Origin of the sequence: Methylobacterium sp. J-048 (assembly GCF_022829515.1) — a bacterium.
In the GTDB taxonomy this organism is placed as follows: Bacteria; Pseudomonadota; Alphaproteobacteria; order Rhizobiales; family Beijerinckiaceae; genus Methylobacterium.
In genome coordinates this window covers 54,471-108,201 of sequence record NZ_JAKSYL010000056.1, presented here as the reverse complement: position 1 = coordinate 108,201, position 53,731 = coordinate 54,471, and the positions used below count along the sequence as shown (strand labels likewise).

Here is a 53,731-nt window from a genome sequence, read left to right as displayed (position 1 = left end):
CGAGAACCAGCCCTTCTCCACCGTCAGCCGGTAGAGGAAAATGACGTTTAGGATGATCCAGCCGATCGGGAAGAAGCCCGTGACCATGCCGAGGATCGCCGCCCGGGACGCGAGCCCGGCCGGCATGCCGAAGCCCACGACGGCCACCAGCAGGGCGAGGCCCAGGGCGATGACGGCGGCGAGGTGCGCCTTGACGCGCCCGCTCGCGATCATGGCGAGGAGGGCGATGACCGGGACGGAGGCGGCCAGCGTCGAGAGCCAGGGGCTCCCGAACGGATCGTAGACCTGATTCCAGGGTTGCAACGGGCGTCCTCCCAGTATCCCGACTTCACGGGTTTCGGCCTAGCTAGCAGAGGGACACCAGCCGCTCAACAGACATGCATCCTGTATTCAGGGGGTGGTTTTACCAGGTTCTCGCAGTCGCGGGCTCGACCGTCATTGCGAGCGCAGCCAAGCAACTCAGGGCAGCGGGCGACTGGAGGACGTAGCGCGTCACCGGGTTGCTTCGCTGCGCTCGCAATGGCGCGAACGACTGAAGCGCACCGGGAAAAGCCTCAGACCGTCGCGATCTCAGAGCTACCGAGGTCGAGACCGGGGGCGGCCGGGCGGGTGCCGGCCGTGGGCTGAGCCTCGCCGCGGCCAGTCAGGATGCCCTGGAGGGCGGCGCGCACCTCGGCCTCGGCAGCGGCAGTGGCGGCCTTCCGGTCGGTCGACGCCTCGAAGGCGATCGGCTGGCCCCAGACCACGTGGACGTCGATCGGCCCGCCATTCACGAAGGCGGCCAGATGCGGCGCCAGTTCCATATCGCCATACCAGGCGATCTCGGAGCGCTCGGAGCGCACCACCGGCAGGCCGTTGCGTCGGGGATAGGCGATGGCGAGCGGCTGGAGGCGGACGCGGCCCCGCCCAGCCTCGGCCTGCAGCGCGGCGCGGGCCGCGCCGACCAGCGCGGAGCGGAACGGCAGCAGCCGGTTGCCGTCGCCGGTGGTGCCTTCCGCGAACAGGACCACCAGCTCGCCCTCGGCCAGGCGATGGCCCATGGCGGCGCTGACCGTGGCGGTGGCGCCCCGGCGCTGGCGGTCGATGTAGATCGTGCGCTGGAGCGCCGCGAGGCCGCCGATCACCGGCCAGCCGGCGATCTCCGACTTCGCCACGAAGGAGAGCGGCCGCAGCGACCCGATCGCGACGATGTCGAGCCACGACACGTGGTTGGCCAGCACCAGGGCCGCCTCGCCGGATTCTGGCGGCGTGCCGCTCTGCGTCACCCGGACCGAGAACAGCCACAGGAAGAAACGGTGGAACAAGACCGGCGCCAGGGTCGGGCGGCGGCCGAGCAGCCGCAGGGCGACCCAATGCGGCGGCGCCAGCACCAGGAAGGCGAGGGCGAGGGCCGCGACCCGCGCGATGACGCCGGACCGGCTCACGCCGTTACAGGTCGGCGCTCATGGTCAGCGCGGTCGCCCGGCTGCCGTCGGCCTTGAGGTAATAGCCGGTGCGCTCGCCGACCTTGCGGAAGCCGTGGCGGGCGTAGAGCTTGAGCGCGGGGGTGTTGCCCTCGTCGACCTCCAGATGCACCCGGGCGATCCCGGAATGCGCCAAGCTGGAGAGATGCTCGCGCAGGAGCCGGCGGCTATGGCCGCCGCCGCGCAGCGTCGGCGACAGCACCACGGTCAGGATTTCGGCCTCATCGGCCGCGCGCCGCGACAGGACGAAGCCCTGGAGCGTCCCGGCCCGCCACAAAGCATGCGCCTGGGTCGAGCGCTCGCACAGCATGCGCTCGAACTCGTGGGCGTCCCAGGGCCGGGCGAACGCCGTAGAGTGGAGCCGGGCAAGGGCCGGCGCCTGCGCGGCGTCCCTGAGGGGCGCGACGTAGGGCGCCGGGGTGAGGGCGTCCCACCAGGCGGCCCACCAGTCCAGCGGCCAGAACGGGAGGGGCCGCGTCATTGCCGCGCGATCCTGGCATGGTCCTGGGGCCGGGCATCGGGCCCGCGGAGGTAGAGCGGCCGCGGCAGGGCCTGGGCCGGATCGGCCACGAGGCCCAGCGACGCGACGGCGGTGATGTCGGGCGCGCCGAGGCCGGCGACCCGCGCGGTGACGCCACGCGCGGCCAGGGCGGCCGCGACCAGGGGCGCACCCGAGCCGGTGAGCACCACGGGGCCGGCTCCGAGCCGTTCCGCGGCAATCTCCACCGGCAGGTGGGCCGGGGCAAGGCCGTCGCTCGGGCCGAGCGCCTGGACGTAGACGGCGCCGTGCCGGGCATCGATCGCAGCCGCGATCACGCCCTCGCCGGAATCCGCCAGCAGCGGCGCCAAAAGGGCCGAGAGGGTGCCGACGCCGACCACCGGCTTGCCGGTGGCGAGCCCGATGGCCCTGGCCGCCGAGAGGCCGACCCGCAATCCGGTATAGCTGCCGGGCCCGACCGTGACCGCGATGCGATCGATCGCCGCGAAGCCGCCCTCGACCCGGGAGATCACCCTCTCGATCAGCGGCAGCAGCGCTTCGGCGTGCCCGCGCACCATCGGCAGCGACTCGGCCGAGAGCGGCGCGTCGGCATCGTCCGCGGCGACGCAGGCGGCGCACAGGTCCAGCGCTGTGTCGATGGCTAGGATACGCACGCCCACTCCCGCATGCCGGTCCGGACCGGCGACCGCTCCCATTCTGCCCCGAAGAGCGCGAAGACCCTAGCGTTAGAACAAATCCGCCGCGCCGTCAGCGCGGGGCGGCGGTGAGAACCGCGTTGGCGGTGAAGTGTTGCCGGCTTGCGCCGGTCAGCGGGCGCGTCAGCCCTCAGGCCGCCCGGACGACCGTCAGGAAGCCGCGAACCTCGGTATTCAGCTGCTCGGATTGCCGGGACAGCTCCGACGCCGAGGCCAGCACGTGGGTGGCCGCCGAACCGGTCGCCTCGGAGGCCTTCGCCACCCCGACGATGTTGTGCGTCACCTCGCCGGTGCCGCTGGCCGCCTGGGCGACGTTGCGGACGATCTCCTGCGTCGCTGCGCCCTGCTCCTCGACGGCGGCGGCGATGCTCGTCGCCACGCCGTTGATCTCGCGGATCAGCCCGGTGATCGTGGTGATCGCCGACGCCGCTTGGCCGGTAGCGCCCTGGACCCGGCCGATCTGCGCGGCGATCTCGTCGGTGGCCTTGGCGGTCTGTTCGGCCAGCGCCTTCACCTCGGCCGCGACCACCGCGAAGCCGCGCCCCGCCTCGCCGGCGCGGGCCGCCTCGATCGTCGCGTTCAGCGCCAGAAGGTTGGTCTGGCTGGCGATCGACGCGATCAGCCCGACCACGTCGCCGATCCGCGCCACGGAACTGCTCAGTTCCTGCATCAGGGCGCCGGTCTGGTCGGCCTCACCCACCGTCCGCTGAGCCAGCTCGGACGCGCCCTCGACCTGGCGACCGATCTCGCCGATCGAGGATCCGAGTTCCTCGGCCGCCGCCGCCACGGTGTTGACGTTGGCGGCGGCTTCCTCGGCCGCGGACGCGACATTCGTGGTCTGGCCGGCGGTCTGGGTCGCGGTGGCGGTCATGGTCTGGGCCGTGCTCTGAAGCTCGGTGGCCGAGGTCGAGACCCGGCCGACGATGCCGCCCACCGCCTCCTCGAAATGATCGGCCAGCTCAACCATGGTACGCCGCCGCTCCTCGGCCGCGGCTTCGTCGGCCTTCCGCTTGAGCTCGGCCTCCTCGGCGGCCTTCTGCACGACCATGGCCTTGATGCCCTCCACGGCCCGTCCGACCGCGCCGATCTCGTCGCCCCGGCGCGCCTCCGCGATCTCGGCCTCGGTCTCACCCTTGGCCATACGCTGGAGCACCGCGACCAGGCGGCCGAGCGGCCGCGTGATGCCCACGGTCGAGACCAGGAGGGAGCACAGGATGCCGATGAACAGGCCGAGGGCTCCGAAGCCGATCAGGCTGTAGCGCGTCGCGTTGGTCTCGTCGGTGAGGTCGTTCGAACGCTTGCGCATGTAGTCTTCGATGGCATCGCCGAGCTTGGTGCCCTCGACCCCAAGGGTGGCGAAGATCGGCTCGCTCTTCTCATGCGCCAGCTTCAGCGCGGCGCTGGTCTCTCCAGCAATCGCCAGGCGCCGCACTTCGGACGCTTCCGCCACGAAGCGTGCGGTGCGTGCGCGTTGCGCCTGGATTAAGTCCGCGAAGGCCGGCACCTGCGCGGCGAGATCCGACAAGGTCTTGTCGGTCTGCGCGACAATGACGTCGAATTGCGCAGCAGCTTGGCGGATCTGCTCCGGATCGGTCTCGGCGATCGTCCGGAATGTCAGATAGTTCAGAGTGTTGTGCAAGCGGTTGCTGCGCCGCACGTTCGACACGGCCTTGGCCTCCCGGGCGATCAGACTCGTGTAGATCTGGTCGATCACCGTCATCCGGGACTGCGCGAACCAGATGCAACCGCCCACGATCACCGCGATGATCAGATTGATCGCGAGCATTTTCGTGACGATGTTCGTGCGGCTGAGCAGGTTCATGCGAATCCCCGGGAAACCGCCGGATACGAACAACCCGATGAAACCTTACGTCAAGGCCGAGCCGTAAAACTTCGCCCTATCGCGACACCGCAATGGTATGGTGATTTCTTCTATCGAAAGCTTTCGTCGTAGATCGATACGCGCGGCTGCAGAGCTGAAAAACGAGCTCTAAATTTAATACTCCAACTTTTATATTGATATCAGACTATTTACCGTACCCGGAACCAGTCAGGCATATCTTATCAATCGGTCTGCGTAAGTCCGCAACAAGCAAGGCCGAGGGATTTCAGCACGGAAAACGGTTTTGGATGTGTCCGGGATTGTGCGTCCGTGAAAGCATCCGATCATGTCGCTCCAGGCCGGCGACGGAACACGAAAACGCCGGCGGTTTCGAGGCCGCCGGCGTCGGTCCTGACTGCGTCTGAATTGGTCTTCAGACCGCCTGGACCTCGCGGATCTCCGGCAGGAAGTGCCGGAACAGGTTCTGCACGCCGTGCCGCAGGGTGGCGGTGGAGGAGGGGCAGCCCGAACAGGCGCCCTTCATCTCCAGATAGACCACGCCTTCCTTGTAGCCGCGGAAGGTGATGTCGCCGCCGTCGCCGGCCACGGCAGGGCGGACCCGGGTCTCCAGCAGGTCCTTGATGGTCACGACGGTATCGTGGTCGGCGGCGTCGTAGAACTCGTCCTCGCCGCCCTGATCGTCGAGGCCGCCTTCGGCCATCACCGGGGCGCCGGACTGGAAGTGCTCCATGATCGCGCCGAGCACGGCGGGCTTCACCTGCGCCCATTCGGAACCGTCCTCCGCCTTGGTGACGGAGACGAAGTCGTGGCCGAAATAGACGCCAGCGACGCCGGGAACGGCGAACAGCGCGGAGGCGAGGGGGGAACGCTCGGCGGTCTCCGCATCCCGCGCCTCGAAGGTGGCTTCGGGCAGGACGACGCGGCCGGGGAGGAACTTGAGGGTCGCCGGGTTCGGCGTGGCTTCGGTCTGGATGAACATGGTCGGCGAACTCCGCTGCGCCGGTTCAAGGCCGGCCGGGACAGGCACCGCGCGGTGCTTCCTTCCATGTGGACCGGCGGGTGGATTTTCTCAACCGGGCCTGAGCGCCTGGAGAGTGGACATTCGCGCCACGCCCCTTCAGGACGGGCCAACCGATAGGCTGACGGAGCCGGCAGTGGATGTAACCGGGGATGGGATGCTCGCTCAGGACTTGCTGAACGACCTGCGTGCGGCACAGGCCAAGCTGGAGGCCGCGCGTGAGGACGCGGCGTCGCTCAAGGTGCTGCTCGCCCTGCGCACGCACCAGCACGACTTGGCCTGGCAGGACGCGCAGCGTCTCGCGGCCGAGCTGGCGGGCGTCCGCACCCAGGTGAACGCCCTGGAGGCCGACCTCGCGGAAGCCCGGACGAGCGCGGCCTCCGCGGAAGCGCTGGCCGAGGCCGACGAGCGCACCGAGGCCGTCCGGAGCGTGCTCGGCGCCGTGCTCGACAGCATCGGCAGCCGGTCGCTCGACCGGCGCCGGTTCCAAGAGATCATCGCCCGGGCCGGGCGCGAGGCGCCGACCGACGGCCCCGGCGCGGCCCGGCACGCGGTGCTTCTGACCGAGGCGCGCCGGGTTCTGGGCATCCCCGGTTAGGGCGATCGGCCGACCAGGGCCGCCCCGGCCGCCAAGGTTAACCGGCCTTCAAGCATAACGTATTGATCGCGTTGTTGCTCGTTCCTGGGGTGCTCGAACGAAAATGGCCTCTTACCCGACCGTCTCTGAGCTCCGGAAAACGTCCGACGTCACGGACGACGAAATCACCGCCGCGGTCGACGCGGTGCTGGCCGACCTCGCGATCGATTCCTACCCCCTCGCGAAGGGCTGGACCCTCGATCTTGTCGCGGCGATCGCCGCACACAAAGCCTCTCAGGACGCCCTGCACACCGACCGGGACGCCTACAAGCGCAACATGATCCGCACAGCGATCCTGCTGGCGCATCCGGTGAAGGCATGAGCGAGGGCGAGGACCCGATCGTGGAGGCCGTGGCGGTCATCGCGTCCCGCGGCCATACCGTCGAACCCGACGCCTACTTCGAGAGCTGGCGCGTGGATGGCGGTGCCTGGCTCACCGCCGGCGATCTGCTGGTTCTGGCGATCTGCCTCGGCCTGAACGCCGGGAACGGCAGGCTGCATTAACGGTGCGCGCCGAACGAACCGGCGCGCGGCCGCGCAAGGACACCCGTGCCCGCATCCTGGCGGCGCTCCCCGACGAGCCCGAGACGGCAGTCCAGATCGCGGAACGCGCCGGCATTCCCGGGCGTGAGCGTGGGCGGGAAGCCGCCCTGGTGCTTGCTCGCCTAGAGGTGGATGGCCTGGCGATCAAAGATGGGGAGCAGCGGCGGGTGCCGCGGTGGCGGGCTCGGTTGGCCGCTCCCGCTTCTCCACGATCCGGCAGCGATCCCGAAACGTAACCTCGTGCTTGGGCCAGAGCTCACACGCCACTCGGAATGCCGCCCGCGCCATGTCGATCGGGTAGATCACCGCGAGCTGCGCTTCGATGCCACCGCCCGTCTTGGTCCAGACCTCGACCGTGTAGGGCACGCCCGGCGGCACCGGGATGTCCGGCCGGGCCGGTGGTGGCAGCGTGATCGCGGCCAGGCACAAGTGCTCGTATTTCCGGGCCGGTGGCGAACCGGGCGGACGCTGGTAGCGGCACGAGGCCGTCAGGGAACGCAGCACGTCGAGCGTCGACATGTCCGGCCCGAACCGTTCTTGGAGGCTCGCGACGGTGTACCGGCCGGACCGCTTGCAGGACGAGCGATCCACGTACACCCGACCCGGCTGGATATCGCGTAGGAGCCCCGCCACCGCTTCTCTCCGTTCTGGAACGAAGGAAGAACATGTCAGATCCGGCGGTGTGGTTCAGCGGTCGCCGGCTGCGGCTTTCACCTTGCCGGTGGGGTGGTGTGGATCGCGCGGGAGAACGTGAGCGGTATCAGGTATTTCGAGCGCCCGACGCTGCGAACTCCCAGATCGGCGGGCCCCAGACCTGGCCGGGCTTGTCCCGCCGCGCGTCCGTCCGTTCGAACAGGATGCGATCGGCCTTGATGCTCTGAACGTAGTCACGGCTGTTATGGATACGCCTCAATAAGCAAATTCGAGATCATAGGCGTCAAGGTACACAACAACATCTAATGGTTCAGTCTATTCGCCAATACAAATCAGCCTCAATATAAGGCGCTTGCAGCCCATACTTATTTGCCCTCAACTTACAAGACCAGGTCTACGTTACTCGACGAGCCGGAGGCAAGGCGTAGGTTGGCGTAACTGCGACGACGGAATGGGCATTGGCGCACTTCTGGCAGTTTGCATTATCTGGTGATTTAAGTTTGATGCCGAAAAATCTCGAGATAGGCAAGCTCCTTAAATATTATATTTCCCCTCTAAAACCGGTATGTATCAAGTGTCTTGAGATTACAGCCGCGAACATAACTTGCGTGTCTGGTCCGTCTATTCTATAGGGTAAAAACATACTAATTACGTTCGCTTGGAATTCAGGCAAGGCAATGGATGGAAACAAAAATCTCAATTTAAGCTCAGCTTTCGCGGCTTCTAGAGGTATAGCAGTAGCCATAGCCGTATTGTGGCATGTGGACATACAATTATCTTTTAATTATTCAGCCTATCAAGCTCATGGCACAATTTTCAAATGCTTGTGGTACATACCTCTACCACTGTTTTTCTTTCTTCTGGGAAACTCATTTAGTGCTCTGATTAAGAAAGAACGCCTTGGTCTAATCGCGGCCTCTATCGGGTCGTATCTATATTTATACATAATATGGGCAGTAATATATCATGTTGCTTTCTATATCCTTGAGCGCCATTCTAATGAAGTTGGACTCATTCCAGCGATTAAAAGATTAATTTTCCCCGCCCCTGAGTTGTGGTTTGTTTTATGGATGGCTTGCTGCTTAACCATCTGCACACTGACTCGCCGGGTTTCGACGGTATTGATTATAATCTTCCTAGTTTCAGCATCTTTATTCGTTACAACCTCTGGTTACAAAATACAAAACTTTTTAATATACACCTTATTATTCACTGTTGTGGGAATCTACACGCGGGATCTATCGATTGCGTTTCTGCAGAAGTATAGCGGTATACTAGTCTTATTTTGCCTCACAACGTATGCCCCAATAGCGTATCTCGTAGTTCCCTTTGATGCGTTTTCGATACCGTCTTTAGCAATATTTGAAAGCAGTTTGGGTATATTTTTGGTTACAGCCGGCGCAACGGTTCTACAGAAGAAGGATATGATCAAGCCGCTGGCATCGTTAGGGCGTGATGCATTCCAAATCTATCTGATTGCGCCTCTATGGATTGCTGTCGATCTCAAAATCATGACTTGTATTCAGATATCGACGTTCGCTCAGATGAGCCTTTTATTTCAAGAGCTGGCGTATATTTTGTGTATGCTTGTGATACTCCAATCATTGGCGACTACGCATTTAATTGGTAAAAAGCATTGGCTCCTTACTGCGCCATCCTTCGTGCGACACAGGATTGACCCGCAAATAACGCAATTTTTGCTAAAGTTCACTGTCCGGTCAATCAGTATTTATAAATTTCCAAGCAGGCCTTGATAATGCTCGTCATTCGATACGCAGCCATCATCGGACAATTCCATGTAAATTGATCAATAGCTACCAAGTCGGTGCGTTTAGACGAGGCGATGGACCTGGACAATGAATCGTCCATAGAAATCGACAGCCGACTCCCGCATCGTCGCCCATTGCGCCGGCGTAAGGTACCGACAGGGCAAGGCGCGCTCGGAGATGCGTTCGAGCTGATCGCGCCAGGTAGCGACGGTGGGCGGATCGAAGCCGGCTGAAGCTGCGAACCTGTTGAGGCACTCCACGCAAACCTAACCGATTGACGTAGGATTTCGGTCTTGTGCCGGCGGGCCATTCCACAGAAAATCCAGTGTCGCTCCGGCCTAAGCGTTGGCCGAACGGCATCGGGCCGAACCACGTAGCAACGGGCTGCGGCCCAACAAAATGCCCGCCGCGGCGCCAAGCCGGGCGGGCATTCGACTTCGGATCGAGGTGTCACCGCGGGATCCGAAGCGCTGATGGCGCCAGCTGTTGAGACGAGCGCCGTGCGAAACCGTAGCCAGACTGCAGACAAAGAAAAGCCCCGGCAGCGCATGGCTGCCAGGGCTAAGGTTGTCTCGCTCTAGGGAATCGGTAGACGCGCGGATGGGGCGGTGGTTCCCGTCAGCCCGGCGGGTCCCGCGGGACCGCCCAGCCAACGATGCGGCGCCGGCTGGGCCGAAACGACGAAAGGCGCCCCGGCCGAAGCCAGGGCGCCCGAGGTGTGAAGCACAGTGTGAAGTGGCGCTACCGGCGCACCGGCGCCCGGGCATCCCGCTCCAGCTCGTCGATCCGCTTCTGCATGCCCTGGATCGTATCGCGCGGGGTGTTGAGCCCGTTCAGTTCGTTGCGTGCCTGGTCGATCTGGCGCTGTAGCGCCTCGTCCTTCATGCGCTGGCCGGCCCAGGTCTGCTCATGCTCGCCCCGGGGAACGACTGCTTTCTGCAGGGCGTCGACGTCGCGCTCGATGCGGGCCATGCGGTCGTCGCTGCGCACCTGGAGGTCGTTGCGCCGCTCGGCACTCACCTTGAAGCGATCGTCGAAGGAGACCCGCACGCCGGAGATCTGCGCTTCGATGTCCTCGCGCTTCATGTAGCTCTCGGTCTTGCCCTCGAACTTGACGATCGCCGCCTTCACGTCGGCGATGCCGCTCGACAGCGGGGAGAAGGCGAGGCCGCCGATCGAGCCGATGATCGTGACCATGAAGCCGGCCGCACCGATCAGCATGCCCCAGGGCGTGCGGTCCTTCTGATCGAGCTTGGTGACGATGTGGCGGATCCCGTCCTCGATACCGCCGACCCGCACCTCAAGGGCGCCGAGGCGTTCCTCGGTCGGCCGTCCGGTCAGGGGCTGCAACTGCTGCTGCTGGAACTGTGTGGTCATGATCCTGGCCCCCAAGGCCGGAGAGCCGCGCGCCGGTGTTCCGGTCGCGCGTTGATTTGCACGAGCCGGCCCCGGTGAGAGGCAAGCCGTGTTGGGTCGGGTGAATGAGAGGCAAAGGTCTGCCCGATCAGCCGGGAAGGCCCGCGAAACTTTCGCGGGCCTTGGTGTCGGTCAGGGTTTGGCGAAGTCGGCCCGCACGGCGGCGATCCAGGCCAGCGCGCGCTCACCGCAGGCCGACTTGGCCCGGTCGAGCACTTTGGCCCGGCCGATGATCCGGACGACGTCGCCCCGGGTCAGGGATCGATCCGGAATATCCGGGAAGCTCGCGCGCAGGCACGCCTCGACGCTCTCGGGCGGCGCCGGCAACGCCACCCGTATGTCGGCCGACGCGGCCGGATCGATCGTGGGCGGGGCGTCCCTAAAGCTTGCGCAGCCGCCTGCTGAGATCGCGAGGCACGCAAACGCCATCGCGGCGCGGGTCATGGGCGAGCGCATCGGTCAGTTCCTTGAGCTTGAGGGCGTCGGTCTGCCGGTCGGCGAGGTCCCGGGCGCGGAGTTCGACCGCCTCGCGCGTCACGGCTTCGGCCGCCGCGGCCCGCAGCTGCTCGGCGCGGATCGCAACGGCGTGGTCGTGGACGAGCATGCGGCCGGCACCGTCCGCCTCGGCCACCTGCCAGCAGAAGGCGAACGCCCCGAGCCCCGCCGCGATGGCCAGCGCCATCGGGCGGAGGCGCCGCGGCAGCAGCACGAGGCCGATCAGCGCGATGGCCAGGACCACGCCGATCTGCTTGAGCGCCACGGGCGACAGCGCCGCCCACAGCATCGACGCGAGCGCCCAAAGGATGCCGGTCGTGGAGAAGTCGAACATCAGGCGCGCGCTCCGGTGATGTCCACCATCGCGTCGAGCTCGGCGACGGACAGGCCATCGGTGGTCGAGAGCTCGGCCTTGATGAACGGCACGAGCTGGGTCTCGATAAAGCCGTGCGGGCCATCCTGGCCGGCGACCGACTCGCGCTTGATCCGCGAGGGCGACACGACCAGGCCGCCGCGCAGGTCGTACATCTTGCCGCCCGCCGTCAGGTAGGCGGTGCCGCCGATCTTCTGACCCATGGTGGGGCCTCCAAAGAAAAACCCGCCACGAGGGGCGGGTCAGTTGCAGGGATGGGTGGAGGACCGGGCGACCTAAGGCAGCGCCAGCTCTTCTATGAAAGTGTTCGACTTCAGCCGGTTAGCCTCGGCTGTGATTACCCTTAAGTTCCACGGCACGTTAAGGCCGCAGACATTCCGGCCGCCAAGAGGAACCATGTGATCCACTTCGTGAGGGATCCCAGTCTCTAAAGTCATGCAAGCCGCTTCTTCATACACGGCCTGGATAGCTTGACGATCTACCCAGGGCGGGGTCGCCCGCCTCACCCGCTCTAAGTGCATGGCGTATCGGAAAGCTCTCCAAGCGGGCTGTGCGTGTTTAAAGCGCTTAGCTCGATCAGGATGAGACTTCACCCAATCGGAGGCGCGCTTCCGATGAGCCGCCCGCGCCTCAGGATCCGAAAGTTCGACACGCTTTCGCGTTCGAGCATACGCGCGCTCGGCCTCCCGCATCTCAGGCCGTTCACGGCGCCGCTTCGTATTCTCTGTTGCGCGATCGATAAGCTTCTGGCGGTTCTGCCGGTAATGCTTTTGCCAGCGCGTGGCCGCACATGATTTGCACCAGAGAACCAATCCGTCCTTGCGACGTCGATTGAGGTGGAAATGCTCCAGCGTAGCCGGATATAAATGCCTGCAGTCTGTGCATGCGCGAAGTTCGCTCATGCACAGACCATATCATAGCAACTAGGAACCGGAAGCGCTGAGCGGGAACTGGAGGCGAAAGCTTGCTTTGATATTCAGCCTGCGCAGCTGGTTCACGACGTCCGGCGGATCCAAGATCTCGACGGTGTTCGACTCGGTGGCCGACCGCACGACCGAGAGGTTCGCGATGTATTGGTCGGCGTTCTCGACCAGGCCGTCGAGCTCCATGGCCCGGTAGTCCGAAACCATCTGGCCCTTGATCATCAGCGGCATGACGATCGGCTTGCCGGCCCCGAACTTGGTCCCGTCGTTGGCGAGCGCGCAGCGCGGGAACTTGTTCGTCAGCGACTGGCGCACGCGGGTGTAGCGCTCGTCGAGGGTGGCCAGCGTGGTCACCAGCTCGTAGGCGTTGTCGGCCTGGCCGTAGGCGTTCTTCTGGTAGGCCGTCTGCTCGCGCAGGATCACCGGCTGGTTGGTCGAACCGCCGTAGATGTCGGTGCCCTGGATGGCGATACCGACCTGGGCGAGCGAGTTCAGCTGCGCCTTGTTCCAGCGGAAATCCGCCGGCACCGGCAGGACGCCGATCAGCGGCAGGGTCTGCAGCGGCTGCGCCGGGTAGGCGTTGATCGAGAAGGCCGCGGCCGCGGCGTAGGCCGCTGTCCACTCCCAGCCCGGGCTCGGGCTCTGGGTCTCGAAGCCCATCGGTGAGATCAGCGCCGAGTTGTTCGACTGGCCCCATAGGAAGGTGTCGGAGTAGCTTCCGCGGCGCGCCGAGAAGATCTGGCCGTAGCTCTGACGGTACGGGCCCCAGCGTCCGCTGTCGGTGAAGCCGTATTCCTGGTCCCACACCGCGTAGGAGCCGCTGTCGTGGAACGGCAGGCCGACGAACTTGTACGGCCGGTCGCCGAGCGCAGCGATCGCGCTGGTGAAGTCCGGGGTGCCGGTCCCGCCCGAGAGCAGGTTGTCGGTCGGATAGGTCAGGGCGAGGCCGGCCGGCAGCTGCTCGCCGCCATAGGTACCGCGATAGCTGTCCTCGACCCGGATGCCGTTGCCGGTGAGCCCCTTCCACTTGGCGGTCAGCGTCACCACGGCCGCGGCCGAGGTCGCCTTCACCGGCAGGTCCGGGGTCGCGGTGATCGCGGCTGCGATCTTGGCGGCCACGGTGGTGGTGGTGTCGGCCGAGACGATCGCCACGGGCACGAGCTGGCCGGCGACGTACAGCGCGAGCGTGCCCGCGACGGTCGGCGCGCTCGCCACCGTGATCGTACCGGTGGCGGCGACGCCGGCGGTCGGCTCGGGCACCGGCAGGCAGATGATCGGCACGCTGGTCACGCCCTTGAAGGCGGTCTTGAACATGCGCGCGAGCATCGAGCCCGGGCCGAAGGCGATGTCGGCGTCGGCATTGGTGCCGCAGGCCACGGCCTTGTTCGGGGGCACGTTGGCGGCCGCGGTCGGATGGCCGACCAGCAGGATCCACTTCGGCGAGACCGGGGTGCCGGCCTGCGAGGGATCGAACTGCGTGTTCGGGCCCGGGATCTTGTAGTTGTCCGGGATCGTGGTGATGCCCATCGCGGCTTAGCCCTGGTGCTCGGTGGCGGCGGGAGCGCCGGCGGGCGCGGCGGAGGCGGCGGGTGCGCCGCTGTCGTGCAGGTCAGCGGGTGCCTTTGACGGGCACTGGAATGGCGACAACCTTGCCGGTGCGCGGATCCAGGATGCGGATGAACTTCATGGTGGTGGCCCGTGATCAGGAGCCATCGACCAGCGCCAGGAAGCGCTCGTGCAGGCGATTGGCGAGACGCTCGGCCGCCCAGAGGTCCATCTCCCGGGCGGTCACGGCGCGACGTGCGTCGACGAGTTGGTCGGCCGCGTCACGCTGCGCCTTCCGCGCCGCCTGCAGATCGCGACCGAGGGCGGCGATCCGATCGTTCGTCACCGTATCGGCCATGATCAACAGCTCTGCATCGGTTGCGGGACGTCCCGGCTGTGCTGCACCAGGCGCGTGGCCGGCCGCTCGACGGTGAGCTCGGTGCAGTCGTCGAACACGACGACGGTGACGTCGCGGATGGCGCGTGCGCGAGCGGCCTTCGTGCGTTCGCGGTGGCGCAGGATCGCCGTTGGCACCGGCGGGCGCTGGCGGCGTTCCGGATCGGCCGTATCGGCCTCGTGGCCCGGCCAGGTGCCGGTCAGATCCTTGTAGAGGCGCCGGACGTGGTCGCGGATCTCGTCCCGATCGGCGACGTAGTCCTCGGCGGTGTGCCGGTGACTCGGGGCGCGCAGGCGATCCGCCAGGAGGCAGAGGCCGTGCAAGCGCTGGACGATGTCGCGTTCGGTCACGGCCGCGGATCCGTCATGGCGCGACCCTATCAAGGAATGAGCCGCTTTGGGAGCGGAGGAGGTAGGTGCGGGCCGGGGCTACAGCTTCAACCACTGCCCGGGGGCAGCTGCGGGTCTTTCGGGCGTCCTGGCTGGCCGGCTTACTGCGATGCCTTTTCCACGCGCCGGAGCGCGCCGCACCATTCGTGAAAGGGTGCCGAGGCATCGCCCCTCGGCTGGCGGCCCGTGTGACGGCGGGTCTCTCGGCCGGATATACGCCGACGGCGCGGCGGCCCTTCCAAGCTTCGTTGAAGGTGAGACGTCGGCTCTCACACCCGCAGGGCTGAAGCGGTGAGCCTGTAGCTCCCGCGAGGTCTGCGATGATGTGGGCCTCGGCTCTGTCCTCTCGGCCGCCCGTGACGTGCGGCCATTTCTCCAGCTGCTGGAGCTCGGGGGATCGGGGGTCGTCGTGCGGCGAGCTTGATCGGGGGCGCGAGGCTGTTGCCCGATCCCGGCTTGGTAGGGCCGCTATAGGTCTGTCTGTCGAGTGTGAGAGCAGGCGGCGATCAGCGCTTCATGATCGCCTCCCGCATTCGCTGTTGGGGGCTGACCCCAGAAACGCCGATGCCCGGCACCTCTCGGCCCGGGCATACGTTTCGCGACACTGGATTCTTTGCACCAAACCGCTGTCAGCGGTCAAGCTCAATCTTGCGTGCGGCGGCCCCAGCGATAGCCCTGGCCCTGCGGCACAACGCGCCCGCGCTCGTCCGTCTCGGTGGCCTCGCGCTGCGCCCGCTGCGCCAGGATCCGCGGGTGTGCCTCGCCCTTGGCGTCCTCCTCGAAGATCGCGGCGCCGCGCGCGGCCCAGGCGTCGTCGAGCCCTTCGAGCAAGAGCCGGAAGTGTTCGCCGATCTGATTGCGTCCGCGCTCCCCACCCTTGCCGCGGGCTTCGGCGTACTGGGCGAACGTCGTCCCGTCGGCGAGCACCTGGCGCAGGAACCGCGCCCCCACCGTGCCGATCACGCGCTCGATCCGGGAGACGTAGCGCCGGACCGTCTCGGCGTCCTCGATCGCGTAGATGACCTTCAGCTCGTTGGCGATCGTCTGGTCGCGCGAGCCGCCTTCCCCCATCCCGCCGGAGCCAAGGCGAGCGCCGGAGGCCCGCTCGAACACGGCCTGGATGGTGCGGCCGATCTCGTACTGCGAGATGCTGATGCGGTGGTTGGAGATCTCGTCCTCCAACACGTCGACCCGGCGGTTGAACGGTGCGTGGGTGAAGCTGCCGTACTCGCTGGGGTCGGCGACCAGCTTGGTTCCGACATCAACGTACGTGTCCCGCGCGGTGATGGGCGCGAGGTGGACGGGTTGCTTCCGGCGCCGGCCGGCGACAGCGGCTCTCAGCTTCTTCGGCTGGGTGGTGCTCGGCGACTTCGTCGTTGCTTGCACGGTTGGTCCCCAATGGTGGTGCCGAGCGACATCGGTCAGCAACACCGCATTGATCCGGGGGCGGTTTTCTCACCGTCAAGCATTATTTTGATCTGTCTGGGCGCGGACGATCGCCGCATTGATCCCCTGCGCGATCTCTTCGGCCGCTTCATCTCGAATGCGGTACAGCGTTGCAGAAGAGCCCCATCCGCGCCCGCGGGTGAACTCCTGGAAGCTTTCCTTGCACGCACGGCAGCGGGCCCAAGCCAAGATCACGTCTCGCTTATGGGCCCAGTCCGGGTCGGTGACCGACAAGTAGACGTTGGGCCAGGTGATGGGCCGGATCTCGGCCGCGCTGCGCGTCTTCGGGTTGGTGTCGAAGGCGCGCTTCATCCAGAGGAGCACGTCGCCGCTCGTCCAGGAGGGCGTGTGACCGAGGCCTACGGGGAGTGGTGGACCTTCCTGGTGGGGCAGCATTGAACGCAGTGGTGCGGCCCACATCGCCGCTTGGCGTTCCTAGCATGTTCCAACGGATGGCGCCGTGGCAGAGCTGCCGCTAACCTCGATGACATTGCCCAGGATCTGCTCAGCGTCTTTATCGACAACAATGTCTGGGATCTGCTGTTTGCACTCGGCATTGATCTCGCCAAGGAGCTGCCGAAGGACGAATTTTGCGTCTGTATTACACGCGAAGCCGAATTTGAGATCCCGCCGATCGCCGAGAAGAAGCCCGAGCTGAAGGCATTTATCGACAAGACGATCAGCGACTGCTCGATTTCCGCTGACGTCTTGTTCGGCTTTGCCGAGGCGAGCCTACCTGCAAATGAGCAGCGGGTTGGTGGCTTCGGTCAGGGCCGTTGGGCTCAGCAAGAGGAAATCGCCTTTCTCGCCCTGCAGAAAACCTCACTCGGCGCCCTGAGAACCAAGACCAAACTATACAAGAATGAGGCTGATCGCTCGTTGGGCGCCCGAGCATTCACCGGCGTGGTGCTTTCGCTGGACGCAAAGAATGGACCGATCAATGACGCCTACAGACAAGGCGGTCGCGTCGTGTTTTTGAAGGGCTTCCCCGCATCCGGTTTATCGCTGGCCGAATTCATCAAGCGTGGCATTGGGAGGCCATGGGAGAACCGGGCTTCAATACCGCCCCATCTACACACTGCCTCAGGCCCAGAAGCATCGCCGCTATCCGTGCACGCAGGTTCAATCTCATATTATGATAGGAAGATATGTGATGAAGGTCATGACGCTCGCCGTTGCCGGCTTACTAGTGACCAACTCAGCGGCACTCGCCGCCGATAATAACTCTGCGCCGACGAGCTAGTCCGGGACCGAGAACAGCACCGAGGCAAACGATGCCGGATCCGGCTTTACGCCGTGAGCAAGTGGAAGCGGTCCTTCGACGGGCAATATGAGCCGATCTGGAACGACGAACAGCACGGGAGCTAATGACGCTGGGTCCGGGTCGAAGCCGAGTCCAGGAAGCCGCTGTGACAAAACCTAATCGCGTCCTGAGCGGTACCAGTCAGGGAATGGCCTCGCTTGGGACGTGCCACTCAATCATTCCGCTGCCTGTTGCGGCCGCCGAGCAGCCTGTGCGCCCGGCACCCCAAGACCGATCGCCCGAGCGATCGCAGAGCGCTGCTCGGTGTAGCTGGGCGCAACAATCGGGTAGTCGTGGGGCAGGCCGTAACGGGCGCGATACGTCTCGGGAGTAAGGCCATGGGTGGTCAGGTGCCGTTTGAGTGTCCTGTACAGACGCCCGTCGATGAAGCTCATAATGTGGTCGTTCTGGATCGACTTGTGGATCTGCGCCGGGGTCGCCAATTCGGTGGTTGATGCGGCTGACCGAGCTGCCTTCGATGGATGCTGAAGGTGGAAGAGAGCCCAGTAAACGGACTCAAACAACTTTGGCAGCTCAGCGGCGGCGACATGGTTGTGAGAGACGTAGGCAGCCGTGATCTCAGCTGCGATCTTCACAAATGAATGGGACTGCAATCCTTGAAGATAAGTTTCAGGCATTTTCGAAGTCCTTAGTTTGTTTTTAATGCTAGTAAAATCAGCACAATGCCCGAGCCGCGAAATGAAGCGTGGCATCGGCAGCAAGACTTTGTAGCTTACAGGTGACCGTCGCTGGATCATTGCCTTTATCCAGCGACGGTAGGATAGAGTTGAAGCAGAGGGCGATCCCGCTGCCTGGAGAGGATCGCACGCACCGTTAGCAAAGGCCGGGGGAGCGATGCGATCGTCAACTCAACTCAGCTTGGCGGTGCGCCGTCCGAGTTCGATCAGCACTAAGTCCACGAGTTCGAGTAACTGCGGATCGAAAAGTTCGTTGACAGTCTGTCGAAGATCGAGGGCTTGGTTTACGGCGCGCTTTATGAGCTCACTGTCGTCCTCGACATCACTGCCGTTGGCCGGCGCGTTGTTCATGAGATAAAGGCCTTCTTCAGCTTGCCAACCGGGCAGCGACCCGGCTCTCTGGCGCCAAGACCGAGTCCGTGCTGCCGCGCATCTTTTGAAGTTGCCGGAGGCTGCGACCGTCGAAGCCGGCATTGACCGCAACGATCTCGACATCGTCGATCATTTGCGGGAGACCGAGCGGCAGAGCATGGATATGCAACTGCAGCAGCCGGAGGAGCCAACTCGTCGGCATTTCGGAGACGAAGCCTTTCAGGCCGCGAGGTAATCCCCACTCCACGATGCCAGTGAGAATGGCCAGGGCAGTCGGGTTGAGCCGACGGCCTGAGGTACGAGCGGTGCCGGCGACGCCGATCCGGCTCCACTCGACGATATACGGCGAACAGGGCGGGTCGACCTCGCATAGCTGAGGTAGATGAGTGGATAGAACGTAGGGTCGTGCGGTCGGGAGTAGCCTGGAGTATCCGACTACTTCATCGTCTTCGACGGCTAGAAGATGGACGGCGTGTTCATCGTCGAATTCGTCGATCTCACGTTTGTCATCGCGCGCGATCGCTGCCCAGCCCATCTCTTCCACGAAAATCTTATGACGCAGACGCCACGCTTGCTCCATAAGCTCTTTGTTGTGATCGATGTTGGCTGCAGTGATAACCTGGATCATGTAACACCTCCGTGCTTGGTGTGCCCGCCCAACCAGGCGCGCGACACCACGCGAACGCGTGGTGTCGGCCCGTTTGTTGCGCGCTGCGGGCTATTTCCGGAGATGAGGTCTCGGATGCTATCGTCGGTCGAACTGCAGCTCGAAGTTTTCGAGAGCAGACGATAGGGGCCGTCGTGAGCAGAAAATCACTCGATCACACGCTCAAGTTGCTCAAAGAGCTTGACCGAGCCGGCAGCGTCCCAGAGGTGGTGGCGACGGTACAGCGACAACTCGCGGGTTTTGGCGTCGACGCGATCATCGCCGCGCTTCTTCCGTCATCTCCCGCCCTGACCGGCTTCAACCGGCAGTTCCTGGTGATGGAGAATGTCCCCGATGAGTGGCGCCAACGGTATCTACATCGGCGATACGCCGCACATGATCCGATCGTAGCGCAAACCCTGCAGAGACAAACTGGGTTTGGGTGGAGCGATCCCACTCTTCCGACCCCCACGTCGGGGACCGCCGTTCAAGTCATGAATGAGGCCGCCGAATTTGGTCTCCGCGACGGCTACACGGTACCTTTGACAACCGTCGAAGGCGAGATGGGCGGGATGAGCTTCGCGGGCCGCCGGCTGGAGATCGCCCCGGAGCATCGAGGGATGCTTACGCTCGTAGCGAGCTATGCTTTCGGCCACGGCCTACTCGTGCGCGGCCAGCCAGCCGAAAAATCCGCAGCTCTTTCACCGCGCGAGCGTGAGACCCTGCAATGGTCTGCCGAAGGCAAAACCGATTGGGAAATCGGCGAGATCATGGGCATCTCGGAACACGGCGTCGACTCTCACCTACGTGGCGTGCGCATGAAGCTTCGTACGCGCAATCGAGCTCAGTCGGTAGCAGAGGGTTTCCGGCTCGGTCTGATCGTCTAGGTAGGGGGCAGCCCGCATCGACCGGCAGAGGATCAGAGCAGCCCTTGGCGTACGACGAACACGAAGCTCAACTCCTGCGATTGATCGCGGCAACCCTCGGCGTATCCGAGGACGCCTTTTGGAACGAACATGCAGTCGATCTGGACGTGGTCGGTGATCTGCACGGCACGCTCCTGCTGGGCAGGTTGATCCGAGCCTTTCGCGCACTCCCGAACGACGATAGGCGGCTGGAGGCGCTTCGCATGCTCGAGGAGTTCACGGCTCGGCACGCCTAACAGGCTGAAATATCGGCGCGACTTTCTCTCCAGCAATTTTTGGTATCCGCACAGACGGGTCGATACGAGGCGCGAGCTCGCCGATGATCCGCAACCGTTTGCACACCGGCGGGGAGGGGGACGCTCCTCCTGCAGCGGCATGCTTTAAGCGACGTGAGCGATCGACTACTGCTAAGCCCCAAAAATTCGTTCCAAACAATTTGAACGATTATAGAGGCCCAATCTACACGCGTGAGGTGCTTGCTGTATTTGTGCAGTCTTGAGCCCTATTTAATGATCGAGCGCCGAGCAGAGCCCCGCTTATGCCTACCGGACGTCACCGGTCGGATCCTGATCGACGAGCACAGGACCGTGCTGTGCATCGTGTCGGACCGCTCGCCGAGCGGCATCAAAATCACGCTGCCGAGCACAGATGATGTGCCCGACGCATTCATCCTCACGGTCGATGGTACCGGGGAGACGCTGGTCTGTCGGGCCGCTTGGCGGAAGGACGATCAGATCGGCTGCATCGCCGACGCGCTCGTAACCGAATGGCGCCCGAGGCCGACATTGCGACGGCAGCCGGTTTTGGCCTGATCCGCCGCCCAAGCCCTACTGCATCCTCGCGACGCTCCTATCCGAATACCGGGCGAGATTGCTGTTCACCTGCCGGCTACGGTCCAATCGGTTCGTCTTCGCCGACCCAAATTGGCGGGACAAACGCAGCGGCCTCCCCGGCAGCCGCATACAACCGGGCGAGGTCATATTGCAGCTGCTGCCAGATCAGGGGCGCCTTGTCCTTGAGACGGTCCGACCCGGTCCCGAGTCCGGCAATGGGTAGAATTACAGTCCCACCCTTGCGTAGGCGGCTGACCAAGCGCTGCAACGCGGCCCGGCTTTCGGTGTAATAGGCGTCGAGATCATCGTCGCTGAAGAAAGCGTCGACGAGCTGGCTGGGCGATCGCCTCGTCGGGATGCCGACCGCGTTCGGCTCACCCCGCATCTCGTCCGGCTGGCCGCGCAAGACACGCCGCTCAAGGTTGTCCGCGAACACGTAGAGCCGATCTCGCTGCTCGCGGAGCATCATCCGTGTGACGCGCTCTCCCGTGTAGATCGGCATTCCCGAGCGCCCCCTCCGTCCTCCCCTCGTTCGATAGGGTATTTCATCCGTCTGCCACCCTTCATGGCTGGATGAAATGCGGAACGAGCTGCGCGGTGTCGTTGGAGATCGGCCCCGCACTCTCGCGCAGAATGATCCCGGCCGGCTCGTCGCCGACAACCCACGATCCGATCACGACGCGTCGACCCTCGAAGTCCGGGATCGGCGCCAGGGCCTGCCGGACGTAGCCGCTGTCCGCGTAGGGACCGTCCTCGGCGGCTGAGACCTGGCCGTCGGTGACGATCGTTACCTTGGCGCCCTCGCGGCCGAGCAGCGGCTTGCGGGCGAAGCTCTTGCCCAGCTCGAACTTGCGCGGGTCGTCCTCGAAGTAGGCCGGCAGTAGGTTCGGGTGGCCCGGGTGACGCTCCCAGAGCAGGGGCAGGACGCCCTTGTTGCTCAAGACCATCTTCCAGGCTGGCTCGACGAAGATGGTGGAGGCACCGGCGATCGCAGGGCCGAAGCCGTCGCGGAGCATCCATTCCCACGGGTAGAGCTTGAACAGGAGGCGGACCGGCGCGCCACTGCGATCGACGAAGGACGAGCGTCCGCCCTCTTGATGCAGGCCAATGTCCGCCACGTCGACCAAGCGTACCTCCAGGCCGACCTGGGCGGCGCAGTCCGCAAGGTAGCCGATCGTGCCCCGGTCCTCGGGAAATTCAGTCATGCACGTCAGGTGCAGCACGTCGCCGACTCGGCTTCGGATCCGGCCGAGCTGGGCCACCAAGCGCTCATGGACCGAATTGAACTGGTCGGCGTCCTCCGGCAGCGCACCGCTCGCGCGCAGGTCCTCCAGCCACCGCCACTGGAACACCGCCGTCTCGAACAGCGCGGTCGGCGTGTCAGCGTTGAACTCCAGCATCTTCGCCGGGCCGACACCGTCGTAGGCCAGATCGAAGCGGCCGTAGAGGTGCGGATCGCGGGCCCGGAAGCTCTTCGTCACCAGCGCGTGCGCCCAATCCGGGATGCCGAGGCGGCGCATCAGGACCGGGCTCTCGGAGATCTCGGCGGCGAGGTCGAGGCACAGGCCGAACAGATCGGCGGTCGGTGCCTCCAGGTCCTCCTCGATCTGCCGGAGGGTGAAGGCGTAGGCGGACGCCTCCGACCACACTTCGTGCCCGTCCTCGGTGGTGTGGAAGTCGAAGCCGCTCTCGGCCGCCAGCTCGCGCCAGCCTGGGCGGGGTGTGAAGCCGTGACAGCGCATCATTCGCCCCCGCCGAACGAAGCCGCCGCGCGCCCGGCCGAGCCGAAGCCGCCGAACGAGGTAGTGCCCGCAGGTGCTGCGGCCCGGACGGCGGGACCAGCCGAGGCATAGGCGTGCGCGGCCGGCGTCGCTGGGCCGTAGGACGAGCCGCCGCCGTGGAAGAACCAGAAGATCCCAGCCCCGCCATGGCCGCTTGAGGACGACGCGTGCCCGGTGCTGGCCGCGGCGACCGGCGCCTGCGGGTCGTGGCACTCCGGACGCGGGAAATCCTCCGGCCGGTCGCAATGGGGCTTCGGTACCGGGAGCGCGAGGCTCTCGGCGAACTGCTCCGGCGTCGGCTGGGGCGGGGCTGACCGGTCGTCTTGGCATCCGGCAAGCGCCGTCGTGCCGAGGAGGACGAGAGTGACGTGACGGGAGCGCTTCATGGCGATGCTATTGTAGCAGTACGACGGTGATCGCCACATCAACCCTGTGTCGGTGTGGACTCGTCCGTCATGGCCTACGTCACACCGGACCGGACCCATGCGTTGATCGCTTCAATGGTGGAGATGTGGTAGCCCCGCTAAACGGGGCGACCACTCATTTCGCCGTCGGGCAAGATCTACGCGCATAAGGTCGGCCACCCGACTTTGCGTTCGATCCCAGAGGCCGCCATTGAGCACGCTAACGCCGCCATCGGCCTAATGCGATCGAAATTCCCGTAATAGTTGTGCTACAAAAGTCTGCGTACCACTACAGATCATACAACAAATCGCTAGCGAGCCTGCCATTAACATCTGATTAACTAAAATAGTTGAGGTGATACATACCTATTGGGCGCAATACGGTTGCATGCTTACAGCCGTCGCATCGCTGCTCGACAACCAGGCGCCAAGCTTCGTCCTGGCTGCCGGTACAATCTGCGCGCTCAGCGCCTGGCTGATCGCATGCCTGATCCACTGCGCAGAAGTTGCCGGCGAGACGACTCAGCGCTGGTGGATGGTCGGTACGAGTATCGTGGCGGGTATCGGCGTGTGGACCACCCACTTCGTCGCCATGCTCGGCTACCGTACCGATCTCGCCCTGAGTTATCACCTCGGTACGACGATCGCCTCCGCGCTCGCGACGATCGTCGTAGTCGGTATACCGCTCGCGCTATCGACCGCATGGACGCGGACTTGGACGCGCCTCCTTGCCGGCGCAGCGTCGGGGCTGGGCATCGGCGTGATGCACATTACCGGAATGGCCGCCTTGCAGGGCTGCAGTCAGGTACAATCGACCGGCCTCAATGCGCTTGCGTGTGCGATCGGCGCCTTCTGCATGGCCATGGCCCGCGTACTGCCCCGACGCGCAAACCATCCGCTCGCGATCGGTTTGCTCATCGTCGTCGCGGTCTGCGGCACGCATTTCATCTCGATCGCCGGTACGGTCCTCGACGGCGCGCGCGTCGATCAGCTTATGCCGGGCCTGCAGGTCGCCCTGAGCGTGCTGGTTGCGATCGGCGCGGCTTTCCTCTTGATCGGCGCGTTTCTCGCTCTGGTCGCGGCCAAACAGTTCGAGAACCAGGAGGCTGCGCATGGACAGGTTCTAGCGACCGCCCTGCACAACATGTCCAACGGCATCCTTAAGGTTTCAGCCACTGAAGTCGTCGAGCTCTACAACGAGCGCTTATGCGCCATGCTTAATCTGACGCCAGGCGCCGTATTCCAGGGGATGAGCCTTGGCGCTTACTTGGAACAGACGGGGCTTGCGAACGGATGGGATGACGACCGGATCGCCCGCGTGCTGGCGAACCACCGCGAGTGGATGGCGAAGGCGGAGGAAACGCGCGTCGAACATGTATTCGACGACGGCCGGATCCTGTCAGTGACGTGCCAGCCCGTGCGAGACGGTGCCGTGCTGACGTTCGACGACGTGACACAGGCGCGGCTCGCCCAGAAAGAAATCTCACATCTGGCCTACCGAGATCCGCTGACAGGCCTTGCGAACCGGCGCTCGCTGATCGAACGACTGGCGCACAATCGGGAGGCCGAACTCCCCTTCACGCTTCTGCTGATCGACCTCGACCGGTTCAAAGCCGTCAACGATATGTTCGGCCACGGTGTCGGTGATCGCCTCCTCGTCGGCGTTGCCGATCGGTTAAATACGCTGACGGGGGAGGCCGGGTTCGTGGCGCGCCTGGGCGGCGACGAGCTGGCGGTGATCGTGAGTGAGGCCGGCGATGCCTCCATGGACCTCGCCCAGCGGATCGTCGCAGCAGTCGAAGAACCATACGCCTTCGACGATCTGACCATCGTCATCGGGTGCAGCATCGGCGTCTGTGGCACAGAGGAAAAGTCGGATCCGAGCGATCTGATGCAGCGCGCCGATATCGCCTTGTACGAAGCCAAGCGTCACGGGCGGGGACGTGCTGTACGATACACACCTGGAATGATCGAGGCCGTCGCCGAGCGGCATGTATTTGAGAACGACATCCGGGTCGCGATCGCCGAACGCCAGTTCCACCTCGTCTACCAGCCAATCATGGCGCTGACGGACGACGGCATTGTCGGCTTCGAGGCGTTGATCCGCTGGCAGCATCCCGTCCGAGGCTTGGTCTCTCCGGCTGCGTTCATCCCGCTGGCCGAGGAAACGGGCCTTATCTTGCCGATCGGGCGTTGGGTGTTGGAAGAGGCGTGCCGTCAGGCTGTCTCCTGGCCATCATCGCAGCATGTCGCGGTCAACGTCTCGGCTGTACAATTCCGCTCGCCGTTGCTTTTGGCGGACGTAACAAAGGCCCTCGCACTGAGCGGTCTACCGGCTCGAAGACTTGAGATCGAGCTGACCGAAACGGCGTTGGTCGAGGATGGCCGGCAGATCGTGCACACGTTGTCGGCGTTGCGGAGCCTCGGCATCAAGATCGCTATGGATGACTTCGGCACGGGATACTCATCCCTCGCTCACTTGCGCGATCTGCCGCTCGATAGGATCAAGATCGACCGCAGTTTCGTAGCGTCTGCGCTGAACGACAAGCACTCGATGGCCGTCGTGCGGGCGATCACCCAAATGGGCCGCGACATGAATATCCCTACATTGGCTGAGGGTGTCGAGGATGCGGAACAGCTGGACTATTTACGAACGCTCGGCTGCGACGCTGTGCAAGGGTTTCTAATTGGACGACCAGAACGACCAGCTCCCGAACCTCTTCGGCCTATCCTGATGGACGCCGCGTAATCCGTGTTCGATACCCAGGAAACCTGCGAACCCGTCGATCATAGCGCGGCGTGAGGGAGCGGTAGCGACGTAGACCAGTTCAGCCACACATCCTACCGGCCAGTCAGCCCGACACCTCCCGGGCCCTACTCACCGCTCAGCGGCCCAACCTAATCGCCTTCAAGATCTCTGACCGCTATGCACCCTAGGTCGACGACACAAGCGGGTATTCGACCTGCGAGCCCTACTTTACCCGTCGGCCTGCGCGGGTCCGTATTAACTGCGCGCTTCATCCAGAGGAGCACGTCGCCGCTCGTCCAGGAGGGCGTGTGACCGAGGCCTACGGGGAGTGGTGGACCTTCCTGGCGGGGCAGCATTGAACGCGGTGGCGCGGCCCACATCGCCGCTCCTCGTTCCTAGCATGTTCCGACCGGACGAGCCGTTGCGGCAAAGCAATCACGTGTAGTATTCGCCGCCGAAGACGGTCTCCTCGAACGGCGAGAGGCTGAGATACAGCGCTACCCGCGCGGCATAGGTCATAGCCTGCAGGGTCCGAGCGAGGGCGATCTCGCCGGCGTTGCCCTCTTCCGTTGCCTCGCGGACCGCATCCTCAACGAAGTCGTCTTCGAGATTGCCGTCCTCCATCGTCACATGGAGCGCGCTGTAGAAGCCTCCGAGAGCCGCGGCAGCGAAAGCCGGGAATGCGTTGAAGACCCGATGCGTCAGAGGGCGGCCCTTGAGTCCATGGAGAGTTACCACCTCCGCATCGACATCTCACCCCTGGTGCACCTGCCACGTCAGGTAGAGATCAATCGACGTGCGGAGCGGTAGGGCGTTCAGGCGACCGTCCATTCGATCCCTACCTCACCCCAGTGCCTCGGCCATTCAAATCGGGGGCAATCGGATTGACTGCGATCCGTAGCTTTTTTGCTCGGAGTCACCGCCGCGATCTCCATAAAACCCGAGCGACGTTGTATCGGATGTTTGAGGCGTCGAGTATCTTCGGATTTTAAGATGCGAGCTTATAGACCGGAAGCGCACGCAGACGTACTGCGCTTTATGACGGAGATATTCAACCGATTAGAAGCGAGGCTTCCACGCCCGCGCCTGACTGCAACTCCTTCCGGGTTGTATATGCGCTATCAAGAGCAGCTTATCGAGCAAGCAATCATATTGAAGTTAGCTCGGGTGTTGAGCGGGTTGAAGGCCGTACAAGTCTTGCTCGACAACGGCCTGAGCCAGGAGCAAGGTGCTATTCAAAGGATGGTTGATGAAATCTGCGAAGATATAATATTCTTGAGTGCGTCAAAAATGCAGGACGATTTTACAGATTTACATAAAAGATATCTTCAGGATTTTTGGTCTGAAGAATTTGACAATCCTGACCCTATCAAATCTCAACAAGTTCGAGCAATGGTGCCAAGAAAGAAAATACGCGCGTACATCCATCGCCTGTTCCCAGACGACAACCCAGCTCGCGGTATCGCCGCAAGCCAGGTGCTACACAAAGCTTATTCTGGGTTCGTGCATGCAGCGTCTCCACAGGTGATGGATATGTATGTCGGATCCCCGCCACGGTTCCACGTGGAAGGCATGCTCGGGACGCCAAGGATGAAGGGTTACCAAAGAGACGCTTGGAACTATTATTACCGCGGTCTTCTTACGATTGCTCATGCGGCGAAAGCTCTTGGAGACGAGGAAGCCTTTCAGCTCGTTTTCAGTTACGTCCAGCGCATCGAGGCGGCCGAGACCCACTAAAGACCTCGGCCATTTATTCACTGAAGTCGCACGACCTTGTCGTCCGCATCTACCGTGTAGCGGGGCGGCACTACGCCTTCAGGAATGACCTTCGCGACGCTGAAACCATCTCGCGCAGCAATCTCCTGGATGATGCTCGCGTGGTTGAGGCCGCGGTTCTGCGCGATGATCGCGATGACCGCTTGGTCGAGGTCCTCGCGCATGAGGCCTGTCGGCGTACCGCCGGCGGCCAAGTCCCGGCGGAACGCGTTGCCCTTGGCCTGCTCGACGATCCCGACCAGCATGGCGCCGGTGACGATGTCGGAAAGGCAGATAAAGCGAGGGCCGGCATCGGTGGCGAGCTGCGCGACGATCTGCTCGGAGGCGAAGACGGCGTCGGCCACGTGCAGCGCGAGTTCGCCCGTCGACACGACCTCGGGCGCTTTCGGCACGTCCTGAAGGGCCCGCTGCAGGATCCCGGCCGCCGCCTTCAGGGTCGGCCGTTCGACCCGGATCTTCCGGTCGCAGCGCCCGTCCCGCAGGATCGCCGCGTCGATCGCCTCCGGACGGTTGGTCGCCAGGATCACGAGCGCGCCCGAGTCCTCCAGGCCATCCATCTCGGTCAGGAAGGTCGCGACGTTCGACTCCTCCCAGGGCAGCGCGCGGCCGCCGCCGTTACCATCGCGGCTGGGCAGGATCGCGTCGGCCTCGTCGATGAACACGACCAGCGGGAAACCGTGGAGCGCCTTGTAGGCCCGGGCATAGGCGAACACGGCCCGGATAATCTCCTCGGTGACGCCGACGTAGGGGCTCTGGATCTCCGGGCCCTTGATCGACAGCAACGAGGCCTCGCCGTCCTTGCGGCCGTGCAGCTCCGCGAGCACGGACGCCGCCGCCTTGCCGAACATCGTTTTGCCGCAGCCGGGCGGCCCGTAGAGCAGCACACCCTTCGTCGGCTTCTTCGCGTAGTGGGCGTAGAGCTCGCGGTACCGGATCGGGTGCTCGATCGCTTCCACCAGGTGGGTGCGGGCGGTGTCGTTCCCGATCACGTCGTCCCAGGCGACGCCGAGGCGGGTGGTCAGGAAATACTTCTCGACCGGACCGCGGAGGCGCTTCTCTTCCGCTTCGAGCTTTCTCCGAGCTGGATCGTCGCTGCTGCGCGAGGACGAACCGCCTCCGCCCCCACCACCAAAGCTGCGGATGTCCACGCCGTCGAACGTCACCGTTAAGGGACCGCCGAGCAGCGCGCTTTGCATTTGTGCCTCCAGCACGCGTTCCATCTCGCGCCGGATGTAGTCGCCTCCGAAAGCGCCGCTGCCGCCACCCATCTTCGCTCCGCCTCCGCGCCCGCCCTTCGGCATGCAGATCGGGCAGCTGCGATCTCCACAGCCCTGCACGTGCTCCGGCTCGACCTGCTCGGCCGGCCGCATGATCTTGCCGCCACCGCGGCCGATGTTCTCGTAGGGGCTCTGATTGCCCGGCGGCTTGCGATCCCAAATCGACATCAAATCACTCCGCCGCCTGCTGTGCACGGCGGGTCGACCCGCCAAACTGGATCGCCTTCGAGATCTCCGACCGACGCGTGCTGTAGGCCTGCGGCACGAGCGGATAGAGCACGCCGGCGCGCTCGATGGTGGAGAGCGCAGCCGCGTTCTTCGAGCTGTAGACCAGGAGCGCGTCGGACTGGACGAAGGCACCGTCGCACTGGCCGGCGGACAGCTTGTCGAGGTTGTCGAGCGAGCCCTGCGTCGGGACGACCTCGATCTTCAGATTACCGGCCTTGCTCTTCAGCATGTGGCCGGCCCGGAAGTAGTTGCCGGATTCGGAGCCGGTGCAGAGGCGAAAGGTCGGCGGCTCGACCGCATAGGCGGAAGCGCTGGTGGCGAGGATGAGGGCGAGGGCGGCGAGCGGGGCGCGCATGAAGGGTCTCAGGCTCTGGGGGGGGCGGAGAAATCGGTACGGCGGCTGCGCGCGCTAAGGCGCTCACTCCACTCGGGCGGCGCGTCTTCCGGCGGTGTTCGGCCGTTTGGTCCGACGGGCGGACAGATGCGGTCGGCCTCCACCCCGTGCGCCAGGGCCAGATCGTGGTGGCGCCGGCCGCGCGCGAAGGCTCGCTCGGCCAGGCGCATGAACACCCACTCGGCGAGGCGGTGCCAATGGAAGGCGATCGGCCTCACGAGCCCACCCTCCGCTGCCAGTCCTCGGCGAGCATGACGTCGATCGCCTGTCGCTCGGCCAGGAGCCTGCGCTTGCGGTCCTCGCGGGCGAGGTCGTCGAGGTATGGTAGCGGCGCTGACATGGCGCCGACGACGAAGGCTAAGCCGTAGCGATTGAGGATCGGACCCCAGTACTCGAACGACGGCTTCGACTCCCCGGAGAACCACTTCTCGACGGTGCGTAGCGGCGCGCCAAGGTCAGTAGCAACACATTGGGCGGCCTTACTCGGATAAAGTTCCCGCCACTGTTCTACCCAGCGATGGGGTTTTATCACCCAACCCTGGGTATCATCGCACCCAGACTTCCGCATGGTCTTCCTCGATGCTGTGGGCATCGAGGAAGACGGGCCGATAGGGCCGGTCGGGAACAGCGAGGCGGTCATCGATCGTCCCTCGCGAGGAGGTCGACAGAACCATGCGGACGATCACGCGCCGGGGCCGGGAAGCTGTTGGGCGCGTGAGGAGAAGCGAAGGCGGTCGGCGCAGCGCCGGCCGCCTTTTCTGCCTGGCGGATGCGAAACCAGCAGATCGCGGCGTGGGCCCAGATGCCGAAGCCGGCGACGATCAGCACCGGCACGGCGTAGCGCAGCCACGGATGGACGATCCCGTGGTCGATCAGGACCGGGATGAGCACAGCCCACGCGAGGTCGGCTACCCGGCGACGGCGCCGTCGACATCGCGCTTGCGGCCTCCGGCAATCGCACGCTCGCCCGCCGCTGCGCTTCGGCGCCAGCTGACGCCCTGGCGGCGGCGATCGCTGCGGCGCTTCCGGCTCTGCCCGCCGATCCCGCTCCGGAGGCCTCCGCGTGAACCGTCCCGCCGCCTTCTTCGGCGAGCTCGTCGACCTGCGCTTCCACAAGGCCGACCGGACGCTCCGGGTCGAAGTCGTCCTGCCGATCCAGGAGTTCGATGCGTTCCGGGCCCGCATCGGCTTCCCGCCGGCCGCCGCCGGGCATGGCGTGGGTGAGGCCGCGCCCGCGCTGGCGCTCCTGCCGTGCCGGACCGTGCGGCACCCGGACCGGGAGACCGACGCGCTGGCCGACGCCGCGCTGTGGCTCCTGGAGGCCCTGATCGAGTCCGGGGATCTCCGCTTCGATGTCCGCCGTGCCCGCCGCGTCGAGGCGCTCGCCAACGCCGTCCCCTTCCAGCCCCTGCGCGTGGAGATCGAACCCGCATGAGCGCCACCGCATCACGCTCGGCCGAGTTGCTGGAGCAGATCGCCGCAACGCTGAAGGTCCCTGTCGAAACCTTTTCGGCGCCTCCAAGTGCGCCCAAGACTTCGGCGACGCTCACACCCCACCGCCAGGTCTTGACGGCCGCCCTCGACGCAGCGCGCCGAGATCTCCCGACACGCGATCCGGGCGACGTCGCCGCCATGACGCTGCACATGGGGATCGACGCCCAGGAGGCGATCCTGCTGGGCGTCGCCGACATGCTCGACCACGGGGTCGCCGGCGGCGAGATCCGGGAGGCCATCGCGGCGGCCCTCGGCAACGCCGTTATGTCGCACGCCATGTCGTTCATGGCCGGCGATCGCACCGCAGCCGCGGCTGAGGCCACGGCTCTGATGATCGGGATCTCCACCTTCCTGCGGGATGCCTTCGGCCGGGCGGATCTGGATCGGTTCGTCACGCGCTCGGCGGCGCCGGTGCGGATGGGACAAGCCTGATGGCCTGGTCCGCGCGCAAGCATCCCATCAGCGGCGTACCGTACGCGGTCCTGCGGGAACGCGAGCGGGCCATGCGCCAGAAGAGCGGCGCCACGCTGGCCACCATCGCCGCCGACGTCGGCGTGACGGAGGCCTGCGTCTCCAAGTGGGTCAGCGACCTGCCCCAGCACGCGGCGATCATTCGAGCCAACAACCGGGCTCGGGCCGAACGCCGTCGGCTCTATCCAGCCGACACGCACCGCTACGTGGTGAAGCTGATCCATAACGGTGTCCCGGTGGCCGAGCGTGTCAGCCTCGCGTAGGCCGAGCATATGCGCCTCGCCCAGCAGGCGACGCTATGACCGGCCGCTCCGCCCCGCTCGCCCTCGCCATGGCGCTTCTCATCCTGTTGATCGTCGGGGCGATCGGGCTGATCCCGATACTCGATGATGAGCTGCGACGGGAGACAGCGCGGCGGGCGGCCAACGGCAACGCGAAGCGAGATCAAGCGGCGGGGAGGCGGGTCCGATGAGCGTAGCGTCAATGGGGATCGCCTGCTCCGCGGGTCGTCGAGCGCCCTGCTTCAAGGAGGGCGCGCACCTTCCGAGCGGCCATCAGAACGATGTCGGGGCGCGCCATATCGGCAGGTGTCTCGGAAACGAAGCGCTGCAACGCGCTCGTGATGTGAGCCTCGATCTCGTTCATCAACACGAGACCGGCCGGCCCCTCTCGTTTCAGGTGAGCGTCGGCGAGGGTGAGATAAGCGGCACTGGCAAGAAGGAACGCGACACCGTTGGCTTCCTGTACCGGATCCGACACCCACTCGATGCCACATTCGTAGTCGTCCGGGACATCATCGCCCATCCGTTCTCGCTCCTCAGCCGATCGTGGGATTGCCACGGCGCAGCTTGTGCGGTGCACGTAATAGGTGAAACCGCCCGACGTTTACGCCTTTCGGGTATTGCCCTTGGGCTGATCAGGCCGATTGGCCCAGGAGCGCATTCCCAGAGCCGTTGCGCAAAGGGGTACGGTGAGGGCGTTCCGGCGATCCTAGACGAGCACGTCGACGACGCGACTCACGGCGGCGTTCACGTTCTGGGGTGCTGGCGGCGGAGCCTGCTCCTGGACTGCGACAGACACGGTTTGCTTGTCGTCGAGCGGCATCCCTGTGCGTACTGCCTGAAGTTGCGCGGCACGGATCATGGCATAGTAGTTGTCTGTCGATACGCTAACCATGTTGCGCGCCTCCACCTACAGCGAGCATTGCCTTCTCTGATTAAAGGTTGGTTAAAGAGCGGACTAGACAGGTTCCGTTGCGATAGATCTTTGTTCAGGACTTGGCGCTGATGGTTTCCATCCAGCAAAGATCCGACACCCTCGCCGCTGCGCTCCCCCGGGAGATGGTCCGCGTCACCAAGATCGCCGGCCAGTACCGCCAGGTCGAGAATGGCTTCATCGCCGCCGCCCTGATGGAAGCCGCGGTCGAGCGCGGTCAGCAAGCGATCGAGTCCGGCGACTTAACCGCGATGATCCGGGCCTACCACGACCTGAAAGGGTTCGAGCTGTGAACGCGCGGTCTTCGATGCACCATCCGCTTCAGGCCCCAACGAAGGCAACGCCGAGCTCGGTTTCCTTGCGCCATACGACTCGCGCTGACCGGCGCTCTGCCGCCGCCCCGAATGACAGAACGAACTCATCGGGGACACCGATCACGCTCACAACCAGAAGACGCGCACCACCGTCGGATAGGTTGCGGATGGTACAGTCGATGGCGCCCCCACCAGCGATCTCGATGTGGCCTTCAAGGAGCGTTCGTCTGCGCGGTGAAGCCCGCCTATCATCCATCGCTGTAGCCTCCAGGATCAACCCTGGACGATGCACTAAGTCCGTAAACGCTTGGTTTGCCGGGTATTTGAGTGCTGAAAGCTCACACGACACTGTGATCGGCTGGCAGTTGCTCGCCCCAATTGCCGGGCTCGACAACGACGGTGTGGCATGACCTCGCGCGCTCCGAACCCCCTGCCACCACCGACCATGCGCGTGCGAGCTGACGCGGCGATCGCCGCCCGCGCCTTGCGCGCCGCCATCGCCGATCCGTCCACCATGGGCGAGCGTCAGGTTGCGCACGTTGATTTGTCCCGCCCCCGCCGCGGCGAGTGGTGGGAAACCTGGGCGAACCTGCCCGGCTTCGTCCGCGTGAACGGGCCCAAGGGCTACTACTGGCACCGCTGCCTGCCCGGCTGGAACTACACCCGCGCCGAGATCGTGCCGGAGATGATCCCGGACCTCGAACTGCTGGCGGAGCGCGGCGTGCGGCCGTCCGAAGACACCAGCGAGCGGGCGGCATGAGCGCATCGAGCAAGCACCATCGGTCCACCCCGACCGAGATCCTCTACTCGCTCTGGCTCACCTTCAGCCAGGACGGCAACGTCCGCCTCAACCGCGAGTCGCCGCGGCTGTCGCCCGACGAGCGCGCCATGCGCGTCGAGGTCCGGTTGCCGAAGGCGCTGTGGAACATCCCGCAGCTGTCGGCCGAGATCACCGTCCCGGAGCTGACCGCGGATCTGATCGAGGTCCTCGGCATGCCGAACTTTCGGACCGGTCCGATGGCGCATGCGTTTCGCAACGCCGGCCGCGCCGAGATCCGGAGCAAATGCGAGGACGAGCAGGCCTTCATCCTGCACTGGCTGGTGACACTCGTCCTGGAGCACGGGACGGACTGGCGCCGGCATGCCGGTGAGACTTTGACGGCCGTGATCGCCGAAGCGAAGGCCAAGAGGGAGCGGGGGCTCGACGCAACGAGCGCGCTCGATGGCTGAGGAGACTGAGATCGTCCAGGTCTACGTCACCTCGCACATCCTGGCCGATGGCGTGATCGAGGCCGTCTGGGCCGAGGTCACGGACGACTGCTGCCGGATCAGCGACGACGGTGGGTACCGCTACCTGGCCGGGGAGGGGGCCAACTGGCATCGTACCCGGTGGGCGGCCGAGAACTATGCCCGACAGCGCCAAGCGAAATACCTCCAGCAGCTGCGCTCCGAGATCGAGCGGATCGAGGGCTATCGCTTCGGGAGGCTTGGAAGGTGATAAAGCCCCGCACGACGAGATCCGCCCGGCCGGCCCTGACCTTCGACGACCTACCGCTGTTCGCAGCCGACCGCGACATCGCCGAAGCTGTCGTCGGCCCGGACGAGGACGACAAGCGTAAGTGGTGCGCGAGCGTGGCGAGCCTGGAGGCCTGCGGCTTCCCCCGCCAGACCGCTCTCTATGGCAAGCGCTACACGCCGGCCGTTCGAGCTTTCTACGATCGGCAGTATGGTCCGGCAGCGAAGGCACCTGCCGACTCGGGGGCGCATCAGGAAGCGGTGGGATGGACAAGCCCTCGATCAAGGCGCCGGGCCTGAAGTTTCGGCCGCGCAGTGGGAGCTGGGCGGCGTACTGGGTCCCGTCGCCCGAGGCCGTCCGCCGAGGCTACCCGAGCGGGTCCGCCACCCTCACGCAGTACATCGCCGCGCCCGAGATGCTCGTCGACGCCTGCAACCGCCTGCAGAGCGACATGCTGGCCTGGCTCGATGGTCTACGGCGAGATCCGCTCGCCTTCGACGGGACCATCGGCGGCGTGCTTCGGATCTACCAGAAGCACGAGGACTCGCCGTTCCACGCGCTGAAGCCCGGTTCGCGCAAGCCGTACGTTGTCTACCTGCGCCTGCTAGAGCAGGAGGTCGGCGATCATCGCATCGAGGGGCTGACGGGGCTTCAGGTGAAGCGCTGGCACTCCGGGTGGGCGCAGGAAGGCGCCCGGCCCGCAGCGGCGAAGATGCGGATCGCGGTGCTGAAGGCGGCGCTCACGTTCTGCATCGTCGCCGGTCATCGCAGCTGCCGGGCGTTGCGCGATGACATCTCCGAGCTGCGCTTGCCCGCCATCCGCTCCCGGAGCCTCGTGGCAACCGCAGACCAGGTCCGCCAGGCGATCGCCGCCGCCCACACGCTCGGCCGCCCCTCGCTGGCGCTCTGCTATGCTGTTCAGTTCGAGACGGCGCTCCGCCAGTGGGACGCTGCCGGCCAATGGTACCCGATCGAGGACGCGATCCTCTGCCCGGTCGTCCATGGCAGGCACAAATGGGCCGGCCTGGAGTGGCGCCACATCAGCGAGGACCTGGTGCTGCGCTACGTGCCCTCGAAGACGAAGGAGAAGACGGGTGTCGAGGTCGTCATCGACCTGCGGCTCTGCCCGATGGTGCTCGACGAGCTCGCGCGAGTGCCGGGTGACGCGCGCTCCGGACCGCTGATCGTCAACGAGGTCACGGGCCTGCCGTACACCGACCCCCAGTTCAACTGGACCTGGAAGAAGGTGCGTCTCCAGGCCGGGCTGCCAACGGAGCTGTGGAGCCGAGATCTCCGTGCCTCCGCGGTCACCGAGGGCCGGGGAGGGGGCGCCCAGACGGACGACGCGGCGAAGGTTGCCGGTCACACCCGCCCGCGGACCACCGCCGACATCTACGACCGGGAGCGCCTCGAAGCGCACCGCCGGTTCGCGACAGCTCGCCTCGGCCGACGGGGTCCGAAGCCGACAGTTTGAACGGTTCAGGAACAGCGCAAGGAACGACCGAGGAATGCCTAAAAAAAACGTAAATAAATCAGCACCTTGAAAATCACACGGTTAACCGGCCTTTAACCCTACGCTCGCATCGTCGATCTCAGGACGGACAGGAGATTGGACGCATGCAGATCAGCGAGCAGCACGTGCGCGAATGCGCCTATTACATCTGGGAGAAGGAAGGCCGGATCCACGGTCATGCCGTCGCCCACTGGATGCGTGCCGAGGCCGAGCTGCGCGCCGGCGTGGTGCTCGCGGACGGCATGACCGTCGAGGCCAAGCCGGCCGCCGTGAAGGCAGCCCCCAAGGTCGCGGCTGCGAAGTCGGCCGCACCCAAGGCCGCCGCCAAGACCGTGGCTCCGAAGGCTCCGGCCAAGGTCGCCGCTCCCAAGGCCGCTGCGGCGAAGACCGTGACCCCCAAGGTTGCGCTGGCCAAGCCGGTCGCCGCGAAGACCGCCAAGGCTTCGAAGGCCGCCGTCACGGCCGGCCTCGCCGCCAAGGCCAAGCCGGCCCGCGCCCCGGCCTCAATGCACTGAGCCGACGGCGCCTCGCGGCACCATCACGGTTCCTTCAGGAGCCCGCCCCTTCACCGAGGGGCGGGCTCCTGCCGTTTCCGCCCGGCAAAAGCCCGGAACAGGCCGCCCCCGCCATCGTTGTTCGGCCGGATGCGTACGCCGTGCGCCGCAAAAGGGGCCCGTGATGCGCGCCGTGATCTTCGACATCGACGGGACGCTGCTCGACAGCGTCGACCTGCATGCCCGCGCCTGGGTCGAGGCCTTCGCGCATTTCGGCGTCGAGACCGACGAAACGAAGGTCCGCAGCCAGATCGGAAAGGGCGGCGACGAGCTGATGCCGGTGTTTCTGCCGGCCGAGCGCATCAAGCGCGAGGGCAAGGAGATCGAGAGCTTCCGCTCCGACCTGTTCAAGACGAAGTACCTGCCCGAGGTCCGGCCGTTCCCGGCGGTCCGGCCGCTGTTCGAGCGGATCCGCGAGGCCGGACTGAAAATCGCCTTGGCGTCCTCCGGTAAGGGCCCCGAGGTCGAGCGCTACCAAGAGATCCTGGGGATCGCCGATCTCGTCGATGTCGTCACCAGCTCGGACGACGCGGATCGTTCGAAGCCGCATCCCGACATCTTCGAGGCCGCTGCGAAGAAGCTCGAAGGCCTCGCCAAGACCGATATGATCGTGATCGGCGACACGCCCTACGATGCCGAAGCCGCCTCGAAGGCAGGCCTGCGCACCGTCGGCGTGCTCTGCGGCGGCTTTCCGGAGGCCGATCTCGCGGGCGCAGGCTGCATCGCGATCTTTCGCGACCCGCAGGATCTGCTCGACGGATTCGATCGTTCGCCGCTGGCGGCAGGCTGACTAACGACAAAAGCAAGCGGATTCCGCAGCGCCGCTGCATCCCTCCACGGTTTCCCGCGCGCGGTGTTGCAATGCGGTAACGGAGCCCGATGCCGGCTACGTAAAAGTGCGATTGGGGCTGGCGCGGTGCGACCGGAAGGCGTAGCCACCCGGCCGCCATCTGGAACGTCTCCAAGCACGAGCGCAGCGCATGCAACAGACTCACCAGGCCAGCCCCGCACCGCGTTTCGTGCCGGTGGCCAAGCCTTTGGCGGACCAGATCGCCGAAGCGATCGAATGCCGGTCCACCCCGCTCAGCCAGTTGCTGCGGCTGATGTCCGCCCTGAACGCGGAGGGCGGCAACGAGGTGCTCCGCCACAAGCTGCGCGCTCGGATCGGCGCCCCCCTGGATTCCTGAGCGAGCACGACACGGCAAAGCGTGAAAGCGCATTCCGACGAAGCAGCATCCGGTTCGTCGGAACAATGCGCACACGATAAAGACCTGGAGTCCGCGACCTGATGCAATCGGGTCGGATCCGGCTCTAAAACGTCATTCCAAACGGCGGTGCCGGCGTTCGGAATGATGCACGACTCAAAATCCTAGTGCCGCCGATGCCGATGATGCTTCCGTTTCGCAGCATGTCCCTGCGGTTGCGCCGCGGCCTGCGTCGTCCGGGCCATGCAGGCGAAGTAGATCTGCCGGCCGATATCCTCGAGTTCCAGTCCTTGCGGATTGGGTGCGGAGAACACCTTGGCTCGGGCCTCGTTTCGGCAGGCCGCGTCTTCCGGGCTGCGGATCGGCGGCTCGGCCCGGGCCGGCTCGCCTCCCAGGAACACTGCGAGGATAACAGCCGATACCGATGCGACGACCTGCGTCCTGGCCTGGATACTCAACATACCGGAGCGTATTCCCGTTTGGACCGATCCGCCGAGATAGGGCGGATCGCCCTGCCGTGAAGCTTCGTCAGACTGCTGGTTTCGATTGGAATTCGGCTCTGACACGCGCCGATCTCAACAGAACCGGCCGGTGTTCAGGGCCTCACGGCACGACCCAGAGGCAGCGGCCCGCACCCGCGACCGTCATGCACTCATAGGGCGCACCGCCGATCAGCGCCCGCTGCTCCACGGTGCCGATATCGGCCCGCGAAATCCGGCGGCATCCGGCCTCCGGCGTCTCGCGGGCCGGGCCGGTCGCGGCATCGATCCGGCGCGTGGCGATCAGCGAGTCGCAGGCCGTAACGGTCGCTCGATCCTGCGCCGCGGCTGAGCCGGCCCCCGCAAGACCGATCGCCAGCGCCGCCAACATGGTTCGAGACTGCATCGCTTCCTCGCCAGTCAAACCCGGTACTTGAAGGGGAACCGCACATGCCGCGATCCTGTGCGTCGGCAGCGGCGCTCAACACGCATCGCCGGGCGATGGTTGCGAGCACCGGTTTCCACCGAGTCGCCGTGCCGCAGGTTGCTCGACCGCTTCATTCCTCAGGCAGCACGATTGCGAGCTGGATGATCTCCTAAAAGCACTGCCGCGCTTCTCGGCCTCTGTCGTCTATCCGACGTACGGATGACGATGCGGATCGCGGAGCTTGAAACAAATGCGCCGCCCGCCCCGGGGGCGGACGGCGTTCGAATGCGTTACCGGGTACGCGCCGTCATCGGCGCGGCGTCTCAGCGCTTGGCTTTGGCCTTGCGGGCCGCGTAGCGCGCGTCGCGCTCGGCCTTCTTCTGTGCGAGTTCGGCAGACTTCCGCTCCTGCGCGGCGGCGAGTTCGGCGGCTTCGCGGGCGAGCCGAGCGGCCAGCTCGGTTTCCTCGCGGATGCGCTTCTCTTCGGCGGCCTTCCGCTCGGCGGCGATCCGGGCCGCCTCGCGCTCGCGGGCGCGATCCTCTCGGGCCTGGACGATCTCCGCGCGGGCCTTGGCCTTGGCGACAACCTCCGGGTCGTCCGCAGGCGGGCGGGCCTTGAACTTGGCCAGCAGGGCAGCCTTGGCACTCTGGGAATGCTGACGGCGATCGTCGAAATTCCGGTAGTCGAATGCGCTCATTTGACCTTTCTCGGTTGTGTACGTCACGCGTTTCGCGGGGACATCCGGCTACGCCGGACACGTACTGATACTACGGGCTCCGCTGCCGTCCCCGGGCCCCGGAACCGCACCGATCCATCGGCGCTGCCGATGGTCCGACCCGAGCGCTCGGCTCGCGCAAGAGCGCTCGGGTCGGACCATATCTGAAAAAACGCGACAGCCCTTAGACCCAGTGGCCCTCGGGACGCAATCGGGTCTGTGTGCGGAGACGGCCGATGCGGCGACAATCCACGTCGAATCTGTAAATCGGATTGCCCGTCGATACCGAAAAGCCTCAGTTCGACGATCTCGGGCCGAAAATCGTCAATCACCGGACTGCGAGGAGCCGCGATGCGCGCGATACCGATCATCGACATCTCGTCCGAGGCCTTCGCGTCCTACGGCGACGTGTTGGACGCGCCCGGTCCATCGCCGCGCCGGGACCAGGCCGGGCAGATCCATAACACCCGGCCGACCGCCCGGGCGAACCTCGCTCTGGTGCGGAGCGATCCGGTCCGGCAATTGATGCCGCTCTGCCGTCTGGAGCAGCATCCGCATTCAAGCCAGGCTTTCCTGCCGCTCTCCGTCGAGGCCTACGTCGTGGTCGTGGCACCGGACCGCGACGGCAGCCCGGACGAGGCCCGAATCCAGGCTTTCCGTGTCCCGGGCCATGTCGGCATCAATTATCGTGCGGGAACGTGGCACGCCCACATGATGACCCTGCAAGCCCCGGGTGTCTTCGCGATGCTGGTCCATGAGGACGGCACAGAGGCGGATTGCCGCTTCGCATCGATCGCGGCGCTGGCGATCGACCTTCCGGAAAGTGCCTAAACCAGCGCCAATCGATTGGATGGCCTGGAACCGCTCTGAAGAGCGGCGAAATCTGCTCACGAATTAAGCATGGTGGATGCCGTATTTCACCGGGCGGCTGATCGCGTCCGGCACGATGCCTGCTATCGGGAACACCGGCTGGCCGACCTGATGGCCGGCGCGAGGACCGCGATGCCCGAGACGCCCCCTCCGTTCGATCCGGATGCCTACGCAGCTTTGGCCGCGCCGCTTCTGGGCCTGGCGATCGAGCCGGACTGGATGCCGCCGATTACCGCGAACCTCCGGGTTCTCGCTGCGGCGGCCGAACTCGTGGCGGGCTTCGCGCTCCCCGACGAGGTCGAGGCGGCGCCGAGGTTCGAGGCATGAGCGCGGCCGCCATCCTCGACGCCGCATCCATCGCCACCGCGATCGCGGAGCGCCGTGCCAGCGCCCGCGCGACCGTCGCCGATGCCCTCGACCGGATCGACCGGATCGACGGCCGCGTCGGCGCCTTCACGGACGTGCTGACCGATCGGGCGCTGGCCCGGGCCAACGCGCTCGATGCCGCGATCGGCCGGGGCGAGCCGGTCGGCCCGCTCGCCGGGGTGCCGTTCGCGGTGAAGAACCTGATCGACGTCGCCGGCTTGCCGACCCGGGCCGGCTCGAAGATCAACCGGGACCGCCCGCCGGCCGGGCGCGACGGCACGGTGGTGCGACGCCTGGAGGCAGCCGGGGCGATCCTGGTCGGCGCGCTCAACATGGGCGAGTACGCCTACGACTTCACCGGCGAGAACGTCCACGACGGCGACGCCCACAATCCCCACGCCCTCGACCACATGACCGGCGGCTCCTCCGGGGGCTCGGGGGCGGCGCTGGCGGCCGGGCTGGTGCCGCTGACGCTCGGCTCCGACACCAACGGCTCGATCCGGGTGCCGTCGGCCTTCTGCGGCTGCTTCGGGCTCAAGCCGACCTACGGGCGGATCAGCCGGGCCGGCAGCTTTCCGTTCGTCGGGAGCCTCGACCATCTCGGGCCGATGGCCCGGAGCGTGACCGACCTCGCCCTGGCCTATGACGCGATGCAACGCCCCGACTCGGAGGATCCGGTCGCCACCACCCGGACGCCCGAGCCCGCCGCCCCGGGCCTCGAATCCGGGATCGGCGGCCTGCGCATCGCCGTGGCGGGCGGCTACTTCGCCCGCAGCGGAGACCGGGAAGCCTTCGCCGCGGTGGCGCGCGTCGCCGAAGCGCTCGGGGCGAGCCGCACGGTCGAGTTCCCGGAGGCCCATCGCGCCCGGGCTGCGGCCTACCTGATCACCGCGGCCGAGGGCGCAGCGCTCCACCTCGACCGCCTGCGCACCCGGCCGCGGGATTTCGACCCGGCGGTGCGGGACCGGCTGATCGCCGGGGCGATGATTCCGGCGCCGTTCGTCGAGCGCGCCCAGCGCTTCCGGCGCTGGTATCGCAACGCGGTGCTCGAGCTGTTCGGCAGCGTCGACGTGATCCTGGCGCCGGCCACGCCGTGCCGGGCGCCGAAGGGCGGCCAGACCCACTTCGTCCTCGACGGCGTGACCCTGCCGGTGCGGGCCAATATCGGCCTGTTCACCCAGCCGATCTCGTTCATCGGCCTGCCGGTGGTGGCCGTGCCGGTGCGGCTCGATGCCGGGCTGCCGCTCGGCGTCCAGGTCATCGCCGCGCCCTGGCGCGAAGACCTCGCCCTGCGCGTGGCGCGCCAGCTCGAGCGGGACGGGATCTGCACGGCCCCGGTGGCGGAGCTGTCCTGATGATCATCGACGATCCCGCCGTGAAGGCCGAGGTCGAGGCCGCGTTCCGGGCCTACGAGATCGCGCTCACCACCAACGATGTCGCCACCCTGGAGGCCCTGTTCCGGGACGATCCCAGGACCATCCGGTACGGGGCCGGGGAGAATCTCTACGGCATGGACGCGATCCGGGCCTTCCGGCGCGCCCGCTCGACGGTGGGCCTGGAGCGGGTGCTGGCCCGGACGGTGATCACCACCTACGGGCGCGATTTCGCCACCGCGATGACGCTGTTCACCCGGGACAACGCCCCCGGCAAGACCGGCCGCCAGAGCCAGACCTGGGTGCGCTTTCCCGAGGGCTGGCGGGTGGTGGCCGCACATGTGAGCGTCATCGACGCCGGGTAAGCGCAGGACCGTGCATGGACCCGAGCCGGTTGGCCGCGGGCTTGCATACGGTCGATGGCATTCCGGGTCCCAGGCCCGGACCAGAGCGAGTATCCGAACCGATATGCTGTCTCGTCTGAAAACTCTTGGCGCCCGTGCGGCGCTGGCCGGCGCCCTCGTGCTCTCCGCGAGCACCGCCGCCCTCGCGCAGGGTACGCTGCGGATCGGCATGACCGCATCCGACATCCCGCTGACCACCGGCCAGACCGACAATGGCGGCGAGGGCATGCGGTTTCTCGGCTATACGGTCTATGACGGCCTCATTAACTGGGACCTGTCGAGCGCCGAGCTCGCCTCCGACCTCGTGCCAGGCCTCGCCAGCAGCTGGGCGGTCGACGCGGCCGACAAGACCAAGTGGACCTTCAAGCTCCGGCCGGGGGTAAAATTCCACGACGGCTCCGACTTCACCGCCGACGCCGTGGTGTGGAACCTCGACAAGCTTTTGAAGTCCGACGCGCCGCAATACGACCCGCGCCAATCCGCGCAGGGCAAGACCCGCATCCCGGCCGTCGCCTCCTACAAGGTGATCGACCCGCTGACCGTCGAGATCGTCACCAAGGCCCCCGACGCGACGCTGCCCTATCAGATCGCCTGGATCATGATGTCTTCCCCCGCGCAGTGGGAGAAGGTCGGCAAGTCCTGGGACGCCTTCGCCAAGCAGCCCTCCGGCACCGGCCCATGGAAGCTGACCCTGTTCGCCCCGCGCGAGCGCGCCGAGATGGTGCCGTTCAAGGAGTACTGGGACACGAACCGAGTGCCGAAGCTCGACAAGCTCGTGCTGGTGCCGCTGCCCGAGGCCAACGCCCGGGTCGCGGCGCTCCGCTCCGGCCAGGTCGACTGGATCGAGGCCCCCGCGCCCGACGCCGTGGCCTCGCTCAAGGGCGCCGGCTTCACCATCGTGACCAACGCCTATCCGCATAACTGGACCTGGCACCTGTCCCGGGTCGAGGGCTCGCCCTGGAACGATATCCGGGTGCGCAAGGCCGCCAACCTCGCCATCGACCGCGACGGGCTGAAGGAGCTGCTCGGCGGCCTCGCGATCCCGGCCAAAGGCTTCATGCCGCCGGGCCATCAATGGTTCGGCCACCCGACCTTCGACGTAAAGTTCGATCCGGACGCCGCCAAGAAGCTGATGGCCGAGGCCGGCTACAGCCCGGCCAAGCCCCTGAAGCTGAAGGTCGCGATCTCGGCCTCGGGCTCCGGCCAGATGCAGCCTCTGCCGATGAACGAGTTCGTCCAGCAGAACCTCGCCGAGGTCGGCATCCAGGTCGACTACGAGGTGGTCGAATGGAACACGCTGATCAACATCTGGCGGGCCGGCGCCAAGGCGGACATCTCCCGCGGCGTCTCGGCGATCAACTACTCGTACTTCATCCAGGACCCGTTCACCGGCTTCATCCGACATCTACAGAGCAACTTCGCCCCGCCGAACGGCACCAACTGGGGCTATTACAGCGACCCGGCGATGGACAAGCTGTTCGACCAGGTCCGCAATACCTTCGAGAAGGCTGAGCAGACCCAGGTTCTGGAGAAGGTCCACGAGAAGTTCGTGGACGATGCGTTGTTCATCATGATTACGCACGACGTGAACCCGCGGGCGATGAGCCCGAAGGTGAAGGGCTTCGTCCAGGCCCAAAACTGGTTCCAAGACTTCTCGAAGATCACCATCGCGACGGCGGGGCGGTAGCGCCGTCGTTTCCCTCCCCCCTCTGCGGGGGAGGGTACCTGCGCAGCAGGGGGGAGAGGGGCAGCGCGACGATGCGGGTTTCGGCTCCCGGCACGCCTTTTCCGCACGCGTTGCTCCCCTCTCCCGACCCCTGCTGACGCAGGGGTCACCCTCCTCCGCAGAGGGGGGAGGGACTTTCATCGGCCACGGCAAGGCATGCGATGCTGATCTACATCCTCAAACGCCTGGTCTACGTGACACCCGTGGCGTTCGGCGTCAGCCTGGTCTGCTTCCTGCTGGTCCACCTCGCACCAGGCGACGCCCTGAGCGCGGTGCTGCCGGCGGACGCGACCCAGGAGACCATCAACGAGATGAAGGCGGCCTACGGCTTCGATAAGCCGCTGCCGGTCCAGTACCTGATCTGGCTGTGGCACGTTCTGCACGGTGATCTCGGCACCTCCATCGCCACCGGCCGGCCGGTGCTGGGCGAGGTCACCCGCGCGGTCATCAACTCGCTGATCCTCGCCTCCGTCGCCACCGTGATCGGCTTCACCTTCGGGACGCTGTTCGGCTTCGTGGCCGGGTATCACCGCAACTCCGTGGCCGACCGGGCGGCGTCCGCGCTCTCGGTCTTCGGCGTGAGCGTGCCGCATTACTGGCTCGGCATGATCCTGGTGATCGTGTTCTCGGCGACACTCGGCTGGCTGCCGCCCACCGGCGCCGGGCCCGATGGCTCCGGCAACTGGCGGCCCGATTTCGACCATCTGCGCTACCTGATCCTGCCGGCGGTGACGATGTCGGTAATCCCCACCGGCATCATCGCCCGCACCGTCCGCGCCCTGGTGGCTGACATCCTGGCCCAGGACTTCGTCGAGGCCCTGCGCGCCAAGGGCATGGACGAGTTCGGCGTGTTCAAGCACGTGGTGCGCAATGCCGCCCCGACCGCTTTGGCGATCATGGGCCTCCAGCTCGGCTACCTCCTCGGCGGCTCGATCCTGGTCGAGACCGTGTTCGCCTGGCCCGGCACCGGCTTCCTCCTCAACGCCGCGATCTTCCAGCGCGACCTGCCGCTGCTCCAGGGCTCGATCCTGGTTTTGGCGATGTTCTTCGTCGTCCTGAACCTGCTGGTCGACGTGATGCAGACCGCCCTCGACCCGCGCATCGAACGCGCCTGACCCGGAGGCCGATGATGACCGCTCCGATCACCGCCACCTCCATGGCCCTCGACGGCGGCGTGCTCTCCACCGGGGACGCCGCCCCGGAGGCCGCCTTCGTCCCGTCCCGCGGCTTCTGGGGCCATGTCGGCCACCGGCTGGTGCGCGATCCCGTGGCCATGGGCGCCGGGGCCGTGATCCTGCTCGTGGTGCTGATCGCGATCCTGTCGCCCTGGATCACCCCGATGGACCCGTACAAGGGGTCGATGCTGCGCCGGCTCAAGCATGTCGGGGACGCCACCTACTGGCTGGGTTCCGACGAGCTCGGGCGCGACATGATCAGCCGGCTGATGCTGGGCTCGCGCCTGTCGCTGTTCATCGGGGTCACGCCGGTGCTGATCGCCTTCGTGATCGGCTCCGGCATCGGCATCCTGGCCGGCTATGTCGGCGGCTGGACCAACACGATCCTGATGCGCACCATCGACGTCTTTTTTGCATTTCCCTCCGTGCTGCTGGCGATCGCGCTGTCGGGGGCGCTGGGCGCCGGCATCTTCAACTCGATCGTGTCGCTGACCTGCGTGTTCGTGCCCCAGATCGCCCGGGTCGCCGAGAGCGTCACCACCGGCATCCGCAGGCGCGACTACATCGACGCGGCGAAGCTCTCCGGCGCCTCGCCGCTGACGATCATGCGGGTGCAGGTGCTCGGCAACGTCGTCGGACCGATCTTCGTCTACGCCACCAGCCTGATCTCGGTCTCGATGATCCTGGCCTCGGGCCTGTCGTTCCTGGGCCTCGGCGTGCGCCCGCCGGAGCCGGAATGGGGCCTGATGCTCAACACCCTGCGCACCGCGATCTACGCCAACCCGGTCGTCGCGGCCCTGCCAGGGGTGTGCATCTTCGTCGTCTCGATCGCCTTCAACATGTTCTCGGACGGCCTGCGTGCCGCCATGGAGATTCGCCAGTGAGCGTCATCCCGGACGCTCCCGACCCGTTCGCCCAGGACCGCGGCGGACCGGCCCAGCCGCTCCTGTCGGTCTCGGGCTTGATGAAGCACTTCCCGGTCCGCAAGGCCGGAGGCAAGAAGCAGGTGGTGCGCGCCGTCGACGGCGTCGATTTCGACGTGCTGAAGGGCGAGACCCTGGGTATCGTCGGCGAATCCGGCTGCGGCAAGTCCACCACCGCCAAGCTGCTCATGGGCCTGATCGAGCGCGACTCCGGGTCCCTGCTGTACGACGGGCAAGCCGTGGGCGAGCGGGTGATGCCGTGGCGGTCCTACCGCCGCCAGGTCCAGATGGTGTTCCAGGACAGCTACGCGTCGCTCAATCCGCGCATGACCGTGGAGCAGTCGATCGCCTTCGGTCCCAAGGTCAACGGCGTGCCCAGCCGCGAGGCGGTGGAGCGCGCCCGCGCCCTGCTGGCCCGGGTCGGCCTGGAGCCGAAGCGCTTCGCCGGCCGCTACCCGCACGAGATCTCCGGCGGCCAGCGCCAGCGGGTCAACATCGCCCGCTCGCTCGCCCTGGAGCCGCGGCTGGTGCTGCTCGACGAGGCGGTCTCGGCGCTGGACAAGTCCGTGGAAGCGCAGGTGCTCAACCTCCTCCTCGACCTCAAGGCCGAGTTCGGCCTGACCTACATCTTCATCAGCCACGACCTGAACGTCGTGCGGTTCATTTCCGACCGGGTGATGGTGATGTATCTCGGCCGGGTCTCGGAGATCGGCCCGTCCGATACGGTGCTCGATGCGCCGGCCCATCCTTATACCGAGGCGTTGCTGGCCTCGATGCCGTCGCTCGATCCGGACAACCGCACGCAGGCCGCGCTGCTGCAGGGCGACCCGCCGAACCCGATCGACCCGCCCTCCGGCTGCCGGTTCCATCCCCGCTGCACGCTGGCCGAGCCGGTCTGCAGCGAGACGGAGCCGCCCCTCGACACGGTCGGGCCGCTGCACCGGGTTTCGTGCCTCGCCCGCCAGCCGGGCTCCGGCCATTCCGCCGCCCCGGCCCGGGCGCTCGCGGCATGAGCGCCCCGATGTCGAACCCGGAACCCGCCGTCACCCTCGGGAACCTGCGCGTCGCCTTCGGCAAGGTGCAGGTCGTCGACGGCGTCGACCTCACCGTTGAGCGCGGTCAGGCGATGGCGCTCATCGGCGAATCCGGCTCGGGCAAGAGCGTGACCCTGCGGGCGATCCTGCGGCTGTTCCACGAGGGGCGCAGCCGGATCGAGGGCACGATCCTGGCGGCCGGCCGGGACGTGCAGGCGCTGAGCAAGCGACAGCTCGCGGATTTCCGCGGCGGCGACGTCTCGATGATCTTCCAGGAGCCGCTGCTCGCCTTCGACCCGGTCTACACGGTCGGCCGGCAGATCACCGAGGCGATCCACCGCCACGAGAAGATCTCGAAGGAGGACGCCCGCAAGCGCGCGCTCGCCCTGTTCGAGCGGGTGCGGATCCCGAGCCCGGAGCGGCGGCTCGACAACTACCCTCACGAGATGTCGGGCGGCATGCGCCAGCGCGCGATGATCGCCCTCGCGCTCGCCTGCCGCCCGCAGGTGCTGCTCGCCGACGAGCCGACCACCGCCCTCGACGCGACGGTGCAGATCCAGGTGCTCCTGCTCCTGCGCGAATTGCAGCGCGACCTCGGCCTGTCGATCATCATCGTGACCCATGATCTCGGCGCGGCGGTCGAGGTCGCCGACCGGATCGCCGTGATGTACGCGGGCAAGATCGTCGAGACCGGGACCGCGCATCAGGTCGTGCTCGACCCGCACCACCCCTACACGATCGGCCTGCTGCGCAGCCGGGCGGAAGGCGCGCTGGCGAAGGGCTCGCGGCTCCAGACCATCCCGGGCAGCCCGCCGGACCTCGCCAACCGGCCGCCGGGATGCCCGTTCGCGCCGCGCTGCTTCCTGGCCGAGGAGCAGTGCCGCCGGGAGATGCCGCCGGTGGCCGAGATCACGCCCGGTCACAAGGTCGCCTGCTGGCGGACCGAGGAGGCCGCGGCGGCCTACCGGGCCGGGCCGACGCCCGTGCGCGCGGCCGAGTTGGTCCCAGCCTGAACCGGGGCCGGGGATCGACGCATCCGCGCGAAGGCTTTATCCGGCTTCGCGCGGCGTTCAGGCGGCGGATACCCGTGCGACCGGCCGCCCGAGCATCGCGATGAGCCAAGCATCCCCCGAGATCGTCCTGGTTCAACGCGGGGAGGCCGGCCATTTCCTGGCGGCGGCGCTCGGCTGGATGGGCAAGCGCATCACCGTCACCGCCCGTCCCGGCGAGGCCAACCACATCCTGTGCCTGCCGGTTCTCGACTTCGTGCGCCTCGGCTTCCCGGAGGCGAACGGGCGGCTGGACCTCCTCGAGCCCGGTGATGTCGAGAACCTGCGCTCCGGCCGGGCGGCGCTGCTGCTCGATCTGTCGAACGAGGGGCCGGGCCTGCACGCCCCGACCTTCGAGGCCCTGCACCGCAACCTCGAAGTCCTCGGGATCCCGCGGGACCGGGTCACCCTGGTCACCCAGAACCGGCTGCTGCGGCTGGACTACGAGCGGCTCTACGGCGAGGGCCTGCGGTTCTGGATCTTCGAGTTCTTCCCGCTCCAGGTCGCCCTCTGGCTCGATGCCGAGGCCGGCCCGAGACTGTTCCCCGAGCATCCCCTCGACCGGACCGGTTACGCGCCGTTGGCTCAGGGCTCCGGCCCGGCCCGGTTCCTCTGCCAGAACGCGGCCCTGCGCTGGCACCGGGTGCTGCTCTACCGCTGGTTCCAGCTCAACGGCCTCGACCGCGACGGCCTGATCTCGTTCCACGGGATCGGCTCGGACAACCCGAAGGCGGGCGGGATCGACGTGTTCCACGCCCCGCCGGAGATCACTGACGCTTTCGGGCCGCTGCTAGCCGATATCAGCGCCTGGATCCCCCGGCAGGCCAAGCGGCTCGATGCCCCGGCGCCGGGCGGCGACATGGTGTTGACGCTCGACGCGCAGGCCTATGGGGCTTGCGACCTGACCATCATCTCCGAGACCGATTTTTTCGAGCTGGGCGTCGAGCGCATCACGGAAAAGTCGCTGAAGGCCGCCGCCATGGGGCTGCCGTTCGTGATGGTGGGCGCGCCGCGGGCCGTCGCGCTGCTGTCGGAACTCGGCTTCCACACCTTCGGCAGCCTGATCGACCACCATTACGACCGGATCGCCGCCCCGATCGAGCGCCTGCCGCAGGTGTTCCGGTCGATCGAGGCGGCGTGGACCGATTGCCAGCGCGATCGCGCCGCCTGGCAGCGCCGGGCGCGCGAGCAGGCCGAGGCGAATGTCGCCCACGCACGGCACGGCTTGCTGCGGCAGCTCGATCGGGTGATGGTCGCGCCTCTGGTGGAGCGGCTCGCCCGGTTCATGGAAACGGGCACGCTGGTGCACTGACCCGCGCTCCGCCGTGATACCCGGAATCCCGACCGCGCCCCTGCGCTGCACCGAATGCGACCGCGGCCATTACGTGGCGGTGCGGTTCTGCCCGTTCTGCGGCGCCGCGCAGGTGCGGCCGAAAGCCGAACCGCCGGCTCCTCCACCACCACCGCCGGACGTTCACGAGCCGCCCCCGGTCGACACGCCTCCGGAGCCCACGCCGCCCTCGGCGCCTCCAACCGCGGCGCCGCCGCCACCGCCGGCCGAGCCGGACCCGGTGCCCCCGGGGGCGGTCTGGACCGTGAGCCCGGTCCCGCGCCGCCGCAAAAGCTCAGTTCGGCCCCGTCAGGTGGTGCTGGCGCTCGCGGCGATCGGCGCTCTAGCGGGGCTCGCGCTGGCGCGCCGCGAGGTGATCCCGGCGCCGACGCGGATCGAGGTCGGGCCGGCCTGGACCGCGGTGGCGCTGAAATCTTTTCGGAACGCCACGTCGCTGCGCATCACCGCGGAGGGCGTGATCAGCCTGCGCCTCGACGGCGAGCGGGTGCAGCGCGTCAGCCCGTCGAGCGGCGCGACGGTGCGGCCAAAGACGCTGCGAAGCCTGGAACTGCGCTCCGGTCGAGGCGCCGTCACCGTGACGCTGACCCCACGGGCCGAGTGACGAAAGGCGGATCGAACGACCTCAACCGTCAGGTCTCAGGGTCTCGGCCATGCGGCACACAGCCGGCTCGATCGCCCGCTCGGGAACCGCGGCATAGCCGAGCAGAAGTCCGGGCTCCGGCGGGCCGGCATGATAGGCCGAGAGCGGCACCGCCGAGATCCCGGCGCGGCCGAGGCACGCGGCGGCTTCGGCATCGCCGAGCGCTGCGCCCCAGGCCGAACCGGGGCGTGCGATCAGGTGCATTCCGCCCTCCATCGGGGCGAGCGCGATCACATCGGCTGCATGGCGGCGTGCGGCTTCGACCAAGGCTTCCTGGCGTAGGGCGTAAAGCCGCCGGGTCCGGCGCAGATGGCCGGCGAGATGGCCGTCCTCGATGAACCGGGCCAGCGCCCACTGGCCGATGCCCGGGGGCGCCGGTCCGGTCTCTGCCAGCGCCTGGTTCACCGGTGCCACGAGGCCCCGGGGCAGGACCAGATAGCTGAGGCCGAGTGCCGGCAGCAGCAGCTTGGAAAAGCTGCCGACATAGATCACCCGTCCGCCGCGATCCAAAGTCCGCAGCGGCGCCAGCGGTCGCCCGGTATAGCGGTAAGCGCCGTCGTAATCGTCCTCGACGATCCAGCCGGAGACGGCCTCCGCCCAGGCCAGGAGATTGAGCCGGTTCTCCAGGCTCATAGTGTGGCCCAGCGGATAGTGCTGGGCCGGCGTCACGACGGCGAGCCGGGCATCTCGCGGAAACGGCCCGGCACCGGCCACCGACAGCCCGCCGGGGCCGATCGGGATCGGGACCGGATGCAGGCCGGCGCTCGCCAAGGCCAGGGCGATCCCAGGAAATCCCGGCTCCTCGACCAGCGCGCGTTCCCCGGGATCGAGCAGCAATTCGGCCAGCAGACGCAGGCTCTGACGGATGCCCGCCGTGACGATCACGTCGTCAGCCTCGCAGGTCACGCCCCGGGCTTGCGACAGATACGCGGCGATGGCCGCCCGGAGCGCCGGCGAACCGCGCGGATCGAGCCGCTCCGCCGGACCATGGCGCCATTCGGCCTGGAGCAGGCGTGCCCAAACGGCGAACGGGAAGGCGTCCTGCGCCGGTCGCCCGAGTGCGAACGCGTCGGGCACACCCGGACCGGCCATGTACGGCCGAGCCGGCGCCGCCAGGAGGCAGACTCCCCGGCGCGACAGGATCGGCGCAGCCGCATCCGCTTTGGGCTCGGCCGTGGTCGATCGTGGGAGGCTGTCATCCGGCAGGGTCGCGGCGACGCGCGTGGCCGACCCCGTTCGCGTCGTGAGGTAGCCCTCGGCGATGAGCTGCTCCAGGGCGAGCACCACCGTGCCGCGCGCGCAGCCGAGATCGGCCGCCATCACCCGGGAGGCCGGCAGCCGCGCCCCGCGCGGCAGGCGCCGGTCGAGGATCGTTGCACGCAGGCCCTCGCGCAGCTGAGCGTGCAGCGGCATCGGTAAAGCAGGATCGAGGCTGACCGGCAGCGGCAGCGGGTCCCGGGCCATGGCGGAAAGTGGTCCAGTCGCATTTCGGAAACTGGATCTTTTGTCTGGTCCGCCGTGTGGTCAAGCGTGACGCCCTCACTCGGGACCGGTTCGATGTACCAGCCGCCGCACTTTCAGGACGAGTCACGCGCGGCGCACCAAACGCTGATCCGCGCCTATCCGCTGGGTTTGCTGATCACCGGCGGCGCGGACGGCTTGGTCGCCAACCCGGTGCCGTTCCTGCTGGACGAGGCTGGCGCGCACGGCACCCTGCGTGCCCATCTCGCCCGCGCCAACCCGCAATGGCAGGCGTTGGCCGAGGCTGAGGAATGCCTCATCGTGTTCCAGGGACCGCAGGGCTACGTCACCCCGGGCTGGTACGCGAGCAAGCGCGAGCACGGCCGGGTGGTGCCGACCTGGAATTATGCCACCGTCCACGCCTGGGGCCGGCCGCTTGTGATCGAGGATGCGGACTGGCTGCGTCGTCAGATCGCCGACCTCACCGCCCTGCGTGAGGCCCCGCGCGTCGCGCCCTGGGCGGTGGACGACGCGCCCGCGCCGTTTGTGGCTGCACAGCTGCCCGCCATCGTCGGAATCGAGATCCCGATCACCCGCATCGAGGGGAAGTGGAAGATGAGCCAGAACAGGTCCGAGGCCGACCGCGCCGGCGTGATCGCCGGGATGCGGGCGGAGGGCGAGACAACCCTCGCCGACATGGTCGCGGAGCGGAGCGGATCGTGAGCCAGCGTCTCAACGCCTTCGGCCAGCCGATCGGCCCCGCTCTGCCGGACTGGACCCCGCGTCCGCTTCCGCCGCGGACGCCTATGGAGGGCCGCACCTGCCGGGTCGTGCCGCTCGATGCTGAGGCCCATACGGCAGGCCTGTTCGCGACTTACAGCGCAGCGCCCGACCGGCGGAACTGGACCTATCTTCCCGACGAGATGCCGGACAGCGAAACCGCGTTTCGAACCCGGCTCGAATCCCGGGCGCAGAGCGAGGACCCGCTGTTCCACGCGATACTCGACCGGGCAAGCGGTGCGCCTTTGGGGATCGCCTCCTACCTGCGCATCGATCCGGGCAACGGCGTGATCGAGGTCGGCCACCTGAATTTCGGCCCGCGGCTCCAGCGCGCGCCCGCGGCGACGGAGGCGATGGCGCTGATGATGGCACGAGCGTTCGACGAACTCGGCTACCGCCGCTACGAGTGGAAATGCGACAGCCTCAACGCCCCGTCCCGGGCGGCGGCGCTCCGCTTGGGCTTCACCTTCGAGGGCATCTTTCGCAACGCCACGGTGGTAAAAGGACGCTCCCGCGACACGGCGTGGTTCTCGATCACCGACGCCGAATGGCCGCGGGTGCGGGCGGGCTTCAGGGCGTGGCTCGATCCGGCGAATTTCGATGCCGATGGCCGACAGCGACGCGGGCTCGCCGCGTTACGTGCCGACCCAAGCTGATCTCAGCCTCCGGCGGCCAAAAAGGCCTCCGCGGTGCGCAAGCTCAGCGCCATGATGGTCAGGGCCGGGTTCGCCGCGAGCGAACTCGGGAAGGTCGAGCCATCGCAGATCCAGAGATTGTCGATATCGAAGCTGCGGCCGACCGGATCGACCACGGCGCTCGATCCGTCGCGCCCCATCCGGCAGGTGCCGATCGTGTGGGCGACGCGCTCCAGCACCCAGATGTCCTCGGCGCCGGCGGCCTGCCACAGGTCGCGCATCACCTTGGTGGCATGCGCGTTAAGGCGCTCCTCGTTGCGGCTGTAGCCGAAGCTGATCTGCGCCTTACGCATCCCACGCGCGTCGGTCTCGTCGGACAGGGTCAGCACGTTGGCGTCGCAGGGCAGCGTCTCGCCGTTGATGCCGATGCCGGCGACGTGGTTGTAGCCGTCGAGATAATCGAGCAGCTTCTGACCCCACAGGCCGCGCCCGCGCGCCACCGCGTTGCCGAAGGTCAGCGGCACCACGCCGAGGCTCTGGATCAGGTA

68 protein-coding genes (2 of these 68 only partly in view) are annotated in these 53,731 nt (G+C 66.3%); 33 read left to right on the top strand and 35 right to left on the bottom strand.

What is annotated here, in order from left to right; genetic code table 11:
- From MKL09_RS03115 to MKL09_RS03090, 6 genes are all read right to left on the bottom strand, one after another.
- Positions 1-303, bottom strand: partial view of an L-lactate permease gene (locus tag MKL09_RS03115; RefSeq protein WP_244017838.1) — the 5' portion only. The gene continues 1,431 nt to the left of window position 1, outside the view; 303 of the gene's 1,734 nt are visible here — the first part of the coding sequence; it begins with the start codon at positions 301-303; the stop codon falls past the left edge of the window.
- Positions 304-554: 251 nt separating this feature from the next.
- Positions 555-1,424 (bottom strand): lysophospholipid acyltransferase family protein, encoded by an 870-nt coding sequence (locus MKL09_RS03110; RefSeq protein WP_244017836.1) that lies wholly within the window; start codon positions 1,422-1,424, stop codon positions 555-557.
- 4 nt (positions 1,425-1,428) lie between these two features.
- Positions 1,429-1,944, bottom strand: a complete 516-nt coding sequence (locus MKL09_RS03105) for a GNAT family N-acetyltransferase (RefSeq protein WP_244017834.1) — start codon at positions 1,942-1,944, stop codon at positions 1,429-1,431.
- Entirely contained in the window at positions 1,941-2,615 is a 675-nt protein-coding gene (gene tsaB, locus MKL09_RS03100) for a tRNA (adenosine(37)-N6)-threonylcarbamoyltransferase complex dimerization subunit type 1 TsaB (RefSeq protein WP_244017832.1), read from the bottom strand. The genes MKL09_RS03105 and tsaB overlap by 4 nt, the downstream gene beginning before the upstream one ends.
- A 172-nt stretch (positions 2,616-2,787) precedes the next feature.
- A complete protein-coding gene (locus MKL09_RS03095) occupies positions 2,788-4,479 on the bottom strand; it encodes a methyl-accepting chemotaxis protein (protein WP_244017830.1) in 1,692 nt (563 codons plus the stop codon).
- A 433-nt stretch (positions 4,480-4,912) separates the two neighbouring features.
- Positions 4,913-5,479 (bottom strand): NifU family protein, encoded by a 567-nt coding sequence (locus MKL09_RS03090; protein ID WP_244017828.1) that lies wholly within the window; start codon positions 5,477-5,479, stop codon positions 4,913-4,915.
- A gap of 196 nt (positions 5,480-5,675) precedes the next feature.
- On the opposite strand from MKL09_RS03090, the gene MKL09_RS03085 reads away from it, so the two are divergent.
- The 3 genes from MKL09_RS03085 to MKL09_RS03075 all read left to right on the top strand — a co-directional run bounded on the left by MKL09_RS03085 (position 5,676) and on the right by MKL09_RS03075 (position 6,659).
- Positions 5,676-6,116, top strand: a complete 441-nt coding sequence (locus MKL09_RS03085; RefSeq protein ID WP_244017826.1) for an atp-dependent helicase — start codon at positions 5,676-5,678, stop codon at positions 6,114-6,116.
- 103 nt (positions 6,117-6,219) lie between these two features.
- On the top strand, positions 6,220-6,477 hold the full coding sequence (locus MKL09_RS03080) for a hypothetical protein (RefSeq protein WP_244017824.1): 258 nt from the start codon (positions 6,220-6,222) through the stop codon (positions 6,475-6,477).
- The gene (locus MKL09_RS03075) at positions 6,474-6,659 is read left to right on the top strand and encodes a hypothetical protein (protein WP_244017822.1); all 186 of its coding nucleotides are present in this window, start codon (positions 6,474-6,476) and stop codon (positions 6,657-6,659) included. The genes MKL09_RS03080 and MKL09_RS03075 overlap by 4 nt, the downstream gene beginning before the upstream one ends.
- 183 nt (positions 6,660-6,842) lie before the next feature.
- On the opposite strand, the gene MKL09_RS03070 is transcribed toward MKL09_RS03075, so the two are convergent.
- The 10 genes from MKL09_RS03070 to MKL09_RS03025 form a co-directional block, all read right to left on the bottom strand.
- A complete protein-coding gene (locus MKL09_RS03070) occupies positions 6,843-7,217 on the bottom strand; it encodes a hypothetical protein (RefSeq protein ID WP_244017821.1) in 375 nt (124 codons plus the stop codon).
- Between the two features lie 2,645 nt (positions 7,218-9,862).
- Positions 9,863-10,498 (bottom strand): hypothetical protein, encoded by a 636-nt coding sequence (locus tag MKL09_RS03065; protein WP_244017819.1) that lies wholly within the window; start codon positions 10,496-10,498, stop codon positions 9,863-9,865.
- 171 nt (positions 10,499-10,669) lie between these two features.
- Positions 10,670-10,870, bottom strand: a complete 201-nt coding sequence (locus MKL09_RS03060) for a hypothetical protein (protein WP_244017817.1) — start codon at positions 10,868-10,870, stop codon at positions 10,670-10,672.
- 46 nt (positions 10,871-10,916) lie between these two features.
- Complete coding sequence (locus MKL09_RS03055; RefSeq protein ID WP_244017815.1) at positions 10,917-11,366, bottom strand: hypothetical protein; 450 nt, start codon at positions 11,364-11,366, stop codon at positions 10,917-10,919.
- A complete protein-coding gene (locus tag MKL09_RS03050) occupies positions 11,366-11,608 on the bottom strand; it encodes a phage tail tube protein (RefSeq protein ID WP_244017813.1) in 243 nt (80 codons plus the stop codon). The genes MKL09_RS03055 and MKL09_RS03050 overlap by 1 nt, the downstream gene beginning before the upstream one ends.
- 720 nt (positions 11,609-12,328) lie before the next feature.
- On the bottom strand, positions 12,329-13,855 hold the full coding sequence (locus MKL09_RS03045; protein WP_244017811.1) for a phage tail sheath subtilisin-like domain-containing protein: 1,527 nt from the start codon (positions 13,853-13,855) through the stop codon (positions 12,329-12,331).
- A gap of 175 nt (positions 13,856-14,030) precedes the next feature.
- Entirely contained in the window at positions 14,031-14,231 is a 201-nt protein-coding gene (locus MKL09_RS03040) for a hypothetical protein (RefSeq protein WP_244017809.1), read from the bottom strand.
- Positions 14,232-14,233: 2 nt separating this feature from the next.
- Complete coding sequence (locus MKL09_RS03035; RefSeq protein WP_244017807.1) at positions 14,234-14,620, bottom strand: hypothetical protein; 387 nt, start codon at positions 14,618-14,620, stop codon at positions 14,234-14,236.
- Between the two features lie 681 nt (positions 14,621-15,301).
- Positions 15,302-16,090, bottom strand: coding sequence for a hypothetical protein (locus MKL09_RS03030; RefSeq protein WP_244017805.1), 789 nt, complete (start codon positions 16,088-16,090; stop codon positions 15,302-15,304).
- Positions 16,091-16,120: 30 nt separating this feature from the next.
- A complete protein-coding gene (locus MKL09_RS03025; RefSeq protein ID WP_244017802.1) occupies positions 16,121-16,429 on the bottom strand; it encodes a hypothetical protein in 309 nt (102 codons plus the stop codon).
- Positions 16,430-16,531: 102 nt separating this feature from the next.
- Here MKL09_RS03025 and MKL09_RS03020 point away from each other — a divergent pair, with 102 nt between their 5' ends.
- On the top strand, positions 16,532-17,326 hold the full coding sequence (locus MKL09_RS03020) for a hypothetical protein (RefSeq protein WP_244017800.1): 795 nt from the start codon (positions 16,532-16,534) through the stop codon (positions 17,324-17,326).
- A gap of 258 nt (positions 17,327-17,584) precedes the next feature.
- Here MKL09_RS03020 and MKL09_RS03015 read toward each other — a convergent pair whose 3' ends face one another.
- The 3 genes from MKL09_RS03015 to MKL09_RS03005 all read right to left on the bottom strand — a co-directional run bounded on the left by MKL09_RS03015 (position 17,585) and on the right by MKL09_RS03005 (position 19,106).
- On the bottom strand, positions 17,585-18,046 hold the full coding sequence (locus MKL09_RS03015; protein ID WP_244017798.1) for a MucR family transcriptional regulator: 462 nt from the start codon (positions 18,044-18,046) through the stop codon (positions 17,585-17,587).
- 231 nt (positions 18,047-18,277) lie between these two features.
- On the bottom strand, positions 18,278-18,457 hold the full coding sequence (locus MKL09_RS03010; RefSeq protein ID WP_244017796.1) for a hypothetical protein: 180 nt from the start codon (positions 18,455-18,457) through the stop codon (positions 18,278-18,280).
- A gap of 16 nt (positions 18,458-18,473) precedes the next feature.
- On the bottom strand, positions 18,474-19,106 hold the full coding sequence (locus tag MKL09_RS03005) for an acyl-homoserine-lactone synthase (RefSeq protein ID WP_244017795.1): 633 nt from the start codon (positions 19,104-19,106) through the stop codon (positions 18,474-18,476).
- A 173-nt stretch (positions 19,107-19,279) separates the two neighbouring features.
- Here MKL09_RS03005 and MKL09_RS03000 point away from each other — a divergent pair, with 173 nt between their 5' ends.
- A complete protein-coding gene (locus MKL09_RS03000) occupies positions 19,280-20,011 on the top strand; it encodes a LuxR family transcriptional regulator (RefSeq protein WP_244017793.1) in 732 nt (243 codons plus the stop codon).
- Positions 20,012-20,043: 32 nt separating this feature from the next.
- On the opposite strand, the gene MKL09_RS02995 is transcribed toward MKL09_RS03000, so the two are convergent.
- A complete protein-coding gene (locus tag MKL09_RS02995) occupies positions 20,044-20,322 on the bottom strand; it encodes a hypothetical protein (protein WP_244017791.1) in 279 nt (92 codons plus the stop codon).
- Between the two features lie 237 nt (positions 20,323-20,559).
- Here MKL09_RS02995 and MKL09_RS02990 point away from each other — a divergent pair, with 237 nt between their 5' ends.
- Positions 20,560-20,862, top strand: coding sequence for a PilZ domain-containing protein (locus MKL09_RS02990; protein ID WP_244017790.1), 303 nt, complete (start codon positions 20,560-20,562; stop codon positions 20,860-20,862).
- 76 nt (positions 20,863-20,938) lie between these two features.
- Here MKL09_RS02990 and MKL09_RS02985 read toward each other — a convergent pair whose 3' ends face one another.
- From MKL09_RS02985 to MKL09_RS02975, 3 genes are all read right to left on the bottom strand, one after another.
- A complete protein-coding gene (locus MKL09_RS02985) occupies positions 20,939-21,385 on the bottom strand; it encodes a hypothetical protein (RefSeq protein ID WP_244017788.1) in 447 nt (148 codons plus the stop codon).
- A 61-nt stretch (positions 21,386-21,446) separates the two neighbouring features.
- Positions 21,447-22,628, bottom strand: coding sequence for a glutathionylspermidine synthase family protein (locus MKL09_RS02980; RefSeq protein ID WP_313901167.1), 1,182 nt, complete (start codon positions 22,626-22,628; stop codon positions 21,447-21,449).
- On the bottom strand, positions 22,625-23,050 hold the full coding sequence (locus MKL09_RS02975; protein ID WP_244017786.1) for a hypothetical protein: 426 nt from the start codon (positions 23,048-23,050) through the stop codon (positions 22,625-22,627). The genes MKL09_RS02980 and MKL09_RS02975 overlap by 4 nt, the downstream gene beginning before the upstream one ends.
- Positions 23,051-23,456: 406 nt before the next feature.
- Between MKL09_RS02975 and MKL09_RS02970 the strand changes: the two genes are divergently transcribed.
- The gene (locus MKL09_RS02970) at positions 23,457-25,817 is read left to right on the top strand and encodes an EAL domain-containing protein (protein ID WP_244017784.1); all 2,361 of its coding nucleotides are present in this window, start codon (positions 23,457-23,459) and stop codon (positions 25,815-25,817) included.
- Between the two features lie 435 nt (positions 25,818-26,252).
- Here the strand turns inward: MKL09_RS02970 and MKL09_RS02965 are convergent, their stop codons facing one another.
- A complete protein-coding gene (locus MKL09_RS02965) occupies positions 26,253-26,555 on the bottom strand; it encodes a hypothetical protein (protein ID WP_244017782.1) in 303 nt (100 codons plus the stop codon).
- Between the two features lie 255 nt (positions 26,556-26,810).
- Between MKL09_RS02965 and MKL09_RS02960 the strand changes: the two genes are divergently transcribed.
- Positions 26,811-27,554, top strand: a complete 744-nt coding sequence (locus MKL09_RS02960) for a hypothetical protein (RefSeq protein ID WP_244017781.1) — start codon at positions 26,811-26,813, stop codon at positions 27,552-27,554.
- 17 nt (positions 27,555-27,571) lie between these two features.
- On the opposite strand, the gene MKL09_RS02955 is transcribed toward MKL09_RS02960, so the two are convergent.
- The 4 genes from MKL09_RS02955 to MKL09_RS02940 all read right to left on the bottom strand — a co-directional run bounded on the left by MKL09_RS02955 (position 27,572) and on the right by MKL09_RS02940 (position 30,383).
- The gene (locus MKL09_RS02955; protein WP_244017779.1) at positions 27,572-29,038 is read right to left on the bottom strand and encodes an AAA family ATPase; all 1,467 of its coding nucleotides are present in this window, start codon (positions 29,036-29,038) and stop codon (positions 27,572-27,574) included.
- A gap of 4 nt (positions 29,039-29,042) precedes the next feature.
- A complete protein-coding gene (locus MKL09_RS02950; RefSeq protein ID WP_244017777.1) occupies positions 29,043-29,453 on the bottom strand; it encodes a hypothetical protein in 411 nt (136 codons plus the stop codon).
- A 253-nt stretch (positions 29,454-29,706) separates the two neighbouring features.
- The gene (locus MKL09_RS02945) at positions 29,707-30,132 is read right to left on the bottom strand and encodes a hypothetical protein (RefSeq protein ID WP_244017775.1); all 426 of its coding nucleotides are present in this window, start codon (positions 30,130-30,132) and stop codon (positions 29,707-29,709) included.
- Entirely contained in the window at positions 30,129-30,383 is a 255-nt protein-coding gene (locus MKL09_RS02940; RefSeq protein ID WP_244017773.1) for a hypothetical protein, read from the bottom strand. Before MKL09_RS02940 ends, MKL09_RS02945 begins: the two co-directional genes overlap by 4 nt.
- 172 nt (positions 30,384-30,555) lie before the next feature.
- Between MKL09_RS02940 and MKL09_RS02935 the strand changes: the two genes are divergently transcribed.
- From MKL09_RS02935 to MKL09_RS02925, 3 genes are read left to right on the top strand one after another with little or no spacing between them, the layout of a single operon-like run.
- Positions 30,556-30,927, top strand: coding sequence for a hypothetical protein (locus MKL09_RS02935; RefSeq protein ID WP_244017771.1), 372 nt, complete (start codon positions 30,556-30,558; stop codon positions 30,925-30,927).
- Positions 30,924-31,418, top strand: a complete 495-nt coding sequence (locus MKL09_RS02930; protein ID WP_244017769.1) for a hypothetical protein — start codon at positions 30,924-30,926, stop codon at positions 31,416-31,418. Before MKL09_RS02935 ends, MKL09_RS02930 begins: the two co-directional genes overlap by 4 nt.
- Entirely contained in the window at positions 31,418-31,720 is a 303-nt protein-coding gene (locus MKL09_RS02925) for a hypothetical protein (protein ID WP_244017767.1), read from the top strand. Before MKL09_RS02930 ends, MKL09_RS02925 begins: the two co-directional genes overlap by 1 nt.
- A gap of 217 nt (positions 31,721-31,937) precedes the next feature.
- On the opposite strand, the gene MKL09_RS02920 is transcribed toward MKL09_RS02925, so the two are convergent.
- Positions 31,938-32,261 carry a hypothetical protein gene (locus tag MKL09_RS02920; RefSeq protein WP_244017765.1) on the bottom strand — a complete coding sequence of 108 codons (324 nt, stop codon included), beginning with the start codon at positions 32,259-32,261 and terminating at the stop codon, positions 31,938-31,940.
- Positions 32,262-32,743: 482 nt separating this feature from the next.
- Here MKL09_RS02920 and MKL09_RS02915 point away from each other — a divergent pair, with 482 nt between their 5' ends.
- Positions 32,744-32,965 (top strand): hypothetical protein, encoded by a 222-nt coding sequence (locus tag MKL09_RS02915; protein ID WP_244017763.1) that lies wholly within the window; start codon positions 32,744-32,746, stop codon positions 32,963-32,965.
- Positions 32,966-32,993: 28 nt separating this feature from the next.
- On the opposite strand, the gene MKL09_RS02910 is transcribed toward MKL09_RS02915, so the two are convergent.
- Positions 32,994-33,242, bottom strand: a complete 249-nt coding sequence (locus tag MKL09_RS02910; RefSeq protein WP_244017761.1) for a PilZ domain-containing protein — start codon at positions 33,240-33,242, stop codon at positions 32,994-32,996.
- Between the two features lie 195 nt (positions 33,243-33,437).
- Here MKL09_RS02910 and MKL09_RS02905 point away from each other — a divergent pair, with 195 nt between their 5' ends.
- The 8 genes from MKL09_RS02905 (at position 33,438) to MKL09_RS02870 (ending at position 37,756) form a co-directional block, all read left to right on the top strand.
- Positions 33,438-33,746, top strand: coding sequence for a hypothetical protein (locus MKL09_RS02905; protein ID WP_244017759.1), 309 nt, complete (start codon positions 33,438-33,440; stop codon positions 33,744-33,746).
- A complete protein-coding gene (locus MKL09_RS02900) occupies positions 33,743-34,216 on the top strand; it encodes a hypothetical protein (RefSeq protein ID WP_244017758.1) in 474 nt (157 codons plus the stop codon). Before MKL09_RS02905 ends, MKL09_RS02900 begins: the two co-directional genes overlap by 4 nt.
- On the top strand, positions 34,209-34,484 hold the full coding sequence (locus MKL09_RS02895; protein ID WP_244017756.1) for a hypothetical protein: 276 nt from the start codon (positions 34,209-34,211) through the stop codon (positions 34,482-34,484). The genes MKL09_RS02900 and MKL09_RS02895 overlap by 8 nt, the downstream gene beginning before the upstream one ends.
- Positions 34,481-34,801 carry a hypothetical protein gene (locus tag MKL09_RS02890; protein WP_244017754.1) on the top strand — a complete coding sequence of 107 codons (321 nt, stop codon included), beginning with the start codon at positions 34,481-34,483 and terminating at the stop codon, positions 34,799-34,801. The genes MKL09_RS02895 and MKL09_RS02890 overlap by 4 nt, the downstream gene beginning before the upstream one ends.
- Complete coding sequence (locus tag MKL09_RS02885) at positions 34,768-35,976, top strand: integrase (protein WP_244017752.1); 1,209 nt, start codon at positions 34,768-34,770, stop codon at positions 35,974-35,976. Before MKL09_RS02890 ends, MKL09_RS02885 begins: the two co-directional genes overlap by 34 nt.
- 143 nt (positions 35,977-36,119) lie before the next feature.
- Positions 36,120-36,530 carry a DUF2934 domain-containing protein gene (locus MKL09_RS02880; RefSeq protein WP_244017751.1) on the top strand — a complete coding sequence of 137 codons (411 nt, stop codon included), beginning with the start codon at positions 36,120-36,122 and terminating at the stop codon, positions 36,528-36,530.
- Positions 36,531-36,693: 163 nt separating this feature from the next.
- Positions 36,694-37,359, top strand: a complete 666-nt coding sequence (locus tag MKL09_RS02875) for an HAD family hydrolase (protein WP_244017750.1) — start codon at positions 36,694-36,696, stop codon at positions 37,357-37,359.
- 190 nt (positions 37,360-37,549) lie between these two features.
- Positions 37,550-37,756 (top strand): hypothetical protein, encoded by a 207-nt coding sequence (locus tag MKL09_RS02870; RefSeq protein ID WP_244017749.1) that lies wholly within the window; start codon positions 37,550-37,552, stop codon positions 37,754-37,756.
- A gap of 182 nt (positions 37,757-37,938) precedes the next feature.
- Here MKL09_RS02870 and MKL09_RS02865 read toward each other — a convergent pair whose 3' ends face one another.
- From MKL09_RS02865 to MKL09_RS02855, 3 genes are all read right to left on the bottom strand, one after another.
- Positions 37,939-38,340 (bottom strand): hypothetical protein, encoded by a 402-nt coding sequence (locus tag MKL09_RS02865; protein WP_313901166.1) that lies wholly within the window; start codon positions 38,338-38,340, stop codon positions 37,939-37,941.
- A 37-nt stretch (positions 38,341-38,377) separates the two neighbouring features.
- Positions 38,378-38,659, bottom strand: coding sequence for a hypothetical protein (locus MKL09_RS02860; RefSeq protein ID WP_244017748.1), 282 nt, complete (start codon positions 38,657-38,659; stop codon positions 38,378-38,380).
- 344 nt (positions 38,660-39,003) lie between these two features.
- Positions 39,004-39,378 (bottom strand): DUF6481 family protein, encoded by a 375-nt coding sequence (locus MKL09_RS02855; protein WP_244017747.1) that lies wholly within the window; start codon positions 39,376-39,378, stop codon positions 39,004-39,006.
- A gap of 369 nt (positions 39,379-39,747) precedes the next feature.
- Here MKL09_RS02855 and MKL09_RS02850 point away from each other — a divergent pair, with 369 nt between their 5' ends.
- The 11 genes from MKL09_RS02850 (at position 39,748) to MKL09_RS02800 (ending at position 50,268) form a co-directional block, all read left to right on the top strand.
- Positions 39,748-40,227 (top strand): ureidoglycolate lyase, encoded by a 480-nt coding sequence (locus MKL09_RS02850; protein ID WP_244017746.1) that lies wholly within the window; start codon positions 39,748-39,750, stop codon positions 40,225-40,227.
- Between the two features lie 69 nt (positions 40,228-40,296).
- A complete protein-coding gene (locus MKL09_RS02845) occupies positions 40,297-40,593 on the top strand; it encodes an AtzG-like protein (RefSeq protein ID WP_409566894.1) in 297 nt (98 codons plus the stop codon).
- On the top strand, positions 40,590-41,987 hold the full coding sequence (locus MKL09_RS02840) for an AtzE family amidohydrolase (RefSeq protein ID WP_244017745.1): 1,398 nt from the start codon (positions 40,590-40,592) through the stop codon (positions 41,985-41,987). Before MKL09_RS02845 ends, MKL09_RS02840 begins: the two co-directional genes overlap by 4 nt.
- On the top strand, positions 41,987-42,370 hold the full coding sequence (gene hpxZ / locus MKL09_RS02835; protein ID WP_244017744.1) for an oxalurate catabolism protein HpxZ: 384 nt from the start codon (positions 41,987-41,989) through the stop codon (positions 42,368-42,370). The genes MKL09_RS02840 and hpxZ overlap by 1 nt, the downstream gene beginning before the upstream one ends.
- A gap of 103 nt (positions 42,371-42,473) precedes the next feature.
- The gene (locus tag MKL09_RS02830; RefSeq protein WP_244017743.1) at positions 42,474-44,096 is read left to right on the top strand and encodes an ABC transporter substrate-binding protein; all 1,623 of its coding nucleotides are present in this window, start codon (positions 42,474-42,476) and stop codon (positions 44,094-44,096) included.
- A 200-nt stretch (positions 44,097-44,296) separates the two neighbouring features.
- Positions 44,297-45,250 carry an ABC transporter permease gene (locus MKL09_RS02825; protein WP_244017742.1) on the top strand — a complete coding sequence of 318 codons (954 nt, stop codon included), beginning with the start codon at positions 44,297-44,299 and terminating at the stop codon, positions 45,248-45,250.
- A 14-nt stretch (positions 45,251-45,264) separates the two neighbouring features.
- Positions 45,265-46,194 carry an ABC transporter permease gene (locus tag MKL09_RS02820; protein WP_244017741.1) on the top strand — a complete coding sequence of 310 codons (930 nt, stop codon included), beginning with the start codon at positions 45,265-45,267 and terminating at the stop codon, positions 46,192-46,194.
- The gene (locus tag MKL09_RS02815) at positions 46,191-47,246 is read left to right on the top strand and encodes an ABC transporter ATP-binding protein (RefSeq protein ID WP_244017740.1); all 1,056 of its coding nucleotides are present in this window, start codon (positions 46,191-46,193) and stop codon (positions 47,244-47,246) included. The genes MKL09_RS02820 and MKL09_RS02815 overlap by 4 nt, the downstream gene beginning before the upstream one ends.
- A gap of 8 nt (positions 47,247-47,254) precedes the next feature.
- Positions 47,255-48,280 (top strand): ABC transporter ATP-binding protein, encoded by a 1,026-nt coding sequence (locus MKL09_RS02810; RefSeq protein ID WP_244017886.1) that lies wholly within the window; start codon positions 47,255-47,257, stop codon positions 48,278-48,280.
- Positions 48,281-48,380: 100 nt separating this feature from the next.
- Positions 48,381-49,628: a hypothetical protein gene (locus MKL09_RS02805; RefSeq protein WP_244017739.1), complete on the top strand. Its 1,248-nt coding sequence runs from the start codon at positions 48,381-48,383 to the stop codon at positions 49,626-49,628.
- Positions 49,629-49,641: 13 nt separating this feature from the next.
- Entirely contained in the window at positions 49,642-50,268 is a 627-nt protein-coding gene (locus MKL09_RS02800) for a hypothetical protein (protein WP_244017738.1), read from the top strand.
- 21 nt (positions 50,269-50,289) lie between these two features.
- On the opposite strand, the gene MKL09_RS02795 is transcribed toward MKL09_RS02800, so the two are convergent.
- Positions 50,290-51,771 (bottom strand): PLP-dependent aminotransferase family protein, encoded by a 1,482-nt coding sequence (locus MKL09_RS02795; RefSeq protein ID WP_244017736.1) that lies wholly within the window; start codon positions 51,769-51,771, stop codon positions 50,290-50,292.
- A gap of 93 nt (positions 51,772-51,864) precedes the next feature.
- Here MKL09_RS02795 and MKL09_RS02790 point away from each other — a divergent pair, with 93 nt between their 5' ends.
- On the top strand, positions 51,865-52,491 hold the full coding sequence (locus MKL09_RS02790) for an FMN-binding negative transcriptional regulator (protein WP_244017735.1): 627 nt from the start codon (positions 51,865-51,867) through the stop codon (positions 52,489-52,491).
- Positions 52,488-53,204, top strand: coding sequence for a GNAT family N-acetyltransferase (locus MKL09_RS02785; protein ID WP_244017733.1), 717 nt, complete (start codon positions 52,488-52,490; stop codon positions 53,202-53,204). Before MKL09_RS02790 ends, MKL09_RS02785 begins: the two co-directional genes overlap by 4 nt.
- 2 nt (positions 53,205-53,206) lie before the next feature.
- Here the strand turns inward: MKL09_RS02785 and MKL09_RS02780 are convergent, their stop codons facing one another.
- On the bottom strand, positions 53,207-53,731 hold the end of the coding sequence (locus tag MKL09_RS02780; RefSeq protein ID WP_244017732.1) for a GMC family oxidoreductase. The gene runs 1,023 nt beyond the window's last position; only the last 525 of its 1,548 coding nucleotides appear in the window; the start codon falls outside the window, past its right edge; its stop codon occupies positions 53,207-53,209.

Bases quoted from the DNA above. Each gene is read 5' to 3' on its own strand.
- MKL09_RS03105 (WP_244017834.1), bottom strand. From the start codon at position 1,944: ATGACGCGGCCCCTCCCGTTCTGGCCGCTGGACTGGTGGGCCGCCTGG.
- MKL09_RS03095 (WP_244017830.1), bottom strand. From the start codon at position 4,479: ATGAACCTGCTCAGCCGCACGAACATCGTCACGAAAATGCTCGCGATC.
- MKL09_RS03090 (WP_244017828.1), bottom strand. From the start codon at position 5,479: ATGTTCATCCAGACCGAAGCCACGCCGAACCCGGCGACCCTCAAGTTC.
- MKL09_RS03085 (WP_244017826.1), top strand. From the start codon at position 5,676: ATGCTCGCTCAGGACTTGCTGAACGACCTGCGTGCGGCACAGGCCAAG.
- MKL09_RS03080 (WP_244017824.1), top strand. From the start codon at position 6,220: ATGGCCTCTTACCCGACCGTCTCTGAGCTCCGGAAAACGTCCGACGTC.
- MKL09_RS03075 (WP_244017822.1), top strand. From the start codon at position 6,474: ATGAGCGAGGGCGAGGACCCGATCGTGGAGGCCGTGGCGGTCATCGCG.
- MKL09_RS03070 (WP_244017821.1), bottom strand. From the start codon at position 7,217: ATGTCGACGCTCGACGTGCTGCGTTCCCTGACGGCCTCGTGCCGCTAC.
- MKL09_RS03065 (WP_244017819.1), bottom strand. From the start codon at position 10,498: ATGACCACACAGTTCCAGCAGCAGCAGTTGCAGCCCCTGACCGGACGG.
- MKL09_RS03055 (WP_244017815.1), bottom strand. From the start codon at position 11,366: ATGTTCGACTTCTCCACGACCGGCATCCTTTGGGCGCTCGCGTCGATG.
- MKL09_RS03050 (WP_244017813.1), bottom strand. From the start codon at position 11,608: ATGGGTCAGAAGATCGGCGGCACCGCCTACCTGACGGCGGGCGGCAAG.
- MKL09_RS03045 (WP_244017811.1), bottom strand. From the start codon at position 13,855: ATGGGCATCACCACGATCCCGGACAACTACAAGATCCCGGGCCCGAAC.
- MKL09_RS03040 (WP_244017809.1), bottom strand. From the start codon at position 14,231: ATGGCCGATACGGTGACGAACGATCGGATCGCCGCCCTCGGTCGCGAT.
- MKL09_RS03015 (WP_244017798.1), bottom strand. From the start codon at position 18,046: ATGCCTGAAACTTATCTTCAAGGATTGCAGTCCCATTCATTTGTGAAG.
- MKL09_RS03010 (WP_244017796.1), bottom strand. From the start codon at position 18,457: ATGAACAACGCGCCGGCCAACGGCAGTGATGTCGAGGACGACAGTGAG.
- MKL09_RS03005 (WP_244017795.1), bottom strand. From the start codon at position 19,106: ATGATCCAGGTTATCACTGCAGCCAACATCGATCACAACAAAGAGCTT.
- MKL09_RS02990 (WP_244017790.1), top strand. From the start codon at position 20,560: ATGATCGAGCGCCGAGCAGAGCCCCGCTTATGCCTACCGGACGTCACC.
- MKL09_RS02985 (WP_244017788.1), bottom strand. From the start codon at position 21,385: ATGCCGATCTACACGGGAGAGCGCGTCACACGGATGATGCTCCGCGAG.
- MKL09_RS02980 (WP_313901167.1), bottom strand. From the start codon at position 22,628: ATGATGCGCTGTCACGGCTTCACACCCCGCCCAGGCTGGCGCGAGCTG.
- MKL09_RS02975 (WP_244017786.1), bottom strand. From the start codon at position 23,050: ATGAAGCGCTCCCGTCACGTCACTCTCGTCCTCCTCGGCACGACGGCG.
- MKL09_RS02970 (WP_244017784.1), top strand. From the start codon at position 23,457: ATGCTTACAGCCGTCGCATCGCTGCTCGACAACCAGGCGCCAAGCTTC.
- MKL09_RS02960 (WP_244017781.1), top strand. From the start codon at position 26,811: ATGCGAGCTTATAGACCGGAAGCGCACGCAGACGTACTGCGCTTTATG.
- MKL09_RS02955 (WP_244017779.1), bottom strand. From the start codon at position 29,038: ATGTCGATTTGGGATCGCAAGCCGCCGGGCAATCAGAGCCCCTACGAG.
- MKL09_RS02950 (WP_244017777.1), bottom strand. From the start codon at position 29,453: ATGCGCGCCCCGCTCGCCGCCCTCGCCCTCATCCTCGCCACCAGCGCT.
- MKL09_RS02945 (WP_244017775.1), bottom strand. From the start codon at position 30,132: ATGACCGCCTCGCTGTTCCCGACCGGCCCTATCGGCCCGTCTTCCTCG.
- MKL09_RS02930 (WP_244017769.1), top strand. From the start codon at position 30,924: ATGAGCGCCACCGCATCACGCTCGGCCGAGTTGCTGGAGCAGATCGCC.
- MKL09_RS02925 (WP_244017767.1), top strand. From the start codon at position 31,418: ATGGCCTGGTCCGCGCGCAAGCATCCCATCAGCGGCGTACCGTACGCG.
- MKL09_RS02920 (WP_244017765.1), bottom strand. From the start codon at position 32,261: ATGGGCGATGATGTCCCGGACGACTACGAATGTGGCATCGAGTGGGTG.
- MKL09_RS02915 (WP_244017763.1), top strand. From the start codon at position 32,744: ATGGTTTCCATCCAGCAAAGATCCGACACCCTCGCCGCTGCGCTCCCC.
- MKL09_RS02910 (WP_244017761.1), bottom strand. From the start codon at position 33,242: ATGGATGATAGGCGGGCTTCACCGCGCAGACGAACGCTCCTTGAAGGC.
- MKL09_RS02900 (WP_244017758.1), top strand. From the start codon at position 33,743: ATGAGCGCATCGAGCAAGCACCATCGGTCCACCCCGACCGAGATCCTC.
- MKL09_RS02895 (WP_244017756.1), top strand. From the start codon at position 34,209: ATGGCTGAGGAGACTGAGATCGTCCAGGTCTACGTCACCTCGCACATC.
- MKL09_RS02885 (WP_244017752.1), top strand. From the start codon at position 34,768: ATGGACAAGCCCTCGATCAAGGCGCCGGGCCTGAAGTTTCGGCCGCGC.
- MKL09_RS02880 (WP_244017751.1), top strand. From the start codon at position 36,120: ATGCAGATCAGCGAGCAGCACGTGCGCGAATGCGCCTATTACATCTGG.
- MKL09_RS02875 (WP_244017750.1), top strand. From the start codon at position 36,694: ATGCGCGCCGTGATCTTCGACATCGACGGGACGCTGCTCGACAGCGTC.
- MKL09_RS02870 (WP_244017749.1), top strand. From the start codon at position 37,550: ATGCAACAGACTCACCAGGCCAGCCCCGCACCGCGTTTCGTGCCGGTG.
- MKL09_RS02860 (WP_244017748.1), bottom strand. From the start codon at position 38,659: ATGCAGTCTCGAACCATGTTGGCGGCGCTGGCGATCGGTCTTGCGGGG.
- MKL09_RS02855 (WP_244017747.1), bottom strand. From the start codon at position 39,378: ATGAGCGCATTCGACTACCGGAATTTCGACGATCGCCGTCAGCATTCC.
- MKL09_RS02850 (WP_244017746.1), top strand. From the start codon at position 39,748: ATGCGCGCGATACCGATCATCGACATCTCGTCCGAGGCCTTCGCGTCC.
- MKL09_RS02845 (WP_409566894.1), top strand. From the start codon at position 40,297: ATGGTGGATGCCGTATTTCACCGGGCGGCTGATCGCGTCCGGCACGAT.
- MKL09_RS02840 (WP_244017745.1), top strand. From the start codon at position 40,590: ATGAGCGCGGCCGCCATCCTCGACGCCGCATCCATCGCCACCGCGATC.
- hpxZ (WP_244017744.1), top strand. From the start codon at position 41,987: ATGATCATCGACGATCCCGCCGTGAAGGCCGAGGTCGAGGCCGCGTTC.
- MKL09_RS02830 (WP_244017743.1), top strand. From the start codon at position 42,474: ATGCTGTCTCGTCTGAAAACTCTTGGCGCCCGTGCGGCGCTGGCCGGC.
- MKL09_RS02825 (WP_244017742.1), top strand. From the start codon at position 44,297: ATGCTGATCTACATCCTCAAACGCCTGGTCTACGTGACACCCGTGGCG.
- MKL09_RS02820 (WP_244017741.1), top strand. From the start codon at position 45,265: ATGACCGCTCCGATCACCGCCACCTCCATGGCCCTCGACGGCGGCGTG.
- MKL09_RS02810 (WP_244017886.1), top strand. From the start codon at position 47,255: ATGTCGAACCCGGAACCCGCCGTCACCCTCGGGAACCTGCGCGTCGCC.
- MKL09_RS02805 (WP_244017739.1), top strand. From the start codon at position 48,381: ATGAGCCAAGCATCCCCCGAGATCGTCCTGGTTCAACGCGGGGAGGCC.
- MKL09_RS02795 (WP_244017736.1), bottom strand. From the start codon at position 51,771: ATGGCCCGGGACCCGCTGCCGCTGCCGGTCAGCCTCGATCCTGCTTTA.
- MKL09_RS02790 (WP_244017735.1), top strand. From the start codon at position 51,865: ATGTACCAGCCGCCGCACTTTCAGGACGAGTCACGCGCGGCGCACCAA.